Here is a 53,277-nt window from a genome sequence, read left to right on the forward strand (position 1 = left end):
CCCACCGGCGTTACCGTTCGCGTTCGCGTTGGCGTTCCCACCGGCGTTACCGTTCGCGTTCGCGTTGGCGTTCCCACCGGCGTTACCGTTCGCGTTCGCGTTGGCGTTCCCACCGGCGTTACCGTTCGCGTCACCGTCGTCGGACGCACTACCGCCGGCGTGCGCGCCGGCGTCCGCGGACGCGCCGGCATCGGCGTCGCCGTCGTCTGTTTCTTCGGCATCGGAGCCGTCGTCGTCGTCAGCCTCGTCGGCGTTCGACTGGCCGTGCTCCTCGGCGTTCGACTGGCCGTGCTCCTCGGCGTTCGACTGGCCGTGCTCGTCAGCGTCCGACTGGCCGTGCTCCTCGGCGTTACCGCGTTCCGACGCGTTCGCGTGACCGTTTGCCGATGCGTTGGCCTGACCGTTCGCCGACGCGTTAGCCTCGCCGCCGGCGACGTCGCTGACCGCGGCACCGAGATTCGACACGTCACCGCTCAAGAACGCGTTGATGAGGCCGTGGATCGACGAGACGCGGTCCGGCGCCTGAGCCGGCATGTCGGTCGGCGGGCCGGCGCTCGCGTTCGTCTCGTTCTCGTTGGTCGTTGTCGTCGTGTTCTCAGTCGTCGTTTCGTTAGTCGTGGTCTCGTTCTCCGTCTTCGTCTCGTTGGTCGTTGTCGTGTTCTCAGTCGTTGTAGTCGTCGTCTCGTTGGTCGTCGTCGTGTTCTCAGTCGTCGTTTCGTTAGTCGTGGTGTTCTCGGTCGTGGTCGTGTCCGCCGTCGCGGTCGTCGTCTCGTTCGCCGCGACGGTCACGTTCCCGGTCGCGTTCGTGTCAGCCGCGAGGTCGCCGTCGACGGTCGCAGCCGTGGTGGCTCCCGCGTTGGTACCGATGGTCGCCGCGCTCGCGCCGCCCGCGGTGACGAGCAGCGCGACGAGCGCGACGGTGCCGAGTTTGGTGAGCGTCATTGGTCGTGCCTCCACCCGGGCCGTGGGTCGCAGGGGTATTGAACGGTGTCGACCTATACGGCGGTTTGAGTGCCGTTTAACCCGATTTAACTCGGTTTAACGGTCGGGCGTGGGGTGATCCCGGGCGCTTTTCGGCTGGCGGGCCCTAGTCGTTCGCATGACCGGATCACACGACCGCCGGCGCGCCGGGTTCAAACAGCGCACCCGGGTGGCCGAGGCCCGCGCGGCGCTCCGCGAGGCCGTCGCGCCCCACGGGCGGACGGAGACCGTCGGGGTCGCGCACGCGGCCGGGCGGACCCTCGCCGCGCCGACTCGCGCTGCCCGCGCCGTCCCGGGCTACGAGCGCGCGGCGATGGACGGCTACGCGGTGCGCGCCGCGGACACCGTCGGCGCGAGCGATCGCGACCCCGCGGTCCTGCGGACGGCCGAGGAGATGAGGCCGAACGCCGCCGTGCGCGTCCACACGGGGAGCGAACTCCCCGACGGCGCGGACGCCGTCGTGATGATCGAGGCCGTCGAGGAGTACGGCGGCGACGTCGAGGTGCTGGACGGCGTCGCGGTCGGCGAGAACGTCGGCGCGCCCGACGAGGACGTCGCGGCCGATCAGCGCCTCCACGACGCCGGCCACCGGCTCCGCCCCTCCGACCTCGGGCTGTTGAAGGCGAGCGGCGTCGGCGAGGTCGAGGTGTACGACCCACCGTCGGTCGCGGTGATCCCGACGGGCGAGGAGCTCGTGCAATCCGACCCCGAACCGGGCGAGATGATCGAGACGAACGGCCTCACCGTCTCGCGCCTCGTCGAGTCGTGGGGCGCGACGGCGCGCTATCGGGACGTCGTGACGGACGACGCCGACGCGCTCCGGAAGGCCATCAGCGGCGACGTCGACGCGGACGTCGTCGTCACCACCGGCGGATCGAGCGTCGGCGAACGCGATCTGACGCCGGACGTCGTCGCGGACCTTGGCGACCTCGTCTTCCACGGCGTCGCGCTCAAGCCCGGCCATCCCGTCGCGGCCGGGGTCGTCGACGACACGCCGGTGCTCTGTCTGCCGGGCTACCCCGTCGCCTGCATCGTCAACGCCGTCCAGTTCCTCCGGCCGGTCGTCAAGGACGCCGGCGGAATGCCCGTCCCGGCGTTCCCGAGCATCGAAGCCGAGCTCTCCGGCAAACTGCGGAGCGAGCCCGGCGTGCGGACGTACGCGCGGGTGACGCTCGACGAGGGGAGCGAAACGGACACCGAGGGCAAGGGGCGCCCACGCGCCGAGCCGGTGCACACGAGCGGGTCGGGCGTCCTCTCGACGGTCGCGCTCGCGGACGGCTGGGTCGTGATCCCCGAGTCGGTCGAGGGGTACGCGGCCGGCGAGACCGTCACCGTCGAGCAGTGGGAGGTGGAGCCGTGATCCCGACAGTCCGGCGACGCACGGGGGAGAAGCGATGACAGACCGCAAGGAGTTCCGCGACCTCGCCTCGCCCGAGGAGGCGCACGAGATCGTCGCGTCGCTCGATATCGCCCCCGAGCCCGAGACCGTCCCGATCGACGACTGCCGCGGGCGAGTGCTCGCCGAACGCGTCGACGCGGGGATCGACGTACCGGGGTTCGATCGAGCGTCGATGGACGGCTACGCGGTGCGCGCCGCGGACACCGTCGGCGCGAGCGAGCGCGATCCGGTCGTCCTCCCGCGCGTCGGGACCGTCCACGCGGGCGTGGAGCCGGACGTTTCGGTCGAGGCGGGCGAGTGCGTCGAGATATCGACGGGGGCGGTGTTGCCCGACGGCGCGGACGCCGTCGTGCCGGTCGAGCGAACGCGGGAGGCCGACGACGGGAACGGCGGGATCGCCTTCGAGACGGCGGTCGCGCCCGGCGACAGCGTGATGGCCGCGGGCGCGGACGTCGCCGCGGGCGAGCGCGCCCTCGGCCCCGGCACCCGCATCACGCCGCGCGAGATCGGACTGCTCTCCGCGCTCGGCGTCGCCGAGGTGCCCGTTCGCGGGACGCCGACGGTGGGCGTCGTCTCGACCGGCGACGAACTCGTCCGGCCGGGCGAACCGCTCGATCACCGCGCGGGCGAGATCCACGACGTCAACAGCTACACCATCGCCGCGGCCGTCGAGGAGGCGGGCGGCGAGGCCGTCCTCTACCCGCACGCGGGCGACGATTACGACGAGCTCGAACGCCAGCTCCGGACCGCGGCCGACGACTGCGATCTCGTGTTGAGTTCGGGCTCGACCTCCGCCTCCGCCGTGGACGTCGTCTACCGCGTCATCGAGGAGCGCGGCGACCTCCTCCTACACGGCGTGTCGATCAAGCCCGGGAAGCCGATGCTCGTCGGCCGCCTCGGCGGGGCCGCGTACGTCGGTCTCCCGGGGTATCCCGTCTCTGCGCTCACGATCTTCCGGACGTTCGTCGCGCCCGCGATCCGCGAGGCCGCCGGTCGCCCGGAGTCAGAGCGCGCGACCGTCACGGGCCGCCTCGCCGACGGGGAGCGCTACGGTCAGGGCCGCACGCGCCTCATGCCGGTCGGCCTCGTCGCGGACGGTGCGGGCGAGACGCTCGTCTACCCCGTCGACAAGGGGAGCGGCGCGACGACGTCGCTCGTCGACGCGGACGGCGTCGTCGAAGTCGACGCCGACACGGACTATCTCGCGGCGGGTGAGCGCGTGACCGTCGAGCTGTTCTCGCCGGACGTCCGCCCGCCCGCCGTGCTCTGCGTCGGCGAGGACGACCCGCTGTTCGCCCGCGCGCTCGACGGCGTGCGCGAGCCACGCTACCTCGCGACGGGGACGCGCACGGGGTTCCGCCGCCTCCGCGACGGCCTCCCGGACGTCGTCGTCGCCAGCGGACCCGACGAACCGGACGCGGCGACCGCGGAGCTCGCCGCGTGGACGCGCGAGTGGGGCCTCGTCGTCCCCGCGGGGAACCCCGCCGACGTCTCGGGTCTCGTCGACCTCGCCGACGCTGACGTCGACTTCGTGAACCGAACGACGGCGAGCGGCCTGCGCGCGACGTTCGACGCCGCGCTCGACGAGGTGGGCGTCGACCCGGCCGCGATCCGGGGGTACGAGCGCACCGTCCGCGCCCACGAGTCCCCGGCGCGGACGGTCGCGCGCGGGGACGCCGACGCCGGCCTCGCCCTGCGCGCGAGCGCCGCGAAGCTCGACCTCGGGTTCGTCTCGGTGGGCGCGGAGCGCGTTCGGGCGCTCGCGAACCCCGACCGCGCGGACAAGGCGGGCGTCGGGGCGCTCGGCGACGCGCTGACCGGTCTCTCGGGGCTCGTCGCCGATCTACCGGGCTACGAGGACGCGTAGCGTCACGGCCGATACGGGTGTCTTGGGACGGATGGTTCGGACGGCGGCGCGAGCGTTGGTAGCGAGGCGGCGCGCGCCGCGCCCCGTCAATCGCTTCCGCTCGGGGAGCCCGCGAGGTCGTGGAACGACTCGACCCGGTGGTCGCCGAGGACGCAGACGCCGCGACGACCGGGGTCGTGGCGCTCGACGTGGATGGAGTCGAGGCCGGCGTTCGCGGCGGCGTCGACGTCGCTCATCCCGTCGCCCGCGTAGACGCCGTTCGCGGCGGCGTCGACGCCGAGGTCGGCGCGCGCGAGGTGGAGCGGTTCGGGATCCGGTTTGAACCCCGTCTCCTCGTCGCAGGGGAGGACGACGTCGAACCAGTCGCGGACGTCGAGTCGATCGAGGACGACGTCGGTGATCGGGGCCGGGCAGTGCGTGACGAGGCCGACGGGTCCGTCGAGGGCCGCCACGAACGACGCGTCGTCGTAGAGGTAGGTGGCTTCCGCGCGCGCCGTCGCGTCGTCGATCTCGTCGAAGACCGGCCAGAACGTCTCCGGGTCGTACCCCCACGCGCGGAGGCTGTCGTTTCGGTCCCCGCCGAGACCGTGCCAGAGCACTTCGGCCTGCCGATCGCTGAAGGTGACGCCGAGTCGATCCTCGACGCGGTCGAAGGTCTCACGGACGTACGTCCACTCCGTGTCCACGAGCGTCCCGTCGAGGTCGAGCAGCCAGTAGTCGTAGGCCGGGCGCGTCTGCATTCTGATAGAGGGAGGGCCCGGATCGGGAAGTGGTTTACTCCGAGTCGACTTCGAGACTGCTCCCGAGGTACTTGCGTACGACCTCGTCGACGGTGTCGGCGCGGAAGGCGTCGAGGTCCGCCGCGATCGCCGCACGGAACGCCTCCCGGTACGCCGCGTCCACCTCGAAGGCCCGGTAGTTGACGTCGAGGACGGTGACGCCGCCGAGCGCCGCCGCCGTCAGCTTCCGGAAGTGCGACTCGTCGGCGAGGTCGCCGCGCCAGAGGTTATCGCGGAAAAAGAGCCATCCCCCCTCGCTGGGTGTCTCGGCGGGCCGGGAGAGGCGCGTCTCGAACTCGTCGGGATCGACGGTCACGTCGCGCGTCGGGTCGACGCGAAAGCGGACCCCGAAGACGTACCGCCCCTCCATCTATCGGATCGCGTCGCACTCCGCCGCGAGTTCGAGGTCCTGTTCCGTGACGCCGCCGGCCTCGTGACTCGTGAATCGGACCTCGAGGGTGTCGTACTCGATGACGATCGTCGGGTGGTGGAAGGCCTCGTCGGCGAGGTCGGCGATCTCGCTCGCGAACGCGACGCCCGCGAGGTAGTCGTTGAAGTCGTAGCTACGGACGATCTCGTCGTCGACGTACTCCCACTCGGGGGGGAGTCGGTCCTCGATCTCCTCGTCGGTGAGTAGCTCGCTCATACTCGTGGGGACGGCGGCGACCCCCAAAACGATGGGGGCCCGCGTCTCAGTCGTTCTCGGTCTCGGCGGCGGCGAAGCGCGGTGACTCCGCGCCGTCGCCGAAGGCCGGATCGGCGCCGTCGATGTCGGGATCGAAGAGCCGGATGGCGGTGGCGATGGTCTCCCAGTCGTCCTCGCCGGCGGCCTCGCGGAGGCTCCGGGTCGGCGCGGCGAGGAGTTGCGAGACGAGCGCGTCGGCGAGCGATTCGACGACCTCGCGTTCGGCGTCGCCGATGCCGCCGTCGCTCGCGGCGTCGAGGCGGGAGAGCGCCGTCGCGACCTCCCGGTCCTTCGTCCGCTCCGCGCTCTCATACATCTGCGCGATGACGGCGTCCGCGCGCTTGCGCTTGTACTGCGAGAGGAGACGGTCGAGTTCCTCGTCGACGATGGACTCGACGGCGACGGCCGCGCTCGCCCGCTGTTCCCGGGTCTCGTCGGTGACGTCCTCTAAGTCGTCGAGGTCGTAGACCGCCGCGTCCGCGTCGTCGGCGACGGTCGGGGCGACGTCGCGGGGTTGACCGAGGTCGACGTAGAAGGTCTCGCCCGCGTCGTCGGCGGCGGCCGGGGTGACGACGGGACCGTCGCTCCCGGTGGCGGCGACGACGACATCGGCGTCCGAGAGCGCGCGCGGGAGGGCGTCGAGGCCGACGGCGCGTCCGGGGGCGTCGAGGTCCGCGACCACCCACTGGGCGCGCTCCGGCGTTCGGTTGGCGACGACGACGTCCTTGACGCCCGCGGCGTCGAACGCCCTCGCGGCGAGCGATCCCATCTCGCCCGCGCCGACGACGAGCGCGCTCGCGTCCGCGAGGTCGAGTTCCGAACCGGCGAGGTGAACGGCGGCGCTCCCGAGGCTGACGACCCCTTCGTTGATCGCCGTCTCGGTGCGCGCGCGTTCGCCGACGTGGATGGCCTTCGTCACGCCCTCTTCGAGGACGGGACCGATGTCGCCCGAATCGACCGCCGTCTCGTAGGCGCGACGCACCTGCCCGAGGATCTGGTCCTCCCCGAGGACGAGCGACTCGATGCCGGCCGCGACGCGCATCAAGTGACGCAGGCTCTCCTCGTGACCCGAGTCGACGGCCGCGGGGTGCTCGCCGAGGCCGACGGCGTCGAGGGCCCGGCGCCCCGTCTCCGGGTCGGTGGTGACGACGTACGCCTCGACGCGGTTGCACGTCTGGAGCGCGTACGCCTCCTCGACACCCCCCTGGGCGCCGAGCTCGTCGAGCAGAGCCGCGGTGCTCTCCGCTCGGGCGTCCTCGATGTCCTCGACGGTCGCCTCGGGGCGGGCGACGCGGACGCCCGAGACGACGCTCGTGTTCCGGTTCACGTTGTGTACTCCGTGTCGACGACGTCCGTCACGATCCGCCGGACGGCGTCGTCGACCGCTTGGTCGCTCTTGGTGTCTGCGCTACGTAAAGCCTTCCAAACCGGTTCCGATCGCACGACGGCGCGGAGCGCGTCGCGCCGCTCCTCCGGGGGGACTCCCGCGGCCTCTAGGTCCGCTCGGAGTCCCGCAGTGAGGTCCGCCATCGCCCCGGCTCCGTCGACCGCCTCGCCGATTCGCTCGCGGAGGCGTTTGGCGAGCGCGGGACTCGTCCCGCCGGTCGATACCGCGATCGTCACCGGGTCGTCCCGGACCGTCGCGGGAACGGTGACGTCGTCGAACGCCCGCTCGCCCGCGTGGTCGGCGCGGTTCACGAGCGCGCCCGCCGACCGGGCCGCCGCGGCGACCGTCTCGTTCGTCCCGCCGTCGTCCGTCGCCGCGACGACGAGCGCCGGGTCGAGGCGCGACAGCCACGCGTCGAGCGTCTCCCGGTCCGCCCGCGCGCGCACGAGTTCGGCGTCGCCGAAGTCGGCGGCCGCGAACGCGGGGCTGAGGACGACGGTCCGCGCCTCGCGGGCGAACCGCCGAGCCCTACGCGCGCCGACCGTCCCGCCGCCGACGACGAGCACCGACTCGTCCGTGAAGTCGAAGGCGAGCGGAATCACGCGCGTCCACCTCGCGCTCGGCGCCCGGCACGCGTCCGTCGGGGAAACGCGGTCGTCGGTCCGTCGCGCCGAGGACGCCGGGTGTGCATGCGCATCCACTAGGCCGCGTTCCAGCCGTCCTCGGTGACGCCGACGACCCCGACGGCGTCGTCGAGCGCTTCGAGGTCCGCGACGACGGCGTCCACGTCGTCGCCGGCCTCCCAGTAGAGCACGAGGTCGTAGGTGTCGTCGCGGATGAGCTGCTGGCACTCCCAGACGAACTCGTCGCCCTCGACGGTGCGCCCCTGGTGTTGGTTCACGCCGAAGCGCTCGTCGTCGTTGCCGGAGTAGACGTAGGTGTCGCTCGCGTCGACGCCGGCGTGTTCCGCGACGACGTCCCCGGCTTCGAGCGTGAGACGGTGGAGGAGGCTCTCCGCCTCGTTGTCGAGGTCGGTGTGGACGACCGCCCCGTGGAGCGTGATCTCGCCGGGTTTCAGCAGCTCGACCGCGCGCCGGTAGAGGTCCGCGTTCGCCGTCTCGGTCATGTTGGGGCTCACGCGAGTCCGAACTAAAGGGCTCACGGTCCGCGCGTCGCGGATCGGGAGACGGGGCGGAGCGAGACGGGGCGGGGCGGGACGAGGCAAGGCGGAGCGAGACGGCGAGAGGGCAAGGCTCATGCCGACCGGCGCGAAACCGAGGTCGTATGCGAGGGTGGCTCCGCCGCCGCTTCGACGCCGCCTACGAGCGTCTCCTCCGACGCGAGATCTCGGGCGCACCGGCACACGTCGCGGTCATTCAGGACGGGAATCGGCGGTACGCGCGCGAGCGCGGCGAGGACCCGAGCGACGGCCACCACGCGGGCGCGGAGACCACCGAGCGCGTCCTCGACTGGTGTGCCGACCTCGGCGTCGCGGAGCTCACCCTCTACGCCTTCTCGACGGAGAACTTCGAGCGCCCCCGGGAGGAGCGCGAGCGCCTCTTCGACCTCCTCGAAGCGAAGCTCCGCGAGTTCGCGGACGCGGAACGCGTCCACGAGCAGGGCGTGCGGATCCGCGCCATCGGCGAGGTCGATCGCCTCCCGGAGCGCGTCCGCGACGCCGTGGACTACGCGGAACGCCGCACGGACGGATACGACGGTTTCACGCTGAACGTCGCGCTCGCGTACGGCGGTCGCGCGGAGCTCCTCGGGGCCGCCCGCGACGTCGCGCGCGCCGTCGATCGCGGTGCCCTCGATCCGGACGAGGTCGACGTCGCGGAGATCGAGTCGCGCCTCCACGACGACCGCGTCCGCGACGTCGACCTTATCGTTCGCACCGGCGGCGACGAGCGGACGTCGAACTTCCTGCCGTGGCACGCGAACGGCAACGAGGCCGCCGTCTTCTTCTGTGCGCCCTACTGGCCGGCGTTCTCGAAGGTCGATTTCCTGCGCGCGATCCGCACCTACGAGTCCCGCGAGGCCTCCTGGCAGCGCGCGAAGGCCGAACGCGCCCTCGCGCTCGTCCGCGCCTTCGGGAGCGTGGAGCTGGGGGAGGCCCGCGACGTTCTCGCGCGCCTGCGCGAGTCGCTGCCCGCGGGGGCGGACGTCGACGTCGAGGCCGAGGCCGAGAGCGAGTCGCGCGCGGACTGACGGGTCCGCGCGGCGCCGTGGCACGACGACCCGACCAGCGCGCGTGAGCGTGAGCGCCGCGGCCGACTCCGGGTCAGCGCCCGAACCGCCGCTGTCGGTCCTGGTACTCCCGGATCGCGCGCAGATAGTCCCGCGCCCGGAAGTCGCGCCAGTTGACGTCGGTGAAGTAGAGCTCGGAGTAGACGGACTGCCAGATCATGAAGTCCGAGAGGCGCTCGGCCCCCGTCTTGATCAGGAGGTCGGGGTCCGTGGGGAAGACGAGGTGGTCCTCGACGGTGGCCTCGTCGACGTCCTCGGGGTCGAGGGCGCCGCGATCGACGTCCTCGGCGATCGCACGGACGGCCTCCGCGAACTCGTGTTTGCCGCCGAGGCCGATGCTCACTTGGATCGGCGCGTCGGCGCGTTCGGTGTCGTCGGGGCCGCGGAGCGCGATCTCGCGGGGGCTATCGATCGCCGTGAGCTCGCGTTCGAGCGTCGCGACGACGGCGCGATCGAGGACGCTCACGGAGACAGTGACGCGGGACGCGCCGTACTCGACGGCGAGGGAGAGGAACCGCTCCAACGTGTCGTAGGCGCCGGCTTCGAGGAGGTCGCGCTCCGTGATGACGAGCGCGACGTGGTCGGGGACGGCGGCGTCGGCGCGCCGGACGCGCCACGACTGGTAGCGATCGTAGAGGCCCACGCGACGAGATGGGACGCGAGCGCCCCTAAGTCTCACGTCCCGCTGCGTCGTTCGGGATCCTTAAGTACGGCGGCGGTGATAACCGCCGGTAGTGACTCTGCCGCTCCGTCGAGCCGCGGCGTACGCGCTCGTCTCGACGCTCGCGCTCGCCGCGCCGCTGCTCGGGCGGTTCGCCGCGGCCCCGTTCGTCGCCGTCGCCGTGCTCGCCTACGCGGTCACCGACGGTCCGGCGTTCCGGCTGTTCGCCTACCCGTGGGACGAGAACGCCGGCCGCCTCCGGTCGCTCCTCGGGTTCGCGCTCGCCGCGACCGGCCTCGGCGTGCTCGTCCCCGCCTTCGACGTCGGCGTCGGGGCGTTCGCCGCCGCGGTCCTCGCGCTCGGATACGGCGACTTCGGGCGGCGCCTCGTCCTCGAATACCGGGAGCGCGCGCTCGCCGGGAGCGTCGGATTCGTCGCCGCGTCGCTCGTCGGCGCGCTCCTCGGTCAGGTCGTCGTCACGGCCGCGCTGACGCCGTTCATGGCGTTCCTCGCGGTCAGCGCCGCGCTGCTGGCCGGCCTCCTCCGCGAGACGTTCACGGAGCGGGATTACCCGTACGTCGTCCTCTCCGTCGGCCTGGTCTGTTGGCTGTTGACGCTGCTCGACCCGGCGCCGTCGTGGACGCGGATCGCCGTCGCCGTCGCCCTCACCGTCGTCTTCGGGGGCCTCTCCTACGGTCTCGGTGCGGCCTCCGTGACCGGGATGCTCACCGGGGTGTTCCTCGGGGTGCTCGCGCTCGTCCTCGGGGGCTACGGCTGGTTCGCCGTGCTCGTGACGTTCTTCGCCGTCGGCGGCCTCGCCTCGAAGTACCGCTACGACGAGAAGCAGGACATCGGCGTCGCGGAGGAGAACGACGGCGCGCGGGGGAGCGGGAACGTCCTCGGGAACTCGCTCGCGGCGGTGGTCGCGCTCCTCGGCTACGCGGCCGGTCCCGCGCTGGCCGTCCCCAGCGCGCTGTTCGCGCTCGCGTTCGCGGGCAGCGTCGCCGCGGCGCTCGCCGACACGCTCTCCTCGGAGATCGGCACGCTCTACGGCCCGCCACACCTCGTCACGACGTTCGAGACGGTCCCGCCGGGGACCGACGGCGCGGTGACGTGGCAGGGCGAGCTCGCCGGGATCGCCGGCGCGCTCGTCGTCGCCGCCCTCGCCGATGCGCTCCTCGGGTTCTCGACCGCGGGGGCGACGCTCGTCCTCGCGGGCGGCGTGGTCGGGATGACGGTCGACAGCCTCGCCGGCGCGACCATCGAGGGCGGCTACGTCGGCAATCAGACCGTCAACGCGCTCGCGACCGGCTGCGGTGGGCTGGCGAGCGCGCTCCTCGCGCTCGCCCTCGGGGTCGTGGCGTTCTGAAGGGGGTTAGGTCAGTTCGTCGAGGGTGTGGAGCGCGACGCCGACGGGTTCTTTCACGATGTCGGCGCGCCCGGCGCCGACGAGGGCTTCGATCCCGCGCTGTGCGGCGACGTCGAGGAGCCGCTGGGTGATCGGGCCGTCCCGGACGACGAGGATGGGAACGGGGTCGGTGTCCCGGAGCGTCTCGAACGCGGCGGCCGCTTCGACGTCGGCGACGCGCTCGAATCCCGGGGCGTAACAGTGACAGCGCCCGGTGTCCCGGATCGCCTCGGCGGCCTCGGCCGTGGACGTCGGGCCGGAGGCGGGCGGCGTGTCGGTGTCGGAGGCGGAGGCGGACGGCCCCGTGTCCGGTTCGTCGGCCGGCGTCGGCGAGGGGACGGCGCTTCCGTCGGTCGCGGCGACGCCGGTCGCGGTCGAGGATGCGTCGTCGGCGGGGTCGGAACCACTCGCCGCGGTAGTGGTTTCGGCGTCGACACCGACGCCGCCGCCGAACGCGCCGACGCCGCGCGCGAGCTACTCGACGAGTTCGACGAGCGCGGCACCACCATCGGCGCCAAAGAGCTGGAGGGCGGTCACATCATCGAGTTCCCCGTCGCCTCCTTCTCGAACGTCAAGCCCTTCGAGGAGCTCATCCTCTACACTCTCGGCGATCACGGCGAGTTCGAGAGCGTGAGCGAGCTCGCGGAGACGCTCGCGGGCGAGCTCGGCGAGGAGTACACGGACAGCTTCCGCTCGAAGGTCATCTACAACGTCGACCGGCTCGGTCCCGAGGGGAAGGGGTACGTCGAGCAGGAGGCGCGCGGAAACGCCCACCGGACCCACCTCTCGCGCATCGGCGAGCTCTGGGTGCGCGCCCACCAGAACGAGGACTAGTCAGCGCGTGTAGTCGTACAGCGTCGCCGCGACGCCGAACGCGACGACCACCGCGACGGCGACAGCGACGTCGCTCCGCGTCGCGTCGGCGCGAACGGGTGGCGGCCCGTACGCGAGTACGGCGACGACGAACAAGAGTGTCGCCGTCCGGACGCCGTTGCGATACAGGGCGCGTCGCACGTTCGAGCCGTCGGACGGGTGCACCAAATCCCTACCCCCACTCCAGCCCGCGGGCGTTCGCCGGCGCGTCCAGGGGACTGGCCGGCGGGTCCGCGGGGACGTCCGGATCGTTGTAGACGCGGGGCGCGACGTCGTTCGGCGCGTTCGGGTAGAGCAGCGACGCGAGCAATTGGACGTGCGTGCGCCCGACGTCGAGTTCGAACTGGCCGCCGCCGTAACAGCCGACGCCGTTGTCCGCCGCCCACTCGATCGTGTCGAAAAGCGACTCGACGCTCCCGAAGCGCGAGGGCTTGACGTTCAGCCAGGCGGGCTCGACCGGGAGCGCGTCGGCGCTCTCGACGCCCGTGACGGGCGCGTCGAAGGCGATCCGGTCGGCGTTCGCCTCGACGAGCGGTCGCGTCTCCGAGGTGAGCGCGGGGTCCTCGACGATGGTCCCGGGAACGTCGAAGACGCGCTCGTAGAGGTCGAGGTCGGGCGCCTGGTCGACCTCGGTCCCCTCGTAGTACCCCTTCAGGTCGAGGATGCGGACCGCGCTCGTCTCGCGGAGGTCGGCGAACGTCTCGGCCGGCCAGTCGCCCTCCGGATCGAGTTTGAACCCCAGTTCGGGGCGGCGCTCGCAGAGGCGATGAACGCGATCGGTGTCGCCGCCGGGGAGGCGCGCGGAGGCGACGAACGAGACGGGCGCGGGATCGACGCCGAAGACCTCGGAGAGCGACGTGACGGACTGCTTGAGCGCGAGGTCGAGCGCCGCGGATTCGAGCCCCCAGCGCCGGTAGTGCCGGGAGTCCTCGCGCTCCGGCGGCTTCGACGGGAAGAGGTCGGCGTCGTCGAGGCGCGCCGCGAACTCCGCGAACGTCCAGCGGCCCGTGAGTTCGTCGAAGGCGGCGTCGAGGGCGTCGTGGTCGACGGCGTCGTAGGTGACGTCCTCGCCGCGGCCCGCGGTGTTCCCGCCCGGCCCCCGAAAGACGAACGTCGTCGTGACGCGCTCGAAGCCGCTCGACGTCTCGCGGGCGTTGCGCTCGCGCTCGATCGTCGTGACGTAGAAGGGGAGGTCGGCGACGCGGTCGTAGAGGGACATAGGGACCGGGAGGGCGGCGAGCCTCAAAAACGTCCGTCAGTCGGCGCGCCGAGCCCGGAGTTTGGCGACGCGCGTCGAGAGCGCGAGGAAGGTGGCGAGGAGGGTGACCGTCACGGCGCCCGCGGCGGCGAGCGCGTGGGCGTCGGGCGGATGCACGACCGGCCCCGAGAGGAGCGACTGGCCGAGGAACGAGCCGACCGCGTACCCCACGGACTCGGGCGGGACGAAGGTGTGGTGGGGGGTGCCGAGCACGGGGACGAAGTAGTCGAGGAGGAGGTTACAGCCGTACCACGCGAGCGCGATCGAGACGGCGCGGACGGGGAACTCGGCGTACCGTTGGATCACGAACGCCTCGACGGCCATGGCGAGATGCGAACAGCAGAGGAAGGCGTACATCGGGAGCGGGAGGTAGGAGAAGCCCTCCCGGAAGACGAGGAGGACGTACGGCGTCCAGAGGCCGAGGATCAGACAGCCGTAGAAGGCGAGGGCGTGCACCCACTCGCCGCCGCGCCCGCGCGCCCAGAGCGCGAGCGAGCACGCGACGAACAGCGTCGCCACGGGACTGTCCGGGACGAAGACCCAGAGCGCGGTCGGTTCGACGGAGAGCTGCGGGACGTAGTACCAGAAGCCGAACAGCGTCCCGATGGCGTTGGCGAGGACGACCGGCCAGACGAGACGGAGGCCGACGTCTTCGAGGCGAGTCGGAAGCGGCGCGGCGTACCACGGCAGGTCCTCGGGATCGGGGAGCGTATCGCGCGGGCGGCAAAGCCACGCGGGAAGTGCCGACATAGGCGCGACGAGGCGCCCGGAGCGCATATAGCGTGGTGGTCGCCGGCCGGCGGGACGCCCGCCGCCGACGCGCGCCGGGGATCGACGGCGGACGCGGGCACCGCAACCGGCATTCCTTTGGCGGTCCCGGCGTTACCACGAGGCATGACCGAAACGGACATCGAGGACCTCAAACGCGGGACGGACCTCGTGAAGCGGGGCTTCGCACGCATGCAGAAAGGCGGCGTCATCATGGACGTCGTGAACGCCGAGCAGGCCCGCATCGCGGAGGACGCGGGCGCGGTCGCCGTCATGCACCTCGAAGCCGTGCCCGCCGACATCCGCAAACGCGGCGGCGTCGCGCGGATGGCCGACCCCGGCACCATCGACGAGATCATCGAGGAGGTCTCGATCCCCGTCATGGGGAAGGTCCGCATCGGCCACCGCAAGGAAGCCGAGATCATGGAGGTCGCGGGCGCGGACATGATCGACGAGTCGGAAGTCCTCACCCCCGCCGACGACACGTACCACATCGACAAGCGCGACTTCACCGCGCCGTTCGTCTGCGGCGCACGCAACCTCGGCGAGGCCCTCCGCCGCATCGACGAGGGCGCCGCGATGATCCGAACCAAGGGCGAGGCCGGCACCGGGGACGTCAACCAGGCCGTTCACCACCAGCGTAACATCAAGAGCGAGATCCGCAAGCTCGAGGGGATGAACCACGAGGAGCGCGTCATGTGGGCCCGCGAACACGAAGCGCCGCGGGAACTCGTCCACGAGACCGCCGAGATGGGCCGCCTCCCCGTCGTCAACTTCGCCGCCGGCGGCATCGCCACGCCCGCCGACGCCGCGCTCATGATGTACCACGAGTGCGACGGCATCTTCGTCGGCTCCGGCATCTTCGGCGCCGAGGACCCCGAGAAGATGGGGCGCGCCATCGTCGACGCCGTCAACAACCACGACGACCCCGAGCGCCTCGAAGAGATCGCCTCCGACATCGGCGCCGGCATGAAGGGCGAGGCCAACGCCGACCTCCCCGAAGAAGAGAAGCTGCAGGGCCGCGGCAACTAAGAACGACCGTCTTTTCACGACTCCGATTCGGCGAAGCCGAACCGCTCCTCGCAGAAACACGGGAGAAAAACTCCCGCGAACGCGCCGTGCGCGTTCGCGGTGAATCGCGCTCACTACCGGGTCCTCCGGACCGCTCGTTCGCGCGAACGTTAGCCACGTGGACGCCTGGTCAGAATACGAACGACATGAGCTCCAAGAGAGCACCGTGGAGAGAGCGGGCCGAGGAATCCCTCAAATCGTGACAAAGCCACGCTGGGGGGTGGCGATAGCTTTCAGTCGAGATTTTTCCGGCGAGCGCAGGGAAGGGTCGCACAGAGACTAAGCGGCTTTTCCACGGCGAGGGCCGACGAACCAAACCACGAGGCTAGCGTTCGCCGAGCGAGCGGTCTGGAAGACCCGAGCGAGGCGATTCACCGGTCGCCTACGGCGACCGGCCTTTTTCACCCATGTTTTTGCGGTACGGGGGTCGCCGCAGGCGACTCCCTGCCGGAGAAAGATGGTTAGTTATAACTCCGCCACCGGTGGCCGCACTCGGTGCACTTGAAAAAGCGCGTCGGGGGTTCGTCGGCGGCGCCGGTCTGCTTGATCGTGTACCACGCCTCGTCGTTGCCACAGGCGTCACAGACGACCTCGGCGGTGGGTTTGCCCTCGTCATCGGCGTTCTCGGTCGTCTCGATGACGTCGCTGTCGTCCTGCGCGTCGGTCGTGACGTAGTCGGCTTCGCTATCGGCGTCGCGGCCCTGCTCGTGCCCGCAGCTCGAACAGACCATCACGTCACCGTCGGCGTGCATCATCGACCCGCACTCGTCGCAGAACTGCATACGTGCGGCGAGGGTACGAACGCCGAAAAGTCCCCGCTTTCGCTACGCCCCGTCGTCGTCGTTCGCCCACTCGATCGCGGGGTCGTTGCCGTCAACGTCGTCGCCCTCGTCGTCCTCGCCGTCCTCGTCACCCCACGTGATCTCGTCCGGCGAGATCGAGTCACCCCCGGTGGTCGACGTCCCCGAGTCGTCGTCCTCGATGTCGGCGTCGTCCCCGGAAGTGTCCGGGGTGCTGTCGTCTGCGATGCCGTCGTCGTCCTCGGGAGCGTCCGTGGCGTCGACCGGCCCGTCCGTCTCGTCGGCGCCGATCGACGCTACCGTCCCGTCGGCGTCGACCGTGGTAGCGCCAGCGGTCGATTCGTCGGCGTCACCCCGCGTGAGGTCGTCGGGCGCTACGGACTCGCGTCCGCCAGCCGACGCGGCGGCCGCGTTCGGCCCGCCGTCGTCCGACGTGGCGGTCGTGCTCTCGGCATCGGCGTCCTCGCTACTGCCGTCGGACGAGGCGGAGGTCTCGTCGGCGGCCCCGGCGGTGGCGTCGTCGACCGCCCTAGCCTCCACGTCGGACGGAGTGACTGGCTCGTCGCCCGTTGCGGGCTCGTCGACCGCGCGCTGCTCGTCGTGGGCCGGGTTCGATTCGTCGCCGTTCGGGTCGTCGGCCGACGCAGTCCCTCGATCCGTGACCCCCGCCGTCGCGTCGCGGTCGTCGTCCGTCTCGTCGCGGAGTCCGACCAGTCCGTCGCCGGTGCCGTCGGTGTCGCCGGCACCGTCGCCACCGTCGTCGGTGTCAGTCGCGGGGGCCGCGTCTCCGCCGCTCGCGTCACGGCCGAAATCGACGTCGTCCCGCTCGACGTGCGCTTCCACCTCGTCGCGAGACGTGTCCGCGACGTCGATGTCCTCGACGACCATCGGGCAGTCGACGACCTCGAAGCGCTCGCTGTCGACGACGCGGCGGATCTCCGTCCCCGGATGGGTGCATTCGAGGGCCGGCGGGTCGGCGAAGAAGCGACAGCCGTGGCAGGTGCGATCCGAGATCACGCGGACGGTTCCGTCGACGTCCCCGGAGTCGGCCGAATCGACCTCGCCCTCGGTGAGTGTCTCCCACGCGCTCGCGTCAGCCGGGTCGCCCTCGACGTCCACCTCCTCGAAGAGGTCGCCGGCGGCTTCACGGTCCTCGCGGTCTTCATCGGCTCCGTCGAGCGTCGGGACACCGCGCTCCTCGTCCGGCGGCGGGTCGGTCGTCGCCACGTCATCCGGGGATCCGGCGTCGTCGGCGTGCTCGTCGTCGCTCATCGGATCTTCCGGACGTTCGAGACGTCGAAGCCGGCCTCGTGGATCTCGGTCTCGAAGCGAACGATGTCGTCCTCCTCGAGCTGGCTGAGGACGCCCCGGAACTCCTGGACGAACATCGTCCGGACGCGTTCGTTCCCGCCGGTCTCCCAGCCGAACTGGACGGTGCCGTCGACGCAGGCCATCAGCTCTCCGAACTCGGTGTCGGTGATCGCGTCGCGCGAGAGGTGGAGGAGGATCAGCCCGTCCCACTCGCGGGTGGCCTTGCGCAGCCCCTTGAGGAGGTAGACGACGTCGGCCCACGAGCGCTCGCGCTGCTGGTCGCCGACGAGGTCCGTGAGGGAGTCGACGACGACGAGGCTGTCCGCGGCGTGCTCGTCGAGGTAGTCGGCGAACGCCTGGATGACGCCCCGCCGATCGGTCGTGTTCCCGAGTTCGGCGAGCGATCGGGGGTCGTCGGCGTACCACTCGCGGGGGACCGGGCTCAACTGGAAGTACTCGGCGGAGAGATCGGCGAACGTCACACCGGAGAGCCCGGAGGCGACGATCTCGTTGTCCATCGAGAACGTGATCTCGCGGCTGACGTCCCCGCGGCTCGCCGAGAAGGAGACGTAGTGGACCTCCGCGGGCGGCTCGACGCCGGGTTCGAGATCACCGTAGTGGAGGTCGAAGAGCTCGGGGTCGTCCTTGAGCATGCCGTTGAAGACGGTGCTCGTGTAGAGGAACTCGCGTGCGCCGGCGCCCGCGCTCCCCGCGAGGAGCACGACGCTCCCCGCCGGGGCACCGCCCCCGATCTGCCCGTCGAAACGCGAGACGCCGAACGGTAACCTCGCCATACGCTCCCATGAGCGCGCCCGGCGCTTACCAGTTATGGAGGACGCGACGGCTCGATCGACCCCGTCAGGGGAAGCGGTAGCGTTTCCCTACCCGTCGAGGACGCCGACGGCGACGCGGCCCGCGCCGTTCTCGTACGTCGGGGCGTCCGGCGGGTCTCGGGCGGCACGGACGACCTCGTCGGGCGAGGCGACGGTGCGAAAGCCGGTCGCACGCGAGGCGAGGCGCGCGACGCCGCGCTGCTCGCTCGTGAAGGGGTAGATCAGGCAGGGCGTCCCGGCGACCGCCGCCTCCATCACCGTCGAGTAGCCGGGACAGAGGACGAGGTCGGCGGCGCGGAGCGTCGGTAGCATCGAGGCGACGGGTTCCCAGTCGTCGCCGCCGACGAGCGTCACGTCGCGGCCGGCCTCGCGGAGGCGCGCGACGCTCTCGTCGAGCGCCGTCGAGTACGTGCTGGGGAGGACGACGACGTCCGGATCGCCGACGACGGGCGCGTCGACGTCGAGCGCGAGCGGCGGCACGCGCGTCACGCCGTCGGGGTCGGCGGCGGCGCGCGGCCAGACGGTCGGGTAGTAGAAGTCGCGGGCAACGCCGCGCTGATAGGCTGTGAGGACGGCCGCGCCCGCGCGCTCGACCGGGTCGTCGTAGAACCCCGGGGCGTTGTGCGTCGTGACGTAGCAGGGGACACCCGCGAGCGGTGCCGCCATCGCCGCGAACATATCGTCGGTGACGAGGCGATCCGGGTCCTCGTCACGGAGCCAGCCGGAGAGGTCACGGACGCGACGGACGCTCGCCGGGACGCTCCCCGTGAGCGTCGCGGCGATCCCCCCCGAACCCTGGTAGTCGCCGACGTAGTCGACGGGGGTCGGGACGTACTCGTCGTAGCCGAGGAGGTCGACGAAGCGCTTTCCGGGTCCGCCGCCGGCGAGCGACACCGTCGCGCCGCGGGCTTCGAGTTCGCGCGCGACGGCGAGCATCCGCGTGGCGTGGCCCGCGCCCTCCGGGTAGTGTGCGACCGCGACGTGCATACCACCGCACGCGCGACGGAGCGCAAAGAAAGCCGCGGGGTCGTCCCGAGTGTGCCACGACAACACGCGCCCGTCGCGCTGGGTTTATGCCCGCCGACGGGCAAGGTCCGACAATGAGCGGCAAACCGGAGTCGAACCCGGACGAGACGGAGCCGTCAGTGCCCGACGGCGCGAGCGACGGGGCCGACGAGAAGCCCGGAAAGGACCCCGAGCTGCGTAGCACCGAGGTCACCGAAGGCCCCGACCGCGCGCCCCACCGCGCGATGTTCCGCGCGATGGGGTACGACGACAAGGACCTCGCGTCGCCGATGGTCGGCGTCGCCAACCCCGCGGCGGACATCACGCCGTGCAACGTCCACCTCGACGACGTCGCGAACGCCGCGACCGTCGGCATCGACGAGGAGGGCGGGATGCCCATCGAGTTCGGCACCGTCACCGTCAGCGACGCCATCTCCATGGGGACGGAGGGAATGAAGGCCTCGCTCATCTCCCGGGAAGTGATCGCCGACTCCGTCGAGCTCGTCTCCTTCGCCGAGCGGATGGACGCGCTCGTCACCGTCGGGGGCTGTGATAAGAACCTCCCCGGCATGATGATGGCCGCCATCCGCACCGACCTGCCGAGCGTCTTCCTCTACGGTGGCTCCATCATGCCCGGCCACCACGAGGGCCGCGAGATCACGGTCCAGAACGTCTTCGAGGGCGTCGGCAGCGTCGCCTCCGGCGACATGACCGAGGAGGAACTCTACGAGATGGAGCACGAGGCCTGCCCCGGCGCGGGCTCCTGTGGGGGGATGTTCACCGCGAACACGATGGCCTCCATCAGCGAGACGCTCGGACTCGCTCCGCTCGGGTCGGCCTCCCCGCTCGCCGAGAGCGAGGAGCGCCTCGAAGTCGCCCGCGAGGCCGGGAAGGTCGTCCTCGACGCCGTCGAGAACGACCGGCGTCCGAGCGACATCCTCACGAAGGAGTCCTTCGAGAACGCCATCGCCGTGCAGGTCGCGCTCGGCGGTTCCACGAACGGCGTCCTCCACGTCCTCGCGCTCGCCGCCGAGGCCGGCGTCGACCTCTCCATTGAGGAGTTCGACGAGATCAGTAAGCGCACGCCGAAGATCGCCAACCTCCAGCCCGGCGGCACGCGCGTCATGAAGGACCTCCACGACGTCGGCGGCGTCCCCATCGTCATCCGCCGTCTCCTCGACGGCGGCTACATCCACGGCGACGCGATGACCGTCACCGGCAACACCATCGCGGAGGAACTGGAGACGCTCGACCTGCCCGCCGACGAGGACATCGACGCGGACTTCCTCGCGACGGTCGACGATCCCTTCCACGAGGAGGGCGCGATCAAGATCCTCACGGGGAACCTCGCGCCCGACGGGGGCGTCCTCAAGGTCACCGGCGAGGAGGGCTTCCACCACGAGGGCCCCGCGCGCGTCTTCGACACCGAGGAGGACGCGATGGCGTACGTACAGGGCGGCGAGATCGAATCCGGTGACGTCATCGTCATCCGCAACGAGGGCCCACGCGGCGGTCCCGGCATGCGCGAGATGCTCGGCGTCACCGCCGCCGTCGTCGGTCAAGGCCACGAGGACGACGTCGCGCTCCTCACCGACGGCCGTTTCAGCGGTGCGACCCGCGGCCCGATGATCGGCCACGTCGCCCCCGAGTCCGTCGTCGGCGGCCCCATCGCCGCCCTCGAAGACGGCGATACCGTGACCGTCGACGTCCGCGAGCGCGAACTCTCCGTCGACCTCTCCGAGGAGGAACTCGAGGCGCGCCTCGAAGAGTACGAGCGCCCCGAGATCCAGTACGCGGGCGGCTTCCTCCGCAAGTACGGCGACATGTTCGACTCCGCGGCGAACGGCGCCGTGACGAACCCCGCCATCAAGCGCGACGACTAAGCGAAGCTCGCGTCTGATCGACGACGCGGCGTTTCCCGACGAGCGTCGATGCGATCTCAGCCGTCACCTGGGGGTTCTCGTCGATCGTACTACGGACGAAACCGCCCGTCACAGCAGCGCCCCAAATTGCAGGACTTGTTTTCTGAATTTCAGTCTCAGATCGTGCAAAATGGAATGATAGCGCTTCTACTACTGTTTGTGTAGAAGCAACGAAAGTGGGAGTGGGACCGTTGAGATTCGAACTCAAGTCCGACGGACCCCATCCGCCGAGGATACCAAGCTACCCCACGGCCCCGTATTTCGTGGGAGGCGGGTGCCGACATTAAGGCCTTCGTTTCGACGACGGATGAGATCATCGGGATCCGACGTCGGATCCGGTTGGCCGCCGTGTGTCAGACGAGAACGCGTTCGAGCGAGACGACTTCCCCCGTGTCGGCGTGGGGATCACCGACGAGGCGACCGAGGCAGACGACCGACCCGTTCGGCGTGTAGCAGGCGACGAGCGCACCGTGATCCACGTCGACGGCGTCGATGACGCCGGGTGCGAACACGGGCGCACCGTCGGCGACGGAGTCGGCGGCGGAGGGTGCGATGGTGACCGAGGGGAGGTGAGTCAGCGCGTCCTCTGCGGGTGCGAGGGCGTCCCGGAGCCACGTCTCGTCGCCGCGCTCGCGCCACTCGGCGAGGGCGTCTGCGAGGTCGTGGAGAGTCACGAGGGAGGCGTCGTCGAACGGCCCGGTCGCGCTCCGGCGCAGGTCACCCATGTGCGCGCCGGTTCCGAGCGCGAGACCGAGGTCGTGACAGAGTTTGCGGACGTAAGTCCCGCTCTCACAGCGAATGCGGACGAGGACCCGTCGGCGGTCGTCGGAGAGCTCGAGCACCTCGAGGTCGTACACCTCGCGGACGCGCAGGCGGCGCGCGACGGCGCTCTTGCGCGGGGGTTTCTGGTAGAGCGGGCCCTCGAACTCGTCGAGGACGGTCTCGAGATCCGTCGGCGCGCGGGCGTGGAGTTCGAGGACGGCGACGTACTCCTTCGGACCTTCGAGGAGCGCGGGCGCGAGACGCGTGGCCGTTCCCGTCAGGACGGGGAGGCAACCGGTGACCTTCGGATCGAGCGTCCCGGCGTGGGCGGCCTTCTCCACGCCGACCATGTCGCGGATCCACGCCGAAACCTGGTGTGCGGAGGGACCCGGGGGCTTGTCCAGATTCACCACGCCGAACTCACGGAGGGCGTCGATATCGCGCTCTTCGGGGGCCACGCGGCGCATCTAGAACTCGTAGCGGACGTCGTCGATCGGCGTCGGTCCCTCGTCCTGCGAGGGGACGTACGCGTCGACGGCGTAGAGGACGATATCCGTCACCTCCTCGGGCCCCCACCGCGCGGTGTTCACGGAGAGATCGTAGATCGTGAGGTCGTCGAAGTCGATGTCGTAATACTCGGCGTATCGCGCGTTCTCGGAGGCCTCGCGCTTCTCCGTCTCCTTGCGGGCGGCGGCGGGCGTCTTGCCTTCGCGTTCGGCGATCCGACGACACCGCGTCCCGAGCGGCGCGTCGAGCCAGATCTTGATGTCCGCGTACTCACCCGCCATCCAGCCCGCGAGGCGGGATTCGAGGACGACGTCGTCGCGTTCGCGCGCCGTCTCGCGCAGCTGTTCGTCGAGTTCCTTGTCGATCTGCGGGTCCTCCTCCGCGAGTTCGTTGAACTCTTCGAGCGTGAGCCCGCGCTCGTCGGCGAGCCCGCGGAAGATGTCGCCACCGGAGGTGTGCTCGTAGCCGAGGTGGTCCGCGAGCGTGGACGCCACCGTGGACTTCCCGCTGCCCGGCGGCCCGGAGATCGTGACCAACATAGTCGCCATCGGCACGCGCGGAGTAAGGAGTTTACGAAGCGCCGCGTGTGCGCGACCGAGCCCCGCTCACGTGGGCGTCGTCTGGATGCCCAAGCCCTTGCGGACGATCTGGCTGAACCCCATCGAGCAGAGGAAGTACCAGACGATCCACGCCGGCATGAACCCGCCGATGGTGTCCTTGAGGTGGGTGTGGCCGACGAGCGGGAGGACGAGCTCGACGCCCCGATCGATCCGTCCGAGCTTCCAGTACATCCAGAGGAAGACTGGAATGGTGAGGAGCATGATCCAGACCATCGGACGGAACTGCATCTTGAACATCCCGAGCTGGTCGCCCATCGCCTCCATCTGCTCCTTCTGGATGCGATCGAGCGCCTCCTCGTCACCGCGCTCGCGCGCTGCCTTCTGACGCTCCTGGATGTCCTGCATCCGTTCCTGATAGACGGACATCTTGTCGAAGTCCATCAGGTTCGCCTGGATGATCGACGTCCAGAACCCCGTACAGACGGCGAGCACCATCACGACGACGAAGAACGGTAACAGCCCGTTCAGCGGGCCGAGGAGGACGTCGATGGCCGGCCCGACCGTCCGGCGAATCGGGTGGTAGTAGTAGCCGCTCATCATGACCAACGCGATGACCCCCGCGGCCTTGTCGTACGTCGTCCACGAGCTCTCCTCGTCGTCCGGTAGTTCGACGTCACTGCCGCCCTCGTAGGCGGCTTCGTCGTCGCCCGTGAGACCCTCGCGGACGGCGTCGGGGTCGGCGAGCTGGAAGCCGCCGCCGGCCTCCTCGAGGACGCCTTTCTCGATGAGGCGCCCCCACTGGCCGCTGGTCAGCGACTCGTTGACGTCGCGCCACTCGATCGTCTCCCCCTCGTGATCGAGGAGGGCGGTGACGGCGTCGCGCATCTCGGGGTCCTCGGCGACGAGGTCCCGCACCTTTTCCGCGGTCCGTGCCATGCTACGTACCTCCGGTGGGGGCGTTCATGAACCTTTTACTCCGCGCGCGAATCGACCGCGGCCTTCACGTCCGCCCAGACCTCGTCGGGCGTCTGTTCGCCGTCGATCTCGACGAACGCGTCGGTGCCTCGATAGTGGTCGATGACCTCCTCGGTGTTCTCCCGGTAGGTCTCGAGGCGGTCGCGTACCGTCTCCTCGGTGTCGTCGTCGCGCTGGACGAGGTCCGCGCCACACTCGTCGCAGACGCCCGCCTCCGCGGGCGGATTGAACTCGACGTGGTAGCTCGCGCCACACTCCGGGCAGACGCGACGGCCGGTGAGCCGGTCGACGAGTTCCTCCTCGGAGACGTCGAGGTAGAGGACGACGTCGAGATCGGTCGCGTCCGCGAGGAACTCGACCTGACTCTCGTTGCGCGGATAGCCGTCGAGGACGAAGCCGTCCGCCTCTTCGAGCGCCGCCACGACGATCTCGTTGACGAGAGGGTCGGGGACGAGGTCGCCCGCGTCCATGTACTCAGCGGGCGTTCCGTACTCGGTCTCCATGTGTTTGTTCGCGCGCAGCGCGTCGCCCGTCGTGACGTGCTCGATGTCGTAGGCCTCACAGAGGCGTTTCGACTGCGTGCCCTTTCCGGCGCCGGGCGCGCCCAAGATCAGGATGCGCGGGTCGCTCATGACACGCCGTTCAGTCTCCCGGGATAAATGTCTGCGGAAACGCGCTCGACGACGACGGCGAGCGAAACGCGAAGCTATCGGCTATCGAACGGTGAAAACGCCGGAGGGATCCGGGTTATTGGTCGCCGAACATCTGGCGCATCATCGGATGCATCTCCATGAGCTGCTCCTCGGCGATCTCCTCGTACAGTTTGTACGTGATGGAGATCGTAAGCAGCAGCCCCGTCCCGGAGACGCCACCGATGGTACCCATCATGTTGGCGAGGACGGCGAGGAGGCCGACGAGCGCGCCGCCGATCACGGTGACCTGCGGGATGTAACGCTCCATGACCTTCTCGATGACGCCGACGTTCTGCCGGAAGCCCGGGATCTGCATCCCGGAGTTCTGGATCTGCTTCGCCGTCGCCTCCGGGCCCATGTCCGCCGTCTCGACCCAGAAGATGGCGAAGATACCACCTCCGATGACCATGAAGGTCAGGTCGATAGCGACCCGGAGGAGTACCTGCCACGGTTCGGCGCCGCCCACTCCGGCGACCCACCACATCCAATCGGACGGGCTGTGGATGGGTGCGAGGTAGTAGAACAGGCCGCCCGCGACCTGCAGGCCGGCCTGCTCCGACACCGTGTAGACGCCGAGCCAGTTGGGCATCCCGGCCTCACCGAGCCATCCGCGGAGGATCCGGCCGAGGAACTGGATGTTCGCCTGCAGGGCGCGCACCAAGATCATCGGCAGGACGCTCGCGTAGATGAGCTTCACCGGGAAGCGACCACGGGCCCCCTTCACGCGGGCGTGGCTGAGCGGGATCTCGATGCGGACCGACTCCGCGTACACGACGACCGCGTAGATGAGCAGCGTCGTGATGATCGGGAGGAGCCCGACTGTCGAGTTGAACAGCAGCGAGCTCGCGGTGACGTTCTCGATGTTCCCGAGCAGGACGTTGATCCAGTAGGGAATCACGCCCATGCTGCCCGTGCCGGCACCGCTCCAGTAGAGCAGACCGACGATGAGCTGCTGGGAGACCCCGGCCACGATGAAGAGGCCGATCCCGGACCCGACGCCCCACTTCGAGATGACCTCGTCCATATAGAGGATGAGGACGCCACCGACGAAGATCTGCGCGAAGATGATCCACTTCACGCCGAAGACGCCGATCCCGAGCGCGGACGCGAGCGCGGTGTCCGCCGGGAGGAAGCCACCGAGGAACACCATCGGGAGGCCCGTCAGGCAGATCATCACGAGCACCAGCAGCTTCTGGAGGCCCTGATAGATCGCCTGATCACGCGGGTCGTTGGTGTCCAGCCCGAGCAGGTTCGCCCCGCCGAGCAACTGGAGGACGATACTCGCCGTGACGATGGGCCCGATCCCCAACTGGAGGACGGATCCCTGACCGCCGGCGAGCAGACTGCGGAACTGCCCGAACAGGTCGGTCGCGTTCTGCCCGAGCCCCCAGAGGGCGACGTTCGTCAGGAAGAAGTACACCACCAAGATGAACGCCGTCCACGCCATCTTGCGCTTGAAGGGCACGTGGCCCTCCGGGCGCGAGACGGTCGGCATCCGGGTGATGTACGGCTCGGCAGCTTCCTTCCAGCCCATCTATCAGTCCTCGCTCTCGTCGATCTCGTCGTCGCTGTCGAGTTCCTCACCGCGCTCGGTCAGGACCGCCTCACCGCCCTCGGCCTCAAGGAGGTCGACGGCAGCGTCGCTGAACGCGTCGGCGACGACTTCGAGCTGGTTGTAGACCTGCCCGGACCCGAGGACCTTCACCGCGTCGACCTCGTGGCCGTCCTCGACGACGTCACGGACGTCGATTCGGTAGCCGTTGTCGGTCTCCTCGGCGAGGCCGTCGGCGACGTGGAGCGCGATGTCCTCGTCGAGCTCGCGGACCGTGATTTCGGCGACGTCGAGCTTCGCCTTCTCGGGACGCTTGAAGCCGCTCTTCCCGATCGGTTCGTAGTTGTGGAACTCGTGCTTGTCGCGGCCAGCGCGACCGCGTCCGCCACGGTGACCGGCACCGCGTCGGTTCTTGTGCGAGCCGCCACCGTGCGTGCGCGTGCCGCGCTGGCGTCGTTTCTTGCTCGTCATTGTTATCGCATCCTCTCGAGGAGTTCGTCGACTTCCTCGGTCGACTGCTTACCGAGCTGTCCGCCCTCGGACTGGGGCTGCTTGATGCCCTGGTGGCCGCCGCGCGGCGGGTGGAGTCGGACGACGGGGGAGAGCCCCGCCTCGCGCAGCGTCGTGTTCTCGTTGTAGAGCGCGCGCGCGAGATCGTCGACGTCGTCGTAGTCGGTGTTCTCGGCGACCCACTCGTCGTCGACGTCCGCGTCGCCCTCGAGGGGCTCGGCGCGCTTCGCGATGAGGGCTTTCACCGTCTCCAGGGACGGTTCGCCGTACGCGACGTAGTCGTTGACCTTCGCGATCATCCCGTCGTACGCGTCGGTCTCCGGGACGAGAGTCGCGTGGTTGACGCGGTGGAGGTTCAGCATCGAGAGGGTGTCCTCGACGCTCGAACGCATGTCGACCTCACCGCGGAGTTGGACGACGGCCTGCATCACTCGATCACCTCGCGCTTCTCGCGGGTGCGCTCGGGGATGCGGGCCTCCGCCGTGTTCTGGAGGGCGTTGAACGTCGCCTTCGCGAAGTTCACCGTCGTCCGGGTCTTCCCGGCGGACTTCGTCCAGACGTCCTCGATACCGGCGAGTTCGAGGACGTGCCGGACCGTCTCACCGCCCGCGAGACCGAGGCCGCGCGGGGCGGGAATCAGATCGACTTCGACGCTCCCGGCCTTGCCGGTCGTCTTGAGCGCGACCGTGTGCGGACGCCCACAGCCACACTCCCACGACCCACAGCCGCGAGAGACGTCGATGATGTTCAGTTTCGCGACCTCGATGGCCTTCTGGATGGCGCCGCCGACCTGGTCGTCTCGACCCTCGGCGTACCCGACGAAGCCGTCGCGGTTACCGACCGCGACGACGCACCGGAACTTCACCCGGCGGCCGGAGTCCGTCATCCGCTGGACCATGTTGATGTCCAGTACCTCGTCGTCGAGCCCCGGGAGGAGGTTGTCGACGACTTCGGGCTCCTTCAGCGGGAGCCCGGTGTTCAGCGCCGCCGACATCGACTCGATCTCGCCCTCCTGCACGCGGCGGCCGAGTCGGGTCTGGGGCTGCCAGCTGTCGTTGTAGCTCATTGGTTAGTCCTCCTGAATGGATTCGAGCACGTCATCGAAGTGCTCGGGGAGTTCTGTGGCGTCGAACTCGCCGCTGTAGAGCGGCTCGTCGAGCTGTGCTGCGTAGTCCGCGATGTGCTCGCCGCGCGTGCGCTGCCAGTCGGCGAAGACGTCCTCGTTGTGCGGGATGTCGAGGCCTGCGTCGATCGCGCCCTCCTGCACGGCGAACACCTTCGACCCGCGGGTCGCGGTGTTCAGACCGATGTCGAGGACGGCCTCGTCGAGACCCGCTTCTCGGGCGCGAACGCCCGCGAGGTAGCCGGTCAGGTACGCCGACGGGAGGTTCCCGGTCGGCGCTTCCCAGCCGTATTCCTCGAGGTCTGTCGCCTGTGCACTCGCGAGCGTCTCGTCGCCGTCGGGGCCGGTCGCGATCAGCTGCGCCGTGACGTTGTTGTTGCTCTTTCGAGCGACAAGCCGGGGCTTGCCCGACTTGAGGAGGCGCAACCTCTGGTGGTAATCCGTCCGGACCTCGCGGCGCCGGCGCATCGGGACTTTGTATCGTGGGCCGCTAGCCATTATTGCTCACCGTAGTGTTCCGCGATGTAGTTGTGCAGCCGGCTCACGCTATCGAACTCGCCGCCCTTCGCCATGTTGTAGAGTTCACGGTACTGGGCGGGGGTGAGTTCGCCGCTGTCGCGGAGCTCACGGAGCTCGCGGCGCTGTGCGCGGATGCTGCTCTTCCACTCGTCCTTCTCGTTCTGGCGGGCGCCCGCCTTGCCGCGGCGCGTGCCCGGTCCCTTCCGGTGACCGTACGCACGCTTCGCGTCTCGTTCGCGCGCGCGACCACGGGAGTTGCCCTGCTTGGTCTCGGCCCGGATCGTGCCCTCGTCGACGAGTTCGCGGATATCCTCGCGCGTGATGGCGTCCGCGATCTCGCCCTGGGCGTCCGGGTCGAACCAGACGCGGTTCTTCCCGACGTCGAGGACGTCGGCGGCCAGTCGTTTCTGTGCGCTCAGATCACTCATTGTCGACCTCCACTTCGATGTAGGTCGGGTTGAGGACGCGGATGCCCGCTTCCTCGGCCTGCTCCTCGATGGTCTCGCGCTTTCGCGCACCGACCTTCGAGGCGATGCGGACGGCCTCGGTGTCCGGGTCGACGCCGTCGAGGTCGTCCGCGTTGTGGACGCGGACCTCCTCGAAGCCGCTCGGGTGTTTGCCGCGCACCGCCTTCGGCGTGCGGAAGCCGGCTTCGACCTTCGGGCCCTTCCCCTTGATGCCGCGGCGCTGCTTCGAGAGCGTGCCGCGGGGCTTGCGCCACGAGGTCGGGGTCCGCTTTTTCTTGTGGTAGTCCTGTCGGTTGAACTGCGGCTTGCCGACGCGGCGGCGCTCGTCGAGGAGGCGTTCGGCCTCGTCGTCGAGCTCCGGCGTCTTGTCGGCGTGACCGCGCGGGCGGAGTTCCGTCTCCGCTTCCGTCTCCTCCTCGGCCGCCTCGGCCTCGGGCGCTTCCTCCTCGACTTCGGTCTCGGTCTCCTCGGAGACTTCGAGACCGCCGACGTCTGCCTTGATGCGGGCCGCGAGCGCGTTGCCGACGCCGTCTACTTCCGCGAGGTCGTCCTGGCTCGCTGCCTTCACGTCCTCGACCGTCTCGTAGCCGGCCTCACGCAGCGCTTCGGCCTTGCTCGCGCCGACGCCGCTGATGTCTTCCAGTTCCTGGGGTTCGTCGTCTGCCATCTATCAGGCACCTCCTTTCGTCGGTTTCTCGACGATGTAGACGCCGTCCTGGAACACGCGGGTGTCCTTGTCGGTGACACGGGTGAGCTGCTCGATGTCGGCGGCGGTCTGCCCGACGGACTCCTTGTCGGAGCCCGAGAGGGTCAGCTCTTCGCCGTCGATCTGCACGTCCGTGTCGCCGCGGATCTCCGCGCGCCGGGGCGCCTTCTCGCCGAGGAAGTTCTCGATGACCACTTCGTCATCTTCCACGGTGACCTGCATCGGGAAGTGAGAGTAGTGGACTTGCATCCGGTACTCCCAGCCCTCGGTCACGCCGTGGAACATGTTCGTAATGTGGCTCTCGAACGTCCCGACCGTGGCGTTCGTCTTCGCGTCCTCCGACTCCGCCTCGATGACGACGGCACCGTCGTCGACGGAGACGCGTACGTCGGGGTACCAGAGCCGCCGCGTGACGGAGCCGTTTGGCCCCTCGACGGTCAGCTCCAGGTGGTCGACTTCGGCGTCGACGTCGTCGGGGATCTCGAGTTCTGTTCGCGTCATTGTTAGTAGACGTAAGCGATGACCTGGCCACCGATGCCCTCCTCGCGGGCCTCGTAGTGGCTCATGATGCCGTGGCTGGTCGTCACGATGAGCGTCCCGTAGTCACGAGCCGGGAGATAGCGCTTCTCCCACTGCTCGAACTCGTCGGCACCCACGGAGTACCGCGGGTTGACGGGGCCGCACTCGTTGATGGCACCCTTTAGTTCGACCTCGAACTGGCCACCCTTTCCGTCGTCGACGAACTCGAAGCCGTCGATGTACCCGCGGTCGTAGAAGACCTCGAGGACGGACCCGATGGTGTTGGAGGCGGTCGATATCGTGTGGTTGAGGTGTCCGACGCTCTCGGCGTTGTCGAGACCGGAGAGGGCGTCGGAGAGTGGGTCTTTCCCTGTCATTGTTAGCTGTACTTCTTGAAGCCCATCGAGCGGGCGATCTCTCGGAAGCACTGTCGACACAGCCAGACGTCGTACTTCCCGACGAGGCCCTGATTGCGACCGCATCGGCGACACTCGTGGGTCTGGCCCGTCTCCTCGTGCTCGTGTGCTGCTTCGCTCATTGCGTGACCTCCACGTCGAAGTTCGCCTCGAGGAAGGAGATCGCGTCCTCGGTGTCGAGGCGGTGGTTCTCGGGGATCGGCTGGCTCCGCTTGTCCCGCTTGGAGACGCGGTAGCCCGGACGGACGAGGTTGACCGTCACGTCCAGCCCGAAGATGCCGATGTTCGGGTCGTATTCCTGGCTCGGGAAGTCAGTGTGCTCCTCGATGCCGAAGGAGACGTTCCCCGTGTCGTCGAACTGGTTCCGACTCAGCGAGACGGCGTCGAACGCGCGCGTCAGGAACTCCGCGGCATCGTCGCCGCGGAGCGTGACCTTCGCGCCGATCGGGTCGCCCTCGCGGATCCCGAACTCGGGCTCCGTGCGCTTGGCCGTCGTGCGCACGGACTCCTGTCCGGTGATCTCCTCGAGGATCTCCTCGGCGTTCTGGAGTTCGCGGCCACCCTGACCGACGCCCATGTGGACGACGGCCTTCTCGATGGTGGGCTCGCGCATCTCGTGGAATTCGGCTTCGCTCATTCGTCGTCACCCTCCGGTTCGGACTCCGCGGCGGCCTCGTCGTCGACGAACTGCTCGTCGATGACGAAGACGTACTCCTCGACGGTTTCGAAGGAGCCCGCGTCGGTCTCGACTTCGACCGTGTTGCTCGAGCTGCCGGGCGAGACGGTGATCTCGGTGATCTCGCCGACTTCGCCGGCGTGCTGTCCGGAGACGGCCGTGACGAGCGCGCCCTCCGCGTACGGGAAGTGCGCGAGCACGTCGTCGTTGTCGAGGTCGACGACGATGCTGTCGTTACCGCTGTACTCGTCCTCCTCGACGACCAGGTTGTGACCGTTGTGGAGGTTGAGCTGGACATCGCCGCCCGGGACCAGCGTCTTGTTCGTGACCTTCGCGAGCTTGCCGTCCGCGTCGGCGGCCGGGATCTCGGTCAGGGAGAGGCGTCCGCCCTCGTCGGGGAAGACGCGGTAGTACTCGTCGCGCTCCGGGAAGCCCAGGATGTCGAACATCCCGACGGGCTGAGTCACGTCACCGACGGTGTCGCCGTTGACGAGAACGCCATCGTGGTGCGCGGCGTACTTCGCTTCCTTCGTCGTGTCGACGTAGCCGAGGACGTCCCGAAGGACGACGACGAGCGGGACGCCGGCCTCGCCGTGCGGGCCAGCGCCTGCCTTCGCCGTGAACGTGGCCGTTTTCCGCTCAACGGGCCACGACTTCGGTACGGAGAGTCGTTTCTGGTGGTTGCTCATTCGTTGTCACCCTCCAGTCGGGTTTGGCGCACGTCGTCGGAGAGATCGAGGTCCGTGACGCGGAGGTTCGAGGCGTCGAGCGCCCGGGGAACCTCCTCGCCGTCCGCGGCCTCGACGGTCACGCCGTCCACGTGGACGGCGGCGTCCTTGAGGTCGACGTTGGTGACCTCGCTTTCTTCGCCGGCGAAGTCGCCGCGCATGACCTCGACCGTGTCGCCCGCGTTGACGCGGACGTACCGCTGGCCGTACTCCTCGCGGAGGTCCTCCGAGAGGTGCGCGCGGACCTGCTTTTGGCGCTCGTGGAGCGCCGCGTTCTCCGTGCGGGTGCGCTGTTTGTGTGGTTGTTCAGTCATGTTATACGATCATCGTCGCGGTGCTCGCGATGCTGCCGTACCGCTCCGCGACCTCCCGCGTGATGGGACCCTTGATCTCGGTCCCGCGAGGTTCGCCGAGGTCGTCGATGATGACCGCGGCGTTGTCCTCGAACTTCACGCGCGTGCCGTCGGGGCGCCGGATCGGCTTACGCTGGCGGACCACGACGGCCTCCAGCACCTGCCGGCGCATCTCGGGCGTCCCTTTCGTCACCGAGACGGTGATCTTGTCACCGATCCCCGCCTTGGGGTGTCGGTTGATCGTCCCCTGGTAGCCGGAGACGGACGTGATCTTGAGCTCGCGTGCGCCCGTGTTGTCGGCGCACGTGATGAGGGAACCCTTCTCCAGTCCGGGTGTGACGTCTGCTTTGATTGCTTCCATCAGTTCTCACCCTCCGTGAGCTCGACGACCACGTGGGATTTGGTCTTCGAGAGCGGTCGTGTCTCTGCGATGCGTACCGTGTCGCCTTCTGTGATATCGAAGCACTCCGGCGCGTGTGCCGGAACCCGAGAACGACGCTTCATGTAGCGGTCGTACTTCGGGACGAATACGTCGTATTCACGTTCGACGACGACGGTCTTGTCCATTGCCGTAGAAGCGACTTCGCCTTCGATGACCTGTCCGCGAACGGACAGACTGCCGTGGAACGGGCAGTCATCGTCGGCACAGTCGCCTTCGGGCGCGTCTACGTTCAGTCCTATCGCCATTGTGATTCGACTCCGTTTTCGGAGCGTAGTGCGGGCCGTGAGAGCAGTATGTCGCCATCCACCGTAACGTAGGCCGCGTCCTCGCCCGTCGTGCCGCCGCACGAGTCGGGTTGGGACGCGGTCCCGGCCCCCTTGCGGTCGCGTCGGCTCGGTGCCGGCGCGGCGTCGGATGCGCTCCGAGCGCGGGCCGCGGCTTCATCTATGAGTCGGAACTCGAACCTTCTTCCACCTTTCGGAACGCGCTTGGTGCCCGAGACAACCTCTATCACGAGGGTGTTGGTCGTCTCCGAGACGACCCGTCCGGCGATTCCGACCTGCGAACGGTCGGGCGAGTCGACGACCCGTACCGGGAGGCCGACGAGCTCGTGTCGCGGGAGCGTCTCGGGCGTCAGCGTCATTATTCCTCGAGGTCGCCTTCTTCGCGCTGGATCGTCTTGATCCGCGCGACCGTCCGCCGGAGCTCGCCGATACGGCCCGGGTTCTCCGGCGCCCCACCGGCGGCCTTCACGGCCTTCTCGTTAAGCAGTTCGGTCTCGAGCTCTTCGAGCTCGGCCTCGCGCTCGGCGGGCGTCATGTCGCGGATCTCCTGGGTGTGGAGAATCGCCATCAGTCCTCACCCTCCTCGTCTTCGGACTCGGCTTCGTCCATCTCTTCGAGGAGCGCGTCGGCCTCCTCCTCGACGTCGGCTTCGACCTCGTCGAAGTCCTCGGGCTCGACTTCCTCCTCGAGCTCGTCGAGGGCCTCCTCGACGGCCTCCTCGGAGTCCGACGGCGAGGTCGGGCTCGCGCCCTCCTCGGACTCGACGGCCTCCTCGAGGATCTCCTCCTGGGCGGTGTCGTCGTCGGCCTCGGTGAGGGCGTCCTCGCCGGGGGCCTCGCCCTCGGGACCGCCTGCCTCGACGTCCGCGGGCTCCTCGCCTTCGAGGAGCTCCTCGACGCCTTCGCCCTCGATTTCCTCCTCATCGACAATGAGGTCCTCGATGTCGGCGTCCTCGTCGATCTCGAAGTCGTCGGGCAACTCGGCTCCCGGCGGGATGATCTTGACGTCCACGCCGATGGTACCGAGCTTCATCACGGCGACGCCCTGCCCGTGGTCCACGATGGACTCGGCGGGCTCGCCGTTGTGCTTGATGTAGCCGCGGTTGAACTTCTCGACGCGGCCGCGGTTGCCGGTGACCTTCCCGCTCAGGACGATCTCGGCGCCGAGGGCGCCCGCGTCCATGATGCGGTCGATGGTCGTGTGACCGGCCTTGCGGAAGTACCACCCTCGTTCGAGGGCGTTCGCGAGTCGGTCCGCGACGATCTGTGCGTTCAGGTCGGGCTCGTCGACTTCCTGGACGTCGATCTGCGGATCGTCCAGGTCGAAGCGCTCCTCGAGTTGCGTCGTGATCTTCCGGATGTTCTTCCCGCCCTTCCCGATGACCATCCCGGGCTTCTCCGCCATGAGAACGATCTGCGTTCCCATCGGCGTGTGGGCGACGTCCATGCCGCCGTAGCCGGCGCGGGCGAGTTCCTCTTTGAAGAACTCGTCGATCTGGGAGCGCTGAAGCCCCTCTTCGATGAATTCGAGTTCGTCTGCCATGTTATTCTGCCTCCTCGATGATGAGTTCGACGTCCACCTGCGGGCTGTTCCACGCCGTCGCGCGACCCATCGCACGGGGCTTGCGACCCTGCGTCTCGCCGACCTTGTGGGCGGCGACGTGCGTGATGACCATCGCAGCGGGCTCGAAGCCCTGCTGTTCGGCGTTGTTCGAGACGTTCGTCAGGAGCTTCTGGAAGTCCTTCGTCGCCTTCTCCGGATAGCGGCCGGCGTCCCAGCCCTCGATGTCGGAGCGGTGTCCGACGCCGGTGTTGTGCTGTTTGAACGGCACCGACTTCTCCTCGTTCAGCACCGCGGTGAGGTACTCCTCGGCGTCCGCGACCGTCTCGCCTTTGATCTCGCGGGCGATGGCCTTGCTGTGCTTCAGGCTGATCGGCCGCTCGCGGAGCATCCCCTTCGCGGTGGTCTCCGGGTCGGCGTCCACGCTGTAGCTGATTCCCATGGGTTATTTGAGCGGCACGAACTTCGAGGAGCGGGTCGCGCCGATACCCGCCTGCCCGTGTTCGACCGAGCTACGCGTCAGCTCGAACTCGCCGAGGTAGTGACCGATCATCTCCGGTTGCACCTCGACGCGCCCGAACTCCTGTCCGTCGTAGACCGCGAAGGTCAGCCCGACGAACTCGGGGAGGACGGGCATGTCACGGAGGTGCGTGCGGATCGGGTTGTTCGCCGTCTCCTCGGCGTCGCGCGCTCGTGCCTTCTCGAGGACCTTCTCGTGCTCCTCGGAGAGGCCACGGGTGATGGTTCGCCGCTGTCGCGCGGGGAGCAGTTCCGCGACGTCCTCCAGATCCATGTCCTGGAGTTCGTCAAGCTCGTAGCCGCGGTAGGTGAACTCACCCTCGCGGCCGGTGCGGTATTCCGTACTCATGCGTTAGTTCCCTCCACGGCCGGTGCGTCGGGAGCCGATGTCCCCGACCTTCCGTCCGGGCGGTGCGTTCTTCGAGACGCTCTTCGGGCGACCGGGGTGCTGGCGGCCGCCGCCACCGAACGGGTGGTCGACGGCGTTCATCGCTACACCACGGACGCGCGGCCACTTCGTCCCGCGGGCCTTCATCTTGTGGTGCTTGTTGCCGGCCTTCACGAACGGCTTCTCCGTCCGACCGCCGCCGGCGACGACGCCGATGGTGGCGCGACAGTCCGGAGAGAGGCGCTTGACCTCACCGCTCGGGAGCTGCACGACCGCGGCGTCGCGCTCGTGCGTGACGAGGTCCGCGTTGACGCCGGAGGCGCGCGCGAACTTCCCGCCGTCGCCGGGCTGGTGCTCGACGTTGCTCACGGGGACCCCTTCGGGGATCTCGGCGAGCGGGAGCGTGTTACCGGGCTCGACGGACGCCGAGATACCGACCTCGAGCGTGTCGCCGACGCCGACGCCCTCGGCGGCGAGGACGAGGCGCTGATCGCCGTCGTCGAACTCGACGCGAGCGACGGGGGCGCTCCGCGCGGGGTCGTGCTCGATGTCGACGACCTCGCCGGAGAGCACGTCGCCCTCGGGCTTCTTGTGCGACAGTTCCGCCTTGTATCGGTGCGACGGCGCGCGGAACGTGCTCGTCCCGCGGCCACGTCGCTGACCTTGAATCCTGCGTCCCATTGTTAGAACACCCCGATCCGGGAGGCGACGTCCTGCGCGTCGTCCTCCTCGGACAGCTTGACGATGGCCTTCTTCGTCCCGTCCATCGTCACCTGCGTGTTGACGGACTCGACCGTGACGTCGTACTGCGAGGAGATCTCCTCGCTGACGTCGGTCTTCGTCGCGTCGACGTCGACGATGAACTGGAGCTTGTTACCGAAGTCCATGTCGTCCATCGCCTTCTCCGTGACGAGTGGATATTCGATGATACCGCTCATCGCTCGGCCACCTCCGAGAGCGCGCTCTCGGTCCAGACGGTGAGCCGGCCGGCGTGGGCGCCGGGCGCGAGGTCCTCGGCGTTCACTTCGGCGGCGGTCGCGACGTCGACCCCCGCGAGGTTGCGGGCGGCCTTCGACGGACCGGTCTCGCTCGACGTGACGAAGAGGACGGAGCTGGGCTCGCGGTACTTGCGACCGCGGAGCTTGCCCTGCCCGGCGCGGACGGTCTTCCCGTCGTCCGCGCGCTCGACGTCGTCGTGTGCGCCGACGGCCTCGAGGAAGGAGACGACCTCCTTCGTCTTCACGAGGTCCTCGAAGTCGTCCGAGACGACGAGCGGGAGTTCGAGGTCGTCGTCGAACTCGTGACCGCGCTCTGCGACGAGCTCGGCGTCGGTCGTCGCCGCGATGGCGGACCGGACGGCGAGCTTGCGCTCCTTTTTGTTGACCGTCTTGCCCTGGTCTTTCTCTGCTTTCGGCGGGTGCGCCTTCCGGCCGCCCACGGTCTGCGGGACACGCGCGCCACGTCCGTTCGTCTGCGGGACGTGGGCCATACCGCGTCCGCTGCCCATGGATTCGGCGGGGGTTCGCAGACCCGCGTACTCGTCAGCGCCGTACTGCTGTTTTCGATTGGCCTGTGCGGCGAGGACCGCCCGACGGATGAGGTCGGGGCGGTACGCCGTCTCGAAGACCTCCGGGAGGTCGACGGAGCCGGCGTCGTCGCCATCGAGGCCACGGACTGTTGCCTGCATAATTTAGCCCTGGTTCGACGCGGTGCTCACGTAGCGCACCTCGGGGTCGAGGCGCGGCGATTCGTTGGGTCGGATGGCCGGGCGGAAGCGCAGGAGGCGCTTCTCGGGGCCGGGCAGCGAACCCTTGATGAGGGCGTACGAGCCGGAGACGTCCCCGTAGTTCGGGAATCCGCCCGCGGCGTCGACCGCCTTGTCGTCGCCGTCGCCGAAGTCGACGAGGCGCTTGTTGAGTTCGGTGCGCTGGTGGTAGCCGGTCTGGCCCTGCTGGGGAACCGTCGAGCGAACCCGGGAGGGGTTCCACGGACCGAGGTTCCCGATGCGGCGCCGCCAGCCCTGGCGCTTGTGCTTGCCCTTGCGTTTCTGGACGCCCCAGCGCTTGACGGGGCCCTGGGTGCCCTTGCCCTTGGTGACGCCGGAGGCGTCGAGGAACTCGCCGGCGCGGAAGACGTCACCGAACTCGTGCTCGCCGCCCTCAGAGAGGAGTTCGAGCGCGAAGTCGGCGCGCTCGTCGATCGAGCCGCCGCCGACGCGCGTCTCCATGACGTCTGGCTTCTTCTTCGGGACGCCGCTGAGGCCCGCGGGAACGGTGTGGGTGACGACGCGGAGGTCGTCGACCGCACCGTTCTCCACGAGCTCCTCGATGGCGCCGTAATCGCCGCGCGCGCCCTCGGAGGGGACGTCGAGGGTCCGGTCGAGGTCCGCGTCGAGGTCCTCGGACCAGACTTCCGTGATCGGCTTCTTGCCGTACGGCGTGTCCTCGTACGCCCGCACCGCGGCGGCGCGCATCGTGGGTGTTTCGACGACGGTGACGGGGACGGTCGTCTCCATTCCCTCGGTGGGAGAGTTGGACTTATCGTCCACCATCACGACGTGACTCATGCCTGCCTTGTACCCGGCGAATCCCTGAAGTCCGGGCTGGCCGTCGTCGTCGGGCCAGCTGTTGAAGCGCGGGACTTCGCTCGCCGCGCGCTTACGGGGACCGAACCCCAGAGAGCCTTTGCGTGGTCGATTTGGTTGTGGCATCGTATCACTCCGTGAGCGTCAGGCATGCGAGTGAGGCGAACATCGCTTCTTCGGTTCGCACGACCTCGCTACCTTGGTCGGGGATGGTGTTGAGCCAGGTGTCGAACCCCCCGGGTGCGCGGGTGGACTGGGCGGGGTCGAACTCGCTGACCGCCTCGGCGGTGAGGCCGAGCATGGGCGGAAGCCCGCGTTCGGGCGAGCCGAACGCCACGGTCAGTCCGTCTTCGTGGACGCGCCGAGCCAGGTCGCCCACGTTCGCGGCGCCGACTGGCACCCCGAAGCGTGACGTGGCGACCCGGACGCCGGCGTCCGGACGGTCGAGTTCGTTCCCGATGGCCCGAGTGAAGACCTGGAAGCCCGGTGGGGCCTCCGAGGCGATCTTCGCTCGGACCGGTCGTCGCGAAGATACCCTGATGGTCACGCGCTCCCCCTCCGAAACCTCCATACCGTCGGGGAGGTGGAGGGAGATCGGGTGTTGCATTCCGCAATTGACCCGAACGCGCCCTTCAGATCCGACCTGGGTCACGATCCCTTCTCGATGCGACCCCGAACCGCTCGATTCGGAGCCGGTCCATGACGAGAGGCGGAGCGGCGGCAGGACGCCGGCGTACTCCAGTTCGTCGCGGGTGTCGAAGGCCTCCTTTCGGAGGTAGGGTGGCGTCGCGGCGTACCGCAACACCGTTTCGACGAACCCGACGCCCCAGCGGCGTTCCCCCTCGGGGTCCGGAAAGACCACGAGGCGATCCGCCCGGAAGACCGCGGCCGCGCGGGCCACGTAGCCGAGCTTGCGAGTCGCCTCGCGTTTGTCCTCGGCTTCCCGGCAGATGGACGACGGCACGAGTACGCTGCGTGTCATGCCTGTTCGCGTCCACGTCTCGTCACGAGACTGTAACTCCACTACCGACGGGGCGCTAAAAAGGGTGTCGTTACGAGTACAGCCTCGTGAAGCCGTCTCACTGACGCACACGTGTGCTAGGCGGAGGCACGACCAGCCCGAACACGACGAGGGCGCGACGCCGCTTCGAAAGTCTTTTTTATACCCGGCACTTCGATTGAGTTGCAGACGCGCACTGGTAGTGTAGTGGTATCACGTGACCTTGCCATGGTCACAACCTGGGTTCAAATCCCAGCCAGTGCATCCCCGTCTTCTCCGAACCCATCTCCGGCGAAGTACGCCGCTCGGTCGATCGACTAGGGCGCTCAGCGAAGCGCGCCGAGGGCGTACGTACGTCCCAGAGACCCCGCATCTCGACCCCACCACACTCCCGAGCGTAGCGTTCGACGCTCGCGCACGCGTGAAAGTAAAGACGTAGCCGGTCGTCTCTCCGGCTATGACGGTGATCGCACTGCTGAGCGTCGCACCGGTTCGAGAGGGAAGCATGGCGGCCGACGTGGCGAAAGCCGTGGAGGCGCTGGACGACTTCGACGTCTCCTACGAGACGACGCCGATGGGGACGACCATCGAGGCCGGCGACGTCGGGACGCTCTTCGACGCGGTCGAGGCGGCCCACGAGGCGGTACCGGGCGATCGGGTGAGCACGTTCCTGAAGATCGACGACAAGCGGACGTCCGACGAATCGGCCGCGGAGAAGGTCGCGGACGTGGAGCGGGAGCTGGGGAGGGAGGCGCGGCGTCGAACGGAGTGACGGGCGCGGGACGGCGACGGTGAAATCGCCTCAAATCGCGACGAGCCGAGTGGGTCGGTCGGGGCCGTCAGGCGACGCGGTAGACGGCGAGGTGGACGCCGTCGGGCATCCGGACGCCGGTGGCGACGAAGACGCTGCGGGTGAGCCACTGGAGGTCGGGGGCGGCGGTCTCGAAAGAGGGGACCGATCGGAAGTAGACCTGGTCCGGGTCGACGTCGCGGCCGTCGCGGATACGCTCGCTGACCTCGGGCGGCGCGAACCGAATCCCCTCGTTCTCGACGTAGATCCGATCGCCGTCCGTCGTCTCGATGGCGTACTTTGCGACGAGGGTGCTCGGACGGTCGGCGCGGAAGAGCTGGTAGTCGGCGCCGGCGGCCAACACCTCGCCCTCGACGCGGCCGCTGACGGTCCCGCCGGCGATGGGGATGATGCGACGGTGGCCGTCGCCGGTGTCGCCGATCTCGATCGCGGGGTCGATCTCGGCCTCGACGTCGAAGGCGTGTTCGAAGGTCGGCTCGGGCGGCCGATCGCGTCTCGTGTCAGCCATACGCATGCCCGGACGCGTGCGCGTATGGAGCTATCGGCGGCGTGTACTGCAAACGTTTTACCGCGGGACGGCCGAACGCGGGGGCATGGAGAGCATCAACCGGATGGCGGTCGAGTTGGCCGACGAGGCGGTGGAGTTCGCGGGCGAACTCGACGTCGGGGCGTTCGACCTGGAGAACGGCGCGACGGTCTTGGACTTCGGCGTCGACCACGCGGGCGGGATCGAGGCCGGTCTCCTCCTCGCGGAGATACAGACGGCGGGGTTGGCGACGGTACAGACGGGGATGGCGGACGTGGCGGGCGCCCCGTTCACGCACGTCGAACTCGCGTGCGATCGGCCGGATCTCGCGTTGCTCTGCTCGCAGAAGGCGGGGTGGGAGCTCTCGGCGGACGGGTTCGAAGCGCTGGGGTCGGGGCCGGCGCGCGCGCTCGTCGCCGAGGAGGCGGAGTTCCGTGAGCTCGGCTACACGGACGCGTTCGACCTCTCCGTGCTGACCTTGGAGTCGGACGACCTCCCGGACGAGGGCGTCGCGCGCGTGATCGCGGATCGCGCGGAGGTGAACACGGACGGGCTCTACCTCCCGACGTACGCGGCGGGGTCGATCTCGGGGAGCGTCTCCGCGGCGGCGCGGGCGGCCGAGATGGCGACTTTCCGTCTCTTCGAGGCGGGGTACGATCCCCGATCGATCCGGTCGGTGAACGGTCGCGCGCCGGTCGCACCGGTCGCGGGCGACGAGTCGACGGCCATCGCTCGGGAGATGGACGCGCTCGCGTACGGCGGACAGGTGTACATGACGGTGGAGACGGACGACGCGTCGGCGTTCGAGGCCGTGCCGTCGACGGCGAGCGAGGAGTACGAGCGACCGCTCGGCGAGGTCTTCGACGACGTCGAGTGGGACTTCTCGGAGGTCGCGGCGGGCGTCTTCGGGCCCGCGCAGGTGACGGTGAACGTCGTCGGCGGACCGACGTACGCGCTCGGGAGAACGAGCGAGGACGTCCTCGCCGAGAGCTTCGGGGTCTAGCCGCGCGGTCGCCCGGAGTGCCCGGAGTCAGTCGAGGAGTTCGGTGACGGTGCCGACGCCCTTGCTCGACCCCTCGCGGAAGACGAAGCGCTGGCCCGTCTCGACGAGATAGGGGCGGAACTTGAACTCGACCGTCGCGCGCCCGGTGTCGCCGGGGAGGAGCTGGCCGCCCTCGGGGTGGAAGCGCGCGGCCTCGCTCGCGGTTTCGAGGTGCACGACGGGTTCGTAGCCGTCGTCGATCCGCGTGGGGTGGTTGAGGACCATCACCTCTGCCTCGAAGGCGCGCGTCGGCGTCGGGTCGGCGTCGCGCGGGACGAGCACCATGCCGCGTTCGAGTTCGGACTCGCGGACGCCGGCGAGCGCGATGCCGACGATCCGACCGGCCTCGGCCTTGTCGACGCGGTGGTAGTGCATCTCGATGCTGCGGGCCTCGACCTCGCGGAAGGAGCCGTCGCTGAAGGGACCGAGGAGGAGCTCGTCGCCGGCCGCGATGGTCCCCGACTTGATCGTCCCGGAGGCGACGGCGCCGACGCCGGTGACGCTGTACGAGCGATCGACGTACATGCGAAAGTCGCTGCCGGCCGCGGCGGTCTTTGGGAGGCGCTCGAACAGCTCGTCGAGAACGTCGAGTCCGTCGCCGCCGACGGCGCTCGTGCGGACGATGGGGACGACGGCGTCGTCCGTCTCCTCGACGGCGGCGTCGACGCCGTGGCGCTCGACGGGAAGCGGGGTCCGGCCGGTGTCGCGGAGGAGGCGTTCGACGTCGCGCTCGACTTCCTCGACCCGGGCGTCGTCCACGAGGTCGGTCTTGGTGATGGCGACGATCGTGGGGAGTTCGGTGGCGAGGAGGACGCCGAGGTGTTCGCGCGTCGTATCGGTCGGGCCGTCGTCGGCGGCGACGACGAGCAGGCCGTAGTCGAGTTTCTGCCCGACGAGGCCGCGGATCGTCGTGCGGAGCCACGGTTCGTGACCGACCGTGTCGACGAAGGAGACGACGCGGTCGGCGCGTTCGACGACGGCGGCGCGCTCGTGTTTCCGGTGGGGGTTCTCGACGCGGACCGGCCCGTCGCCGTCGAAGCCGTAGACGCCGTACGAGAGGTCGGCGGAGAGGCCGCGTTCGACCTCGTGGGGTTGGACGTCGAGGAAGCTCCGGGTGTCGCCGTCCCCGTCGTCGGCCCGGCCGGTGACGAGCGAGCCGACGAGCGTGGACTTCCCGTGGTCGACGTGGCCGGCGGTGCCGACGATGACGTGGTCGTCGTCGGCGGTGAGCTGGCCGCCGTCGCGGACCGTGGCGACGCCGACGAGCCCGCGTCCCTCCGTCCCCCACGTCTGGACGTCGTCGATGTGGGCGCTGGCCTCCTCGGCGAGGAGGCTGAGGACGTCGAGGGTCTCCGAGAAGGCCTCGGGGTCGATTCCGGCGATGCCGCCGTCGTCGGTGACGCCGACGACGTACTGCGCCTCGCCGTCGCCGGAGAGGACGCGGTGACGGAGCTGGGCGGCCAGGCTCTCCAGTCGTCCCTCGGCGAGGTGGACCTCGCGCGTGAGGCGTTCTTTGAACTCCACGTGCCCACCCTCCTGCTCGCCGCGTTCGAGCGCGCGATGCAGGACGGATCGGTCGACGCTCATGGGTGCGTGTTAGTGACCACCTACCAAAAGCCTTCCCCGGGGAAGACTCCGGAGACGACCCGAGGCGTCCGTATTCACGGAGAACCGTCGTCGATCGGACGTCGGTCCGCGTCCCGCGCCGGCCCCCGGGTTGATGTATCGTCGTCGCCTGCGGGACCGTATGAGCGTCACCGGACTCTGTCAGATCTGCGAGGCCGCGGAGGCGCAGTTCGCGTGCGAGCGCTGTGGGGCCGTCGTCTGTCGGGCACACTACGATCCGGGGCTCGGGCTCTGCGAGGAGTGTGCGGCGGAGGAACGCCGATCGAGAGGAGGAGACGAGAACGGCTTTCCCGGACCGCGATAGCGCGCGGTGAGACGGTCGCGGGCGGTTGGTCCCACGAGCGTGGCGACGGCGGTGCCGATTCGGTCGCGTACGGCGATACCGTGCGGCGACGTGTCTGACGGGCGCGCCAGCGGGCGTCAGCGGTACTCGTTCAGTCGGTCGCGGAGTCGCTTGGCGGCCGCGCCGGCCGCGCGGTCCCAGTCCTCTCGGTCCTCGCCCGCGAAGATGATCCCGCGCGTGGAGTTGACGACGCCGACGCCGTCGGCGGTGCGGCCGTGTTCGACCGCGGCCTCGGCGTCGCCACCCTGCGCGCCGACGCCCGGCACGAGGAAGGGCAGGTCGGGTGCGAGCTCCCGGACGCGTTCGAGTTCCGCGGGGCGGGTCGCGCCGACGACGAGGCCGACGTTGCCGTACTCGTCCCACTCGGCCATGCGCCGCGCGACGTGCTCGTAGAGGTACTCGTCGTACGACGCGAGTTCGAGGTTCTGGAAGTCCTTCCCGCCGGGGTTCGAGGTGCGACAAAGGGCGAAGATCCCCTTCTCCTCCCGGGAGAGGAACGGCTGGAGGCTGTCGCGGCCCATGTAGGGGTTGACCGTGATCGCGTCGGCCCGGTCGAGCGCCTTCGCGTACTGTCGGGCGGTGTTGCCGATGTCGCCGCGCTTGGCGTCGAGGATCACCGGGACGTCCTTGCCGTGGGCGTACGCGATCGTCTCCGCGAGCGCGCGCCACCCGTCAGCGCCCTCGTAGAAGGCCGCGTTCGGCTTGTACGCGGCCGCGTACTCGTGCGTGGCGTCGATGATCCGACGGTTGAACTGCCAGCGCGGCAACGCGGCGTCCCGAACCCCGTCGGGGAGGCGATCGGGATCGGGATCGAGTCCGACGCAGACCATCGTGTCCCGCGAGTCGATACGCGCCGCGAGGTCCTCGAAGAAGCCCATGGCGTCGGTGCGTGTCGAGCGGGCCTAAACGTACTGTTCGCGCGCCGCGTCGAGCGCGGCCCGGAACGCCGGGAGAACGCGCTTCGCCTCGGCACCGTCCTCGACGAAGACGAGGAGCGAGGGCGGTGTCGTCGCGCGGGGGCGCGTGCGGAGGTCCGCGTCGTCCGCGGCGCGCTTCGCGGCGTCGAGACCGACCCCGAACTCGACGCGGACGCGCTCGGGGAGGACGAAGACGGACGCGACGCGCACGTCGCCGAGCGTGACGTCGTACGCTCGCGCCCCGGCGGGTGTCGCCTCGACGTCCGGGTCGGCGTCCGTCACGGCCGCGTCCGCGAACGGACCGGCCTCGCGGCCCGTGATCTCCGAGGCGAGCAGTTTGGCGATCCGCGTGCCGTCGTCGAGTTCGCGCTCGACCATTCAGAGGTCCTCTCCGGCCTTGCGAGCGGCCGCGGCGACGTCGACGCCCTCCCGACGCGCGTGGAGGACGGCGGCGACGTCGGCCGTCACGCCGAAGTCCCGCTGGAGTGCGTTGACGGCCGCGACGGTCTCCTGTCTGTCCGCCCCGGCCGAGACGACGGCGTCGAGCGCGGTCTCGAACGCCGAGCGTTCCTGAAACAGCGACTCGTCGGGCGAGAACTCCTCGGAGATGGTGACCGCGTCGAGGTCGAACGCCGCCACGAGGTCGCCCTCGTCGCGTTCGAGGAGTCCCTCGCCCGTCGCGACGTCGACGAGGCGTTTGGCCTGATCCGGGCTCATCCAGTCCCGGTCGAGCGAGAGGGCGACGACGAACTCGTGTTCGCCGAGCCGGTCGCGTCCCTCGGAGACGAAGGGCGCGCCGACGGCGACGCGGAGGCTCATGTGTCCGGAGAGCGCGCGCGACGGCCTAAAGACGGCGGGTTCCCACCGGATCGAACGGTTTTAGTACGTAACGACGCCATCTCGGGGTATGCAGAACCAGGGCCGCTCCAAGCGCACGAAGACGGGTGCGCGAACCCGCCCGCACTCGAAGAAGAAGAAGCACCAGCTCGGTCGCTCCCCCACGGAGACGACGGTCGGCGAGGGCCGCTTCCGCGTCGTCGACGCCCGCGGGAGCGGGACGAAGGTCCGCGCGCTCTCCACGGACGTCGCCAACGTCACCGACGACGGCGAAACCGAGCACGCGACCATCGAGGACGTCGTCGAGAACGACGCGAACCCGAACTACGCCCGCCGGAACATCATCACGAAGGGCGCGGTCATCGAGACGTCCGTCGGGCGTGCGCGCGTCACCTCCCGCCCCGGACAGGACGGGCAGGTCAACGCGGTCCTCGTCGAGTAACAACCACCGCCTCTCTCCTCCGTTCTCTCACCCGTCGAGCGACGGCGACGGGCCTCTCTCGGTGCGGGGACGCGGTCGGTCACGTCGTGGCGGGACTCGTCTACTGAGACGGGAGGGTCGACGAGGAGATATGCGGACGGCCGCGTCGACGCCGATGTGGGTCGGCCGAATCACGCGGGCTCGCAGCCGCGCGACGGGAGGACAGACAGATCCGGTAGTCGCGCGGTTCACTCGCACCGGTACCGGAGGCGCGGAGTCCGAGGACCCAGAGGAGGTCCGAAGGTGCTTTCGTCGTCGCCTTTGTCGGCCCCGGGGAAGCCGGGGTTGACAAGAGGGACTATTGGAACCCGATGTGACTGCCCTGCCGGCGGTCCTGCCCGGGCGTGTTACCGCCCTTGAACTGCTCCTCGACCTGGTCGTAGTAGTCGAGGATGTCCTCGGTGATGGTGGGCCGGACGTTCTCGAGGGCCGCGCGGAAGTGGCGCATCTCGACTTCCTCGGCCGAGTCGTCGTCGCGGAGCGCTTCGATGGCGGCCTCGCGGGCGATGGAGGCGAGATCGCTCCCGACGTAGCCGTCGGTGATCTCGGCGAGCTCGCGCAGCGAGACGTCGGGGGCGAGCGGCGTGTCCTGCGTGTGGATCTCGAGGATCCGCTCGCGGCCCTCGACGCCGGGCTGACCGACCATGACCATGCGGTCGAAGCGCCCGGAGCGGATGAGCGCGGGATCGATGATGTCGGGGCGGTTCGTCGCGCCGATCACCATCACCTCGCCCATCTCCTCCAGGCCGTCCAGTTCGGTGAGGAGTTGGTTGACGACGCGCTCGGAGACGTTGTTGCCGACCTCCTGCCCGCGACCGGGGGCCAGCGAGTCAAGCTCGTCGAAGAAGATCACCGTCGGGGAGACCTGCCGGGCCTTCCGGAAGGTCTGACGGATGGCCTTCTCGGACTCACCGACCCACTTCGAGAGGAGCTGGGGGCCCCTGACCGAGATGAAGTTCGCGTTCGTCTCGTTGGCGACCGCCTTCGCCATGAGCGTCTTTCCGGTGCCGGGCGGGCCGTAGAGGAGGACGCCCGCGGGCGGGTCGACCCCCATCCGGTCGAACTTCTCGGGGCTGCTCAGCGGCCACTCGACGGCCTCCTGGATGTCCTGTTTGGCCTCGGTGAGTCCGCCGACGTCGTCCCACGAGATCTTCGGTAGTTCGACGAGCACCTCGCGCATCGCCGACGGTTCGACCTCGCCGAGGGCGCCGCGGAAGTCCTCGCGCTTGACGATCATCCGGTCGATGAGGCTCGGCGGGATGTCCTCCTCGTCGAGGTCGATCTCGGGGAGGTAGCGTCTGAGCGCACGCATCGCGGCCTCCTTCGTGAGGCTCTCGATGTCCGCGCCGACGAAGCCGTGCGTCTCGCCGGCCAGGTGACCGAGGTTGACGTCGTCGGAGAGGGGCATGCCGCGCGTGTGGATCTTGAGGATCTCCTCGCGGCCCACCTCGTCGGGGACGCCGATCTCGATCTCCCGATCGAAGCGACCGGGGCGCCGGAGCGCGGGGTCGACGGCGTCGACGCGGTTCGTCGCCGCGATGACGATCACTTGGCCGCGGCCTTCGAGGCCGTCCATCATCGTCAGGAGCTGGGCGACGACGCGACGCTCGACCTCGCCCGTGACGTCCTCGCGCTTGGGTGCGATGGAGTCGAGTTCGTCGATGAAGATGATGGAGGGCGAGTCCTCCTTCGCGTCCTCGAAGATCTCCCGGAGCTGTTGTTCCGACTCGCCGTAATACTTCGAGATGATCTCCGGGCCGGCGATGGAGAAGAAGCTCGCCGACGTCTCGTTGGCGACGGCCTTGGCGAGCAGGGTCTTCCCGGTGCCGGGCGGCCCGTGGAGCAACACCCCCTGCGGGGGCTCGATGCCGAGCTTCTGGAAGATCTGGGGGTGTTTCATCGGGAGCTCGACCATCTCCCGGACGCGCTGGATCTCGTTCTGGAGGCCGCCGATGTCCTCGTAGGTGATACCGCCGCCGGTGCGCTCGAAGCCGCTGATGGGCTCCTCGCGCAGTTCGACGTCGGTGTCCTCGGTGACGAGGACGACGCCCTCGGGTTCGGTCTCGACGGCGATCAGCGGGATCGCCTGCCCCGGGGAGCGCATGAACGGGTGGTTCGTGGAGGACATGACGGGAACGATGTCTCGCGAGACGACCGGGCGCTTGAGGATCTGGCGTTTGACCATGCCGGCCGCGTCGCTTCCGAACTGGACGCTCGCCTCTTCGGGCGGCGCGAGGACGAGCGAGTCGGCCTTCTCGGCCTCCGCCTTCCGGATCTCGACGCGTTCGCCGATTCCGACGTCCGCGTTCTGCCGAGTGAAGCCGTCGATGCGGACCGTGTCGGTGTTCCAGTCCTGCCGGTCGGCCCGCCAGACCTTCGCGGCGGTGGTGTCGCCGCCCTCGATTTCGATGATGTCGCCCGGACTGAGCTTGAGGTGCAACAGCGTGTCGGGGTCGAGGCGCGCGATACCGCGTCCCGAGTCGTTCGGGTACGCCTTCGCAACCTCGAGTTGGACTTCGTTCATTGTCAGGGGTGTCCGATGTGGATGGTTTCTCGCCGCGCGAGGGAAACGTCTTCCCCCGGACGAGCCCTATGTGTCACGGTATCACATCCGGACACATAGCGCTGACGCTCGCACGAACATCGGCCGGTGTCGCCGAAGGGGCACGCTTTTCGCCGCCGCGCACCCCCTGCCGGTATGACCACGCTCGCTTTCGACGGCCGCACGGGCGCGAGCGGCGACATGCTCCTCGGTGCGCTCGTCGCCGCCGGCGCCGACCCGACCGCCCTCGAACGCGTCGAGGACGCCCTCGGCGTCTCCTACGACGTGACGACGGTGACGAAACGAGGGGTCCGCGCCGCGTCGGTGACGGTCGCGCACGACGCCGAGGCGCAGAATGCGACACCCGGCGAACGCGATCACGGCCACGGCGACGCGGAGCGCGATCACATCGGCGCGGAGAGCGACCACGGCGACGTGGCGGACGGTCACGACGACGCCGAGGGGCACGGCCCCCACCGGACCTACGCCGACGTCGTCGCCCTCGTGGAATCGATGGACCTCCCCGAGCGCGTCGAGACGGACGCGCTCGCGGTCTTCGAAGTGTTGGGTCGCGCCGAGGCCGCCGTCCACGGTACCGATCTCGACGACGTACACTTCCACGAGGTCGGGGCTGACGACGCCATCGCGGACGTCGTCGGCGTCGCGCTCCTCCTCGACGACCTCGATCCCGATCGGATCGTGACGACGCCCGTCTTCGCGGGGAGCGGCGAGGTGTCGATGCACCACGGCACGTACCCCGTCCCCGCGCCCGCGGTCGTCGAGATCGCCGAGCGCGCGTCGTGGCGCCTCCGCGGCGGGCCCGTCGAGGCCGAACTGCTCACGCCGACCGGCGCGGCGCTCCTCGCCCACTACGCCGAGGGCGTCGACGACGCCCCGGCGCTGCGCGTCTCGGAGTCGGGGTACGGTGCGGGGTCGATGGATCTCGGCGAGCGACCGAACGTCCTCCGCGCCGTCCTCGGCGGGGAAGGCGAGACGGAGTCCGAGCCGACCGACGGGACCGCGGCAGACGGAACGCGGAACGGACTCGTCCGCGACGACGTCGTCGTCTTGGAGACGAACCTCGACGACGCGCCGCCGGAGGTGCTCGGCGGTCTCCAGGACACGCTCACCGAGGCGGGGGCGCGCGACGTCTCCGTCGTCCCGCTGACGATGAAGAAGTCCCGGCCCGGCCACCTCGTGAAGGTCGTCGCGAAACCCGCCGACGCGGGGGCAATCGCGCGCCGTCTCGCCGAGGAGACGGGGACGCTCGGGATCCGCGAGACCGGCGCGAGCCACCGCTGGATCGCCGATCGGGAGTTCGAGACCGCCGAGATCGCGGTCGGCGACGAGGTCCACGAGGTAGCGGTGAAGGTGGCGCGCGACGCCGAGGGCGAGGTCTACGACTACAGCGCGGAGTACGACGACGCCCACGCGGTCGCGCGCGAGACCGACCTCCCCGTCCGAGAGGTCATGCGCCGCGCGGTCGAGGCGGTGCGCGCGGCTCGCGCGGGGGACTGATCACGGGGCGTCCGCCGGACGCTAACGCTACTCGCCCTCGTGTCGTTCGAGCGCCTCGTCGAGCGTCAGTTCGCCCGTGGCGACCCGGCGGGCGAGGTCCTCGGTGATGGTGCGGTTCTCGGCGGACCGCTCGCGCGAGCGCTGCTTGATGACGTCGAGCTCGCCGGCGGTCGGTTCGAAGCTGCGCCCGCCGACGACGTCGCCCGTCAGGCGCGCGATGTTGACGGCGGCGAGCACGTCGTCCATCCCGCGCGCGCCGCGTCCGAGGTAGGGCGTCGTCCCCGTCTCGTCGACGAGCTCGACCGTCACGTCGTCGAGGCCGTCGATGATCCGCACGCCGTGGCGGCGGGCGCCGTCGCCGACGCGGACGAGCGGATCGGGGGCGTCCGCGACTTCCTCCAGCACGACGTCCGCCGCGTCCGCGACGGGGACGTGGAAGACGGCGACGACGAGATCGCCCGAGAGGACGGCGATTCCGGGTCGCGGCCCGGGGTCGACACCGACGACGGTGCGCCCGCCGCCACGGAGGAGGGTCAGGGCCTCCTCGACGGCCACGCGGGGATCGTCCGGGTCCGCGACGACGACGTCACAGGGGACGTCCACGTCGTCTCCGGGGCCCGTGATGACGGCGTCGGTGTCGGCGGGCAGGGGGTCCCCGGGTTCGACGGTCGTGAACGCGACACCGCGCTCGCGGAGTTCGCCGACGACCTCGTGGTAGACCTCGAAGTCGTCGGTGTCGACGACGATCACGACGGGACGCACGACGAGCGCGGGCAAAAACCTTCCCGGGCGTGGGTGGAGGCGCGACCCCGGGTATCGGCGCGTTTTTCCCGAGCGGCGCGCTACTGTCGACGAATGAGTGCACTGACGACGGGGTGTGCGCCGCTCGACGACCTCCTCGGCGGCGGACTGGAGCGCGAGGCGGTCACGCAGGTGTACGGCCCGCCGGGCGCGGGGAAGACGACGGTCGCGCTCGCCGCGGCCGCGCACGTCGCCGCGAACGGCGGGACCGCTGTCTACGTCGACACTGAGGGGCTCTCGCCCGACCGCTTCGAGCAGGTGCTCTCGGCGGTCGCGGACGACCCCGACGCCGCCGCCGAGCGCATCGTCGTCAGCGAGGCCCACGACTTCGACGAGCAGGCCGAGGCGGTGAAGGACGCGGAGGGGTTCGCGGAGCGCGCGGACCTCCTCGTCCTCGACTCCGCAACGGGGTTCTACCGGCTGCGGCGGACCGAGGCCGGAAGCGAGAACGGCGAGGCGCTGCGCGAGGTCGCACGGCAGGTGACGCACCTCCTCTCGCTCGCGCGCAAACACGAGCTCGCGGCGCTCGTGACGAATCAGGTGTACACCGACCCTGACGCCGACCGGACGCGCCCGCTCGGCGGGCACACCCTCGAACACTGGACGGCGACGGTCGTCAGACTCGAACGGTTCCGCGGCGACGCCCGACGGGCGATCTTAGAGAAGCACCGAGCGAAGCCGACGGGAGAGCGCGCGCGCTTCGAGATTACGGATCGGGGACTCGAGGCGCCCGCGGACGGTACCGACTTCTAGAGTTCGCCGAGCTTGCGGAGGAGCTGTCCCTGGTACTCCTCATCCGCCTGCACGCCCTTCACTTCGAGGACGTTGCGTTCGAGCGTGTCGAGCGCCATGTAGTAGGCGTTGTCCGCACCGTAGCCCTCGCCCGTGCCGGCGATCTGGCCCTTGTTCGTCCGGAGGCGGATCTGACACTGGATGAGCGGCGTGCCGCGCAGGCGCTCTTTGTGTTCGTGGAAACGCACGTGGGCGTGGCGGACGTGCAGCTTCGAATACTTCTCCGTGACCTGTTCGATTCCCTCACGGACGTCCTCACGGGCGAGGGCGTCGAGGAGATCGATGCCCGTGATCTGGACGTCCATGTGCTCCTCTTCGGTGTAGGAGAGCGCGCGCAGCACGTCGGTCTTGGTCAGCACGCCGGCCACCGTGTCGGGTTCGTTCTCCGTGGTGACGATGAGGCCCGCGTAGTCGTTCTCCAGCATCGTGCGCACGGCCGACTCGACGCTGTCGTCGGGGCGGATCGTCGTGACGGGCTCGGACATGACGTCGGCGACCGGGAGATCGAGCATCCGCTCGACCTCGCCGCGTCGGTCGCCGCGCGTCGTCTTCTCGATATCGCGCGTGACGAAGTGGACGAGGTCGTAGGTCGTCACGACGCCCGTGAGGTCGCCGTCCTCGTCGAGGACGGGGAGCCGCGAGATGCCGTGCTCGCGCAGGCGGTTGATGACCGTCCCGACGGTGGCGTCCTCGTCGACGGTGACGACGTCCGCGGTGTAGATCTGCTCGACGGTCAGCGCGTCGAGATTGTCGAGGACCGCCTCGAGGATGTGGTCTTCGGTGACGATCCCCCAGAGCCGGTCGGCCTCGAAGACCGGCGCGATCTTCGTCCCGCCCTCGACGAGCTTCCGGGCGACGTCACGGACGTTCTCGGTACGCGTGAGCTTCGGGGCGTTGCCGCTGGGGTTGGCGAGGGTGATCGCGCGCGTGTCGTCCTCGATGTGCGAGCTGAGGAGCTGCTTTTGCGTGATGACGCCCTCGTACTCCGCGCCGCCCGCGCGCGTGACGATGACGCCCTTCGGGTTCTCGTCCTCGAAGAGGGCCCGCACTTTCCCGAGTCGCTCTTCGGCGTCGACCTCGGTGTAGTCCTGCGTTGCGATATCGGAGATGTCCATGTACCCGCGGAGTTGGCCCGGGAGGGTCTAAAGGGTTGTTGCAGGCGCCCGCGAACCGCCGTTTCGCGGAACCGACGTGGCAGCCCTCAGCGGTGCGCCGAAAGACGTTTCAGAGTGTACGTGGTAAGCCCAAACATGGGAGAGCGTGTCTGCTACCGCGAGTTCTGTCCGGAGTGCAACGCCCCGGTCACCCACCTCGATGGGACCTGTCCCGACTGCGGCGCGACCCTCGACGGATAGGCGCGTCTCGGTCAGGACGACGCCGCGACGTCGAGGCGCAGGCCGCCGGAGTCGGTGACGACGAGCGTCGCCGTCGTCCCCCGCTGAGCGACGGCCTCCGTGACCGTGACGTTCCGCGCGACGCGCTCGTCGTCCAGTCGCGCCTCGATGCGGTACGTCGTCCCCGCGTCCGCGTTCGTCGACGTGAGCGTCGTGACGCGTTGGCGCTCTCCGGGTGCGAGCGTGACGTTCTCGTCGCTGCGGGCGTCCCCGTGGGCGTGGATCGAGACGCGCACGGTGTGGTTCGCGTCATCGTGGTTCACCGCGTGCATCGGGAGCGCGTACGTCCGGAGTTGCGTCTGCGTGTGGTCGCCGACGGGCGCGCCCGAGCACCCCGCGAGTACCGCGAGGCACGCCACGAAAGCGACGAGGAGGCCCGAACGTGACACAATCGAGACTAGTCGAGCGGATCGGTAAGTGTCTTCGGGACGACGAAAACGGAGAGGGGTCCTGCAACGACGACCGGGCTGAACAGACCACGAGGATCGCGTTCGCCGAGCGAGCGGCTTGAAAAGCCCGAGCGAGGGGATTCACAGCGCGCTTCGCGCGC

65 protein-coding genes, 2 tRNA genes and 1 pseudogene are annotated in these 53,277 nt (G+C 69.4%); 14 read left to right on the forward strand and 54 right to left on the reverse strand.

The features are described from left to right. Positions 1–942: pseudogene (locus J2754_RS07940) on the reverse strand (hypothetical protein); the annotation flags it as partial. 157 nt (positions 943–1,099) lie between these two features. Between J2754_RS07940 and J2754_RS07945 the strand changes: the two are divergent. Together J2754_RS07945 and J2754_RS07950 are read left to right on the forward strand one after the other, a co-directional pair. Beyond that, positions 1,100–2,341: a molybdopterin molybdotransferase MoeA gene (locus J2754_RS07945; protein ID WP_211087137.1), complete on the forward strand. Its 1,242-nt coding sequence runs from the start codon at positions 1,100–1,102 to the stop codon at positions 2,339–2,341. Between the two features lie 34 nt (positions 2,342–2,375). Next, positions 2,376–4,247: a molybdopterin biosynthesis protein gene (locus J2754_RS07950; protein WP_211087138.1), complete on the forward strand. Its 1,872-nt coding sequence runs from the start codon at positions 2,376–2,378 to the stop codon at positions 4,245–4,247. Positions 4,248–4,333: 86 nt separating this feature from the next. Here J2754_RS07950 and J2754_RS07955 read toward each other — a convergent pair whose 3' ends face one another. The 6 genes from J2754_RS07955 to J2754_RS07980 form a co-directional block, all read right to left on the reverse strand. Next, positions 4,334–4,987, reverse strand: coding sequence for an HAD family hydrolase (locus J2754_RS07955; RefSeq protein ID WP_211087139.1), 654 nt, complete (start codon positions 4,985–4,987; stop codon positions 4,334–4,336). Positions 4,988–5,021: 34 nt separating this feature from the next. Continuing rightward, entirely contained in the window at positions 5,022–5,396 is a 375-nt protein-coding gene (gene lwrS / locus J2754_RS07960) for an LWR-salt protein (protein ID WP_211087140.1), read from the reverse strand. After that, the gene (locus tag J2754_RS07965; protein ID WP_211087141.1) at positions 5,397–5,672 is read right to left on the reverse strand and encodes a 4a-hydroxytetrahydrobiopterin dehydratase; all 276 of its coding nucleotides are present in this window, start codon (positions 5,670–5,672) and stop codon (positions 5,397–5,399) included. Between the two features lie 46 nt (positions 5,673–5,718). Then, the gene (gene hemA / locus J2754_RS07970) at positions 5,719–7,038 is read right to left on the reverse strand and encodes a glutamyl-tRNA reductase (RefSeq protein ID WP_211087142.1); all 1,320 of its coding nucleotides are present in this window, start codon (positions 7,036–7,038) and stop codon (positions 5,719–5,721) included. Then, positions 7,035–7,700 carry a precorrin-2 dehydrogenase/sirohydrochlorin ferrochelatase family protein gene (locus tag J2754_RS07975; protein WP_188876872.1) on the reverse strand — a complete coding sequence of 222 codons (666 nt, stop codon included), beginning with the start codon at positions 7,698–7,700 and terminating at the stop codon, positions 7,035–7,037. Before J2754_RS07975 ends, hemA begins: the two co-directional genes overlap by 4 nt. Before the next feature lie 98 nt (positions 7,701–7,798). Next, positions 7,799–8,224: a DUF5778 family protein gene (locus tag J2754_RS07980; RefSeq protein ID WP_188876871.1), complete on the reverse strand. Its 426-nt coding sequence runs from the start codon at positions 8,222–8,224 to the stop codon at positions 7,799–7,801. Positions 8,225–8,382: 158 nt separating this feature from the next. On the opposite strand from J2754_RS07980, the gene uppS reads away from it, so the two are divergent. After that, entirely contained in the window at positions 8,383–9,306 is a 924-nt protein-coding gene (uppS, locus tag J2754_RS07985) for a polyprenyl diphosphate synthase (protein WP_188876870.1), read from the forward strand. Positions 9,307–9,379: 73 nt separating this feature from the next. Here the strand turns inward: uppS and J2754_RS07990 are convergent, their stop codons facing one another. Next, on the reverse strand, positions 9,380–9,988 hold the full coding sequence (locus tag J2754_RS07990; RefSeq protein WP_211087143.1) for an undecaprenyl diphosphate synthase family protein: 609 nt from the start codon (positions 9,986–9,988) through the stop codon (positions 9,380–9,382). A 91-nt stretch (positions 9,989–10,079) separates the two neighbouring features. Here J2754_RS07990 and J2754_RS07995 point away from each other — a divergent pair, with 91 nt between their 5' ends. Together J2754_RS07995 and J2754_RS16585 are read left to right on the forward strand one after the other, a co-directional pair. Next, a complete protein-coding gene (locus J2754_RS07995) occupies positions 10,080–11,375 on the forward strand; it encodes a DUF92 domain-containing protein (protein ID WP_188876868.1) in 1,296 nt (431 codons plus the stop codon). Positions 11,376–11,402: 27 nt separating this feature from the next. After that, the gene (locus J2754_RS16585) at positions 11,403–12,248 is read left to right on the forward strand and encodes an HFX_2341 family transcriptional regulator domain-containing protein (RefSeq protein ID WP_342590112.1); all 846 of its coding nucleotides are present in this window, start codon (positions 11,403–11,405) and stop codon (positions 12,246–12,248) included. On the opposite strand, the gene J2754_RS08005 is transcribed toward J2754_RS16585, so the two are convergent. The 3 genes from J2754_RS08005 to J2754_RS08015 are packed head-to-tail and all read right to left on the reverse strand — an operon-like array spanning position 12,249 to position 14,295. Beyond that, positions 12,249–12,428 carry a hypothetical protein gene (locus tag J2754_RS08005; protein WP_188876863.1) on the reverse strand — a complete coding sequence of 60 codons (180 nt, stop codon included), beginning with the start codon at positions 12,426–12,428 and terminating at the stop codon, positions 12,249–12,251. Positions 12,429–12,459: 31 nt separating this feature from the next. Beyond that, entirely contained in the window at positions 12,460–13,506 is a 1,047-nt protein-coding gene (locus J2754_RS08010) for a hypothetical protein (protein WP_211087144.1), read from the reverse strand. A 36-nt stretch (positions 13,507–13,542) separates the two neighbouring features. Beyond that, the gene (locus tag J2754_RS08015) at positions 13,543–14,295 is read right to left on the reverse strand and encodes a DUF1405 domain-containing protein (protein WP_211087145.1); all 753 of its coding nucleotides are present in this window, start codon (positions 14,293–14,295) and stop codon (positions 13,543–13,545) included. A gap of 144 nt (positions 14,296–14,439) precedes the next feature. Between J2754_RS08015 and pdxS the strand changes: the two genes are divergently transcribed. Further along, a complete protein-coding gene (pdxS, locus tag J2754_RS08020) occupies positions 14,440–15,345 on the forward strand; it encodes a pyridoxal 5'-phosphate synthase lyase subunit PdxS (RefSeq protein WP_188876860.1) in 906 nt (301 codons plus the stop codon). A 500-nt stretch (positions 15,346–15,845) separates the two neighbouring features. Here the strand turns inward: pdxS and J2754_RS08025 are convergent, their stop codons facing one another. The 4 genes from J2754_RS08025 to J2754_RS08040 form a co-directional block, all read right to left on the reverse strand. Beyond that, positions 15,846–16,166, reverse strand: a complete 321-nt coding sequence (locus tag J2754_RS08025) for a transcription factor S (RefSeq protein ID WP_188876859.1) — start codon at positions 16,164–16,166, stop codon at positions 15,846–15,848. A 42-nt stretch (positions 16,167–16,208) separates the two neighbouring features. Beyond that, positions 16,209–17,456, reverse strand: coding sequence for a DUF8135 domain-containing protein (locus J2754_RS08030; RefSeq protein WP_211087146.1), 1,248 nt, complete (start codon positions 17,454–17,456; stop codon positions 16,209–16,211). Further along, a complete protein-coding gene (locus J2754_RS08035) occupies positions 17,453–18,289 on the reverse strand; it encodes an RAD55 family ATPase (RefSeq protein ID WP_211087147.1) in 837 nt (278 codons plus the stop codon). Before J2754_RS08035 ends, J2754_RS08030 begins: the two co-directional genes overlap by 4 nt. A gap of 87 nt (positions 18,290–18,376) precedes the next feature. After that, positions 18,377–19,315 (reverse strand): glycosyltransferase, encoded by a 939-nt coding sequence (locus J2754_RS08040; RefSeq protein ID WP_188876856.1) that lies wholly within the window; start codon positions 19,313–19,315, stop codon positions 18,377–18,379. A 113-nt stretch (positions 19,316–19,428) separates the two neighbouring features. Here J2754_RS08040 and ilvD point away from each other — a divergent pair, with 113 nt between their 5' ends. Further along, the gene (gene ilvD / locus J2754_RS08045) at positions 19,429–21,216 is read left to right on the forward strand and encodes a dihydroxy-acid dehydratase (protein ID WP_245332937.1); all 1,788 of its coding nucleotides are present in this window, start codon (positions 19,429–19,431) and stop codon (positions 21,214–21,216) included. Between the two features lie 222 nt (positions 21,217–21,438). Here the strand turns inward: ilvD and J2754_RS08050 are convergent. From J2754_RS08050 to J2754_RS08195, 30 genes are all read right to left on the reverse strand, one after another. Next, positions 21,439–21,511: transfer RNA gene (locus J2754_RS08050), tRNA-Pro, on the reverse strand. Positions 21,512–21,608: 97 nt separating this feature from the next. Further along, complete coding sequence (locus J2754_RS08055; RefSeq protein ID WP_211087148.1) at positions 21,609–22,484, reverse strand: RNA-guided pseudouridylation complex pseudouridine synthase subunit Cbf5; 876 nt, start codon at positions 22,482–22,484, stop codon at positions 21,609–21,611. Then, positions 22,485–23,063 carry a (d)CMP kinase gene (gene cmk / locus J2754_RS08060; protein ID WP_188876837.1) on the reverse strand — a complete coding sequence of 193 codons (579 nt, stop codon included), beginning with the start codon at positions 23,061–23,063 and terminating at the stop codon, positions 22,485–22,487. Positions 23,064–23,129: 66 nt separating this feature from the next. Beyond that, complete coding sequence (locus J2754_RS08065) at positions 23,130–24,020, reverse strand: DUF106 domain-containing protein (protein ID WP_211087149.1); 891 nt, start codon at positions 24,018–24,020, stop codon at positions 23,130–23,132. 35 nt (positions 24,021–24,055) lie between these two features. Continuing rightward, a complete protein-coding gene (locus tag J2754_RS08070) occupies positions 24,056–24,691 on the reverse strand; it encodes an adenylate kinase (protein ID WP_188876834.1) in 636 nt (211 codons plus the stop codon). 115 nt (positions 24,692–24,806) lie between these two features. Beyond that, a complete protein-coding gene (gene secY / locus J2754_RS08075; RefSeq protein ID WP_188876833.1) occupies positions 24,807–26,285 on the reverse strand; it encodes a preprotein translocase subunit SecY in 1,479 nt (492 codons plus the stop codon). Between the two features lie 3 nt (positions 26,286–26,288). Continuing rightward, entirely contained in the window at positions 26,289–26,774 is a 486-nt protein-coding gene (locus J2754_RS08080) for an uL15m family ribosomal protein (RefSeq protein WP_188876832.1), read from the reverse strand. Positions 26,775–26,776: 2 nt separating this feature from the next. Then, complete coding sequence (gene rpmD, locus J2754_RS08085; RefSeq protein WP_188876831.1) at positions 26,777–27,241, reverse strand: 50S ribosomal protein L30; 465 nt, start codon at positions 27,239–27,241, stop codon at positions 26,777–26,779. Next, positions 27,241–27,879, reverse strand: coding sequence for a 30S ribosomal protein S5 (locus J2754_RS08090; protein WP_188876830.1), 639 nt, complete (start codon positions 27,877–27,879; stop codon positions 27,241–27,243). Before J2754_RS08090 ends, rpmD begins: the two co-directional genes overlap by 1 nt. Positions 27,880–27,882: 3 nt before the next feature. Continuing rightward, the gene (locus tag J2754_RS08095) at positions 27,883–28,434 is read right to left on the reverse strand and encodes a 50S ribosomal protein L18 (protein ID WP_188876829.1); all 552 of its coding nucleotides are present in this window, start codon (positions 28,432–28,434) and stop codon (positions 27,883–27,885) included. Further along, positions 28,434–28,883 (reverse strand): 50S ribosomal protein L19e, encoded by a 450-nt coding sequence (locus J2754_RS08100; protein WP_188869155.1) that lies wholly within the window; start codon positions 28,881–28,883, stop codon positions 28,434–28,436. Before J2754_RS08100 ends, J2754_RS08095 begins: the two co-directional genes overlap by 1 nt. Beyond that, on the reverse strand, positions 28,876–29,589 hold the full coding sequence (locus J2754_RS08105) for a 50S ribosomal protein L32e (protein ID WP_188876828.1): 714 nt from the start codon (positions 29,587–29,589) through the stop codon (positions 28,876–28,878). The genes J2754_RS08100 and J2754_RS08105 overlap by 8 nt, the downstream gene beginning before the upstream one ends. A 3-nt stretch (positions 29,590–29,592) precedes the next feature. Next, entirely contained in the window at positions 29,593–30,129 is a 537-nt protein-coding gene (locus tag J2754_RS08110; RefSeq protein WP_188876827.1) for a 50S ribosomal protein L6, read from the reverse strand. Between the two features lie 2 nt (positions 30,130–30,131). Further along, a complete protein-coding gene (locus J2754_RS08115; protein ID WP_188876825.1) occupies positions 30,132–30,524 on the reverse strand; it encodes a 30S ribosomal protein S8 in 393 nt (130 codons plus the stop codon). A gap of 2 nt (positions 30,525–30,526) precedes the next feature. Further along, a complete protein-coding gene (locus J2754_RS08120) occupies positions 30,527–30,685 on the reverse strand; it encodes a 30S ribosomal protein S14 (RefSeq protein WP_020220819.1) in 159 nt (52 codons plus the stop codon). Then, positions 30,682–31,200 (reverse strand): 50S ribosomal protein L5, encoded by a 519-nt coding sequence (locus tag J2754_RS08125; protein WP_188876824.1) that lies wholly within the window; start codon positions 31,198–31,200, stop codon positions 30,682–30,684. Before J2754_RS08125 ends, J2754_RS08120 begins: the two co-directional genes overlap by 4 nt. After that, entirely contained in the window at positions 31,197–31,928 is a 732-nt protein-coding gene (locus J2754_RS08130) for a 30S ribosomal protein S4e (protein ID WP_188876823.1), read from the reverse strand. The genes J2754_RS08125 and J2754_RS08130 overlap by 4 nt, the downstream gene beginning before the upstream one ends. Continuing rightward, complete coding sequence (gene rplX / locus J2754_RS08135; protein WP_188876822.1) at positions 31,925–32,281, reverse strand: 50S ribosomal protein L24; 357 nt, start codon at positions 32,279–32,281, stop codon at positions 31,925–31,927. Before rplX ends, J2754_RS08130 begins: the two co-directional genes overlap by 4 nt. Position 32,282: 1 nt before the next feature. Continuing rightward, entirely contained in the window at positions 32,283–32,681 is a 399-nt protein-coding gene (locus tag J2754_RS08140; RefSeq protein ID WP_188876821.1) for a 50S ribosomal protein L14, read from the reverse strand. Further along, entirely contained in the window at positions 32,681–33,007 is a 327-nt protein-coding gene (locus J2754_RS08145; RefSeq protein WP_188876820.1) for a 30S ribosomal protein S17, read from the reverse strand. The genes J2754_RS08140 and J2754_RS08145 overlap by 1 nt, the downstream gene beginning before the upstream one ends. Next, positions 32,998–33,405, reverse strand: a complete 408-nt coding sequence (locus J2754_RS08150; protein ID WP_245332938.1) for a ribonuclease P protein component 1 — start codon at positions 33,403–33,405, stop codon at positions 32,998–33,000. The genes J2754_RS08145 and J2754_RS08150 overlap by 10 nt, the downstream gene beginning before the upstream one ends. Further along, positions 33,405–33,614, reverse strand: a complete 210-nt coding sequence (gene rpmC, locus J2754_RS08155) for a 50S ribosomal protein L29 (protein ID WP_188876819.1) — start codon at positions 33,612–33,614, stop codon at positions 33,405–33,407. Before rpmC ends, J2754_RS08150 begins: the two co-directional genes overlap by 1 nt. Continuing rightward, positions 33,614–34,588, reverse strand: coding sequence for a 30S ribosomal protein S3 (locus J2754_RS08160; protein ID WP_188876818.1), 975 nt, complete (start codon positions 34,586–34,588; stop codon positions 33,614–33,616). Before J2754_RS08160 ends, rpmC begins: the two co-directional genes overlap by 1 nt. A gap of 1 nt (position 34,589) precedes the next feature. Further along, positions 34,590–35,048, reverse strand: a complete 459-nt coding sequence (locus tag J2754_RS08165; RefSeq protein ID WP_188876817.1) for a 50S ribosomal protein L22 — start codon at positions 35,046–35,048, stop codon at positions 34,590–34,592. A gap of 3 nt (positions 35,049–35,051) precedes the next feature. Beyond that, positions 35,052–35,474: a 30S ribosomal protein S19 gene (locus tag J2754_RS08170; RefSeq protein ID WP_188876816.1), complete on the reverse strand. Its 423-nt coding sequence runs from the start codon at positions 35,472–35,474 to the stop codon at positions 35,052–35,054. 3 nt (positions 35,475–35,477) lie between these two features. Further along, positions 35,478–36,194 (reverse strand): 50S ribosomal protein L2, encoded by a 717-nt coding sequence (locus J2754_RS08175; RefSeq protein ID WP_188876815.1) that lies wholly within the window; start codon positions 36,192–36,194, stop codon positions 35,478–35,480. Positions 36,195–36,196: 2 nt separating this feature from the next. Next, complete coding sequence (locus tag J2754_RS08180; RefSeq protein ID WP_188876814.1) at positions 36,197–36,451, reverse strand: 50S ribosomal protein L23; 255 nt, start codon at positions 36,449–36,451, stop codon at positions 36,197–36,199. After that, positions 36,448–37,200, reverse strand: a complete 753-nt coding sequence (rpl4p, locus tag J2754_RS08185) for a 50S ribosomal protein L4 (protein WP_188876813.1) — start codon at positions 37,198–37,200, stop codon at positions 36,448–36,450. Before rpl4p ends, J2754_RS08180 begins: the two co-directional genes overlap by 4 nt. Positions 37,201–37,203: 3 nt before the next feature. Further along, the gene (locus tag J2754_RS08190; RefSeq protein WP_211087150.1) at positions 37,204–38,223 is read right to left on the reverse strand and encodes a 50S ribosomal protein L3; all 1,020 of its coding nucleotides are present in this window, start codon (positions 38,221–38,223) and stop codon (positions 37,204–37,206) included. A gap of 4 nt (positions 38,224–38,227) precedes the next feature. Beyond that, positions 38,228–39,079, reverse strand: a complete 852-nt coding sequence (locus J2754_RS08195; protein ID WP_188876811.1) for a putative RNA uridine N3 methyltransferase — start codon at positions 39,077–39,079, stop codon at positions 38,228–38,230. Between the two features lie 211 nt (positions 39,080–39,290). On the opposite strand from J2754_RS08195, the gene J2754_RS08200 reads away from it, so the two are divergent. Next, positions 39,291–39,361: transfer RNA gene (locus J2754_RS08200), tRNA-Gly, on the forward strand. A gap of 193 nt (positions 39,362–39,554) precedes the next feature. Next, a complete protein-coding gene (locus J2754_RS08205) occupies positions 39,555–39,869 on the forward strand; it encodes an MTH1187 family thiamine-binding protein (RefSeq protein ID WP_211087151.1) in 315 nt (104 codons plus the stop codon). Between the two features lie 67 nt (positions 39,870–39,936). On the opposite strand, the gene J2754_RS08210 is transcribed toward J2754_RS08205, so the two are convergent. Continuing rightward, on the reverse strand, positions 39,937–40,416 hold the full coding sequence (locus tag J2754_RS08210; protein ID WP_211087152.1) for a DUF3237 domain-containing protein: 480 nt from the start codon (positions 40,414–40,416) through the stop codon (positions 39,937–39,939). Positions 40,417–40,501: 85 nt separating this feature from the next. On the opposite strand from J2754_RS08210, the gene mch reads away from it, so the two are divergent. Further along, on the forward strand, positions 40,502–41,437 hold the full coding sequence (gene mch, locus J2754_RS08215) for a methenyltetrahydromethanopterin cyclohydrolase (protein WP_211087153.1): 936 nt from the start codon (positions 40,502–40,504) through the stop codon (positions 41,435–41,437). A 27-nt stretch (positions 41,438–41,464) separates the two neighbouring features. On the opposite strand, the gene J2754_RS08220 is transcribed toward mch, so the two are convergent. After that, entirely contained in the window at positions 41,465–43,063 is a 1,599-nt protein-coding gene (locus J2754_RS08220) for a GTPBP1 family GTP-binding protein (protein WP_211087154.1), read from the reverse strand. A gap of 160 nt (positions 43,064–43,223) precedes the next feature. Between J2754_RS08220 and J2754_RS08225 the strand changes: the two genes are divergently transcribed. Beyond that, positions 43,224–43,406: a hypothetical protein gene (locus J2754_RS08225; protein ID WP_188876805.1), complete on the forward strand. Its 183-nt coding sequence runs from the start codon at positions 43,224–43,226 to the stop codon at positions 43,404–43,406. A 116-nt stretch (positions 43,407–43,522) separates the two neighbouring features. Here J2754_RS08225 and pyrF read toward each other — a convergent pair whose 3' ends face one another. The 3 genes from pyrF to J2754_RS08240 are packed head-to-tail and all read right to left on the reverse strand — an operon-like array spanning position 43,523 to position 45,181. Further along, the gene (pyrF, locus tag J2754_RS08230) at positions 43,523–44,323 is read right to left on the reverse strand and encodes an orotidine-5'-phosphate decarboxylase (protein WP_211087155.1); all 801 of its coding nucleotides are present in this window, start codon (positions 44,321–44,323) and stop codon (positions 43,523–43,525) included. 24 nt (positions 44,324–44,347) lie between these two features. Next, on the reverse strand, positions 44,348–44,740 hold the full coding sequence (locus J2754_RS08235) for a DUF7993 family protein (protein WP_211087156.1): 393 nt from the start codon (positions 44,738–44,740) through the stop codon (positions 44,348–44,350). After that, positions 44,741–45,181: a DUF2240 family protein gene (locus tag J2754_RS08240; RefSeq protein WP_211087157.1), complete on the reverse strand. Its 441-nt coding sequence runs from the start codon at positions 45,179–45,181 to the stop codon at positions 44,741–44,743. A gap of 88 nt (positions 45,182–45,269) precedes the next feature. Between J2754_RS08240 and J2754_RS08245 the strand changes: the two genes are divergently transcribed. Then, positions 45,270–45,641 carry a 30S ribosomal protein S8e gene (locus tag J2754_RS08245; protein WP_211087158.1) on the forward strand — a complete coding sequence of 124 codons (372 nt, stop codon included), beginning with the start codon at positions 45,270–45,272 and terminating at the stop codon, positions 45,639–45,641. Positions 45,642–45,978: 337 nt separating this feature from the next. On the opposite strand, the gene J2754_RS08250 is transcribed toward J2754_RS08245, so the two are convergent. Continuing rightward, positions 45,979–48,204: a CDC48 family AAA ATPase gene (locus J2754_RS08250; RefSeq protein WP_211087159.1), complete on the reverse strand. Its 2,226-nt coding sequence runs from the start codon at positions 48,202–48,204 to the stop codon at positions 45,979–45,981. Between the two features lie 174 nt (positions 48,205–48,378). On the opposite strand from J2754_RS08250, the gene larC reads away from it, so the two are divergent. Continuing rightward, positions 48,379–49,740: a nickel pincer cofactor biosynthesis protein LarC gene (larC, locus tag J2754_RS08255; RefSeq protein ID WP_211087160.1), complete on the forward strand. Its 1,362-nt coding sequence runs from the start codon at positions 48,379–48,381 to the stop codon at positions 49,738–49,740. Positions 49,741–49,767: 27 nt separating this feature from the next. Here the strand turns inward: larC and J2754_RS08260 are convergent, their stop codons facing one another. Continuing rightward, positions 49,768–50,490, reverse strand: coding sequence for a hypothetical protein (locus J2754_RS08260; protein WP_211087161.1), 723 nt, complete (start codon positions 50,488–50,490; stop codon positions 49,768–49,770). Between the two features lie 105 nt (positions 50,491–50,595). Between J2754_RS08260 and radB the strand changes: the two genes are divergently transcribed. After that, entirely contained in the window at positions 50,596–51,294 is a 699-nt protein-coding gene (gene radB / locus J2754_RS08265) for a DNA repair and recombination protein RadB (RefSeq protein WP_211087162.1), read from the forward strand. Here radB and J2754_RS08270 read toward each other — a convergent pair. Continuing rightward, positions 51,291–52,448 carry a CBS domain-containing protein gene (locus tag J2754_RS08270; RefSeq protein WP_211087163.1) on the reverse strand — a complete coding sequence of 386 codons (1,158 nt, stop codon included), beginning with the start codon at positions 52,446–52,448 and terminating at the stop codon, positions 51,291–51,293. The genes radB and J2754_RS08270 overlap by 4 nt on opposite strands. A 251-nt stretch (positions 52,449–52,699) precedes the next feature. Then, a complete protein-coding gene (locus J2754_RS08275; RefSeq protein ID WP_211087164.1) occupies positions 52,700–53,116 on the reverse strand; it encodes an Ig-like domain-containing protein in 417 nt (138 codons plus the stop codon). Positions 53,117–53,277 lie beyond the last annotated feature (161 nt).

Origin of the sequence: Halarchaeum nitratireducens, from assembly GCF_017874695.1 — an archaeon.
Lineage (GTDB): Archaea > Halobacteriota > Halobacteria > Halobacteriales > Halobacteriaceae > Halarchaeum > Halarchaeum nitratireducens.

Bases quoted from the DNA above. Each gene is read 5' to 3' on its own strand.
- J2754_RS07950 (WP_211087138.1), top strand. From the start codon at position 2,376: ATGACAGACCGCAAGGAGTTCCGCGACCTCGCCTCGCCCGAGGAGGCG.
- rpmC (WP_188876819.1), bottom strand. From the start codon at position 33,614: ATGGCGATTCTCCACACCCAGGAGATCCGCGACATGACGCCCGCCGAG.
- mch (WP_211087153.1), top strand. From the start codon at position 40,502: ATGGAGAGCATCAACCGGATGGCGGTCGAGTTGGCCGACGAGGCGGTG.
- pdxS (WP_188876860.1), top strand. From the start codon at position 14,440: ATGACCGAAACGGACATCGAGGACCTCAAACGCGGGACGGACCTCGTG.
- J2754_RS08040 (WP_188876856.1), bottom strand. From the start codon at position 19,315: ATGCACGTCGCGGTCGCACACTACCCGGAGGGCGCGGGCCACGCCACG.
- J2754_RS08130 (WP_188876823.1), bottom strand. From the start codon at position 31,928: ATGAGCAACCACCAGAAACGACTCTCCGTACCGAAGTCGTGGCCCGTT.
- J2754_RS08175 (WP_188876815.1), bottom strand. From the start codon at position 36,194: ATGGGACGCAGGATTCAAGGTCAGCGACGTGGCCGCGGGACGAGCACG.
- J2754_RS07955 (WP_211087139.1), bottom strand. From the start codon at position 4,987: ATGCAGACGCGCCCGGCCTACGACTACTGGCTGCTCGACCTCGACGGG.
- J2754_RS08145 (WP_188876820.1), bottom strand. From the start codon at position 33,007: ATGGCGATAGGACTGAACGTAGACGCGCCCGAAGGCGACTGTGCCGAC.
- rpmD (WP_188876831.1), bottom strand. From the start codon at position 27,241: ATGCAGGCCGTCGTCCAACTCCGCGGTGAGGTCGACATGCGTTCGAGC.
- J2754_RS08195 (WP_188876811.1), bottom strand. From the start codon at position 39,079: ATGACACGCAGCGTACTCGTGCCGTCGTCCATCTGCCGGGAAGCCGAG.
- lwrS (WP_211087140.1), bottom strand. From the start codon at position 5,396: ATGGAGGGGCGGTACGTCTTCGGGGTCCGCTTTCGCGTCGACCCGACG.
- J2754_RS08100 (WP_188869155.1), bottom strand. From the start codon at position 28,883: ATGAGTGATCTGAGCGCACAGAAACGACTGGCCGCCGACGTCCTCGAC.
- J2754_RS08270 (WP_211087163.1), bottom strand. From the start codon at position 52,448: ATGGACATCTCCGATATCGCAACGCAGGACTACACCGAGGTCGACGCC.
- J2754_RS08150 (WP_245332938.1), bottom strand. From the start codon at position 33,405: ATGACGCTGACGCCCGAGACGCTCCCGCGACACGAGCTCGTCGGCCTC.
- J2754_RS07965 (WP_211087141.1), bottom strand. From the start codon at position 5,672: ATGAGCGAGCTACTCACCGACGAGGAGATCGAGGACCGACTCCCCCCC.
- J2754_RS08115 (WP_188876825.1), bottom strand. From the start codon at position 30,524: ATGACAGGGAAAGACCCACTCTCCGACGCCCTCTCCGGTCTCGACAAC.
- J2754_RS08055 (WP_211087148.1), bottom strand. From the start codon at position 22,484: ATGCGCCGCGTGGCCCCCGAAGAGCGCGATATCGACGCCCTCCGTGAG.
- J2754_RS08070 (WP_188876834.1), bottom strand. From the start codon at position 24,691: ATGAGCGACCCGCGCATCCTGATCTTGGGCGCGCCCGGCGCCGGAAAG.
- J2754_RS08125 (WP_188876824.1), bottom strand. From the start codon at position 31,200: ATGAGCGAAGCCGAATTCCACGAGATGCGCGAGCCCACCATCGAGAAG.
- larC (WP_211087160.1), top strand. From the start codon at position 48,379: ATGACCACGCTCGCTTTCGACGGCCGCACGGGCGCGAGCGGCGACATG.
- ilvD (WP_245332937.1), top strand. From the start codon at position 19,429: ATGAGCGGCAAACCGGAGTCGAACCCGGACGAGACGGAGCCGTCAGTG.
- J2754_RS08105 (WP_188876828.1), bottom strand. From the start codon at position 29,589: ATGGCAGACGACGAACCCCAGGAACTGGAAGACATCAGCGGCGTCGGC.
- J2754_RS08160 (WP_188876818.1), bottom strand. From the start codon at position 34,588: ATGGCAGACGAACTCGAATTCATCGAAGAGGGGCTTCAGCGCTCCCAG.
- J2754_RS08095 (WP_188876829.1), bottom strand. From the start codon at position 28,434: ATGGCTAGCGGCCCACGATACAAAGTCCCGATGCGCCGGCGCCGCGAG.
- J2754_RS08030 (WP_211087146.1), bottom strand. From the start codon at position 17,456: ATGAGCGACGACGAGCACGCCGACGACGCCGGATCCCCGGATGACGTG.
- J2754_RS08015 (WP_211087145.1), bottom strand. From the start codon at position 14,295: ATGTCGGCACTTCCCGCGTGGCTTTGCCGCCCGCGCGATACGCTCCCC.
- J2754_RS08170 (WP_188876816.1), bottom strand. From the start codon at position 35,474: ATGAGTACGGAATACCGCACCGGCCGCGAGGGTGAGTTCACCTACCGC.
- J2754_RS08205 (WP_211087151.1), top strand. From the start codon at position 39,555: ATGACGGTGATCGCACTGCTGAGCGTCGCACCGGTTCGAGAGGGAAGC.
- J2754_RS08240 (WP_211087157.1), bottom strand. From the start codon at position 45,181: ATGAGCCTCCGCGTCGCCGTCGGCGCGCCCTTCGTCTCCGAGGGACGC.
- J2754_RS08165 (WP_188876817.1), bottom strand. From the start codon at position 35,048: ATGGGAATCAGCTACAGCGTGGACGCCGACCCGGAGACCACCGCGAAG.
- radB (WP_211087162.1), top strand. From the start codon at position 50,596: ATGAGTGCACTGACGACGGGGTGTGCGCCGCTCGACGACCTCCTCGGC.
- J2754_RS07980 (WP_188876871.1), bottom strand. From the start codon at position 8,224: ATGACCGAGACGGCGAACGCGGACCTCTACCGGCGCGCGGTCGAGCTG.
- J2754_RS08235 (WP_211087156.1), bottom strand. From the start codon at position 44,740: ATGGTCGAGCGCGAACTCGACGACGGCACGCGGATCGCCAAACTGCTC.
- J2754_RS08010 (WP_211087144.1), bottom strand. From the start codon at position 13,506: ATGTCCCTCTACGACCGCGTCGCCGACCTCCCCTTCTACGTCACGACG.
- J2754_RS08090 (WP_188876830.1), bottom strand. From the start codon at position 27,879: ATGAGCTACAACGACAGCTGGCAGCCCCAGACCCGACTCGGCCGCCGC.
- J2754_RS08180 (WP_188876814.1), bottom strand. From the start codon at position 36,451: ATGAGCGGTATCATCGAATATCCACTCGTCACGGAGAAGGCGATGGAC.
- J2754_RS08210 (WP_211087152.1), bottom strand. From the start codon at position 40,416: ATGGCTGACACGAGACGCGATCGGCCGCCCGAGCCGACCTTCGAACAC.
- J2754_RS08250 (WP_211087159.1), bottom strand. From the start codon at position 48,204: ATGAACGAAGTCCAACTCGAGGTTGCGAAGGCGTACCCGAACGACTCG.
- J2754_RS07945 (WP_211087137.1), top strand. From the start codon at position 1,100: ATGACCGGATCACACGACCGCCGGCGCGCCGGGTTCAAACAGCGCACC.
- J2754_RS08120 (WP_020220819.1), bottom strand. From the start codon at position 30,685: ATGAGCGAAGCAGCACACGAGCACGAGGAGACGGGCCAGACCCACGAG.
- J2754_RS08245 (WP_211087158.1), top strand. From the start codon at position 45,270: ATGCAGAACCAGGGCCGCTCCAAGCGCACGAAGACGGGTGCGCGAACC.
- J2754_RS08035 (WP_211087147.1), bottom strand. From the start codon at position 18,289: ATGGCGAGGTTACCGTTCGGCGTCTCGCGTTTCGACGGGCAGATCGGG.
- rpl4p (WP_188876813.1), bottom strand. From the start codon at position 37,200: ATGCAGGCAACAGTCCGTGGCCTCGATGGCGACGACGCCGGCTCCGTC.
- rplX (WP_188876822.1), bottom strand. From the start codon at position 32,281: ATGACTGAACAACCACACAAACAGCGCACCCGCACGGAGAACGCGGCG.
- J2754_RS08225 (WP_188876805.1), top strand. From the start codon at position 43,224: ATGAGCGTCACCGGACTCTGTCAGATCTGCGAGGCCGCGGAGGCGCAG.
- pyrF (WP_211087155.1), bottom strand. From the start codon at position 44,323: ATGGGCTTCTTCGAGGACCTCGCGGCGCGTATCGACTCGCGGGACACG.
- cmk (WP_188876837.1), bottom strand. From the start codon at position 23,063: ATGTTGGTCACGATCTCCGGGCCGCCGGGCAGCGGGAAGTCCACGGTG.
- J2754_RS08220 (WP_211087154.1), bottom strand. From the start codon at position 43,063: ATGAGCGTCGACCGATCCGTCCTGCATCGCGCGCTCGAACGCGGCGAG.
- uppS (WP_188876870.1), top strand. From the start codon at position 8,383: ATGCGAGGGTGGCTCCGCCGCCGCTTCGACGCCGCCTACGAGCGTCTC.
- J2754_RS08080 (WP_188876832.1), bottom strand. From the start codon at position 26,774: ATGACGAGCAAGAAACGACGCCAGCGCGGCACGCGCACGCACGGTGGC.
- J2754_RS08140 (WP_188876821.1), bottom strand. From the start codon at position 32,681: ATGGAAGCAATCAAAGCAGACGTCACACCCGGACTGGAGAAGGGTTCC.
- secY (WP_188876833.1), bottom strand. From the start codon at position 26,285: ATGGGCTGGAAGGAAGCTGCCGAGCCGTACATCACCCGGATGCCGACC.
- J2754_RS08025 (WP_188876859.1), bottom strand. From the start codon at position 16,166: ATGCAGTTCTGCGACGAGTGCGGGTCGATGATGCACGCCGACGGTGAC.
- J2754_RS08110 (WP_188876827.1), bottom strand. From the start codon at position 30,129: ATGACGCGAACAGAACTCGAGATCCCCGACGACGTCGACGCCGAAGTC.
- J2754_RS08065 (WP_211087149.1), bottom strand. From the start codon at position 24,020: ATGGCACGGACCGCGGAAAAGGTGCGGGACCTCGTCGCCGAGGACCCC.
- J2754_RS08190 (WP_211087150.1), bottom strand. From the start codon at position 38,223: ATGCCACAACCAAATCGACCACGCAAAGGCTCTCTGGGGTTCGGTCCC.